This is a genomic window from Variovorax sp. 10L426 (assembly GCF_056395305.1).
Genome location: NZ_JBFTJF010000002.1, coordinates 287,352 through 342,077, shown reverse-complemented (window position 1 = coordinate 342,077; position 54,726 = coordinate 287,352). Strand labels below are relative to the sequence as shown.

Here is a 54,726-nt window from a genome sequence, read left to right as displayed (position 1 = left end):
CTCGCCCGTCGTGTCGTCCGGGCGACCGACCACGGCCGCCTCGGCCACCAGGTCGGTGCAGGAGACCAGTGCCGACTCGATCTCCATCGTCCCCATGCGGTGGCCGGACACGTTCAGCACGTCATCGATGCGGCCGGTGATGGTGAAGTAGCCCGTTTTCTCGTCGCGGATCGCGCCGTCGCCCGCGAGGTAGCAGCCTTTGAGTTCCGGCGGGAAGTAGCTGCTCTTGAAGCGCTCAGGTTCGCCCCAGATGGTGCGGATCATGCTGGGCCATGGTTTCTTCAGCACCAGGATGCCGCCCTGTCCGTTGGGCACGTCGTTGCCGGTCTCGTCGACGATCGCCGCCGAGATGCCCGGGAAGGGCAGCGTGCACGAGCCGGGCACCAGCGGCGTGGCGCCGGGCAGGGGCGTGATCATGTGACCGCCCGTCTCGGTCTGCCAGAAGGTGTCGACAATCGGACAGCGCCCACCGCCCACATGCTGGTGGTACCACGCCCAGGCGGCAGGGTTGATCGGTTCGCCCACGGAGCCGAGGATGCGCAGGCTCGACAGGTCGAAGCGCTTCGGGTGCACGGCTGCATCGCCCTCGGCCAGCTTGATCAGGGAGCGAATGGCAGTCGGCGCCGTGTAGAACACGGTGACCCTGTGGTCCTGGATCATCTTCCAGAAGCGTCCCGCATCCGGATAGCTCGGCACGCCTTCGAACACCACTTCCGTCGCACCCAGCGCCAACGGGCCATAGGCGATGTAGGTGTGGCCGGTGACCCAGCCGATGTCGGCCGTGCACCAGAACACGTCATCGTCCTTCAGGTCGAAGGTCCACTTCGTCGTGAGCGCGGCATGAAGCAGATAGCCGCCGGTCGAGTGCTGCACGCCCTTGGGCTTGCCGGTCGACCCCGAGGTGTACAGCAGGAAGAGCGGGTGCTCGGCGCCGACCCATTCAGGCTCGCAAACGTCCGGCTGGCCTCGCGTCTCCTCGTGCATCCATCGGTCTCGCGATGGCTTCCAGGCGATGCCGCCGCCGGTGCGGCGATAGACGATCACATCCTTGACCGACTCGCAGCCGCCGAGCGCGATGGCGTCGTCGACGATGGCCTTGAGCGGCAGGTGCTTGCCGCCGCGGGCCTGCTCATCGGCCGTGATCACCATCACCGCGCCGGCGCCTTCGATGCGATCACGAAGGCTCTGCGCCGAAAAGCCGCCGAACACCACAGAGTGGGTGGCGCCGATGCGCGCGCAGGCTTGCATCGCGACCACGCCCTCGACGCTCATCGCCATGTAGATGACGACGCGGTCGCCTTTCTTCACGCCGCGCGTCTTCAGCGCATTGGCCAGGCGACAGGCTCGTGCGAGCAAGTCGCTGTAGGTGACGCGGGTGACTTCGCCGTCGTCGGCTTCGAAGACGATCGCGACCTTGTTGCCGAGGCCGCGATCGACGTGACGGTCGAGGCAGTTGTACGAGGCGTTCAGCGTCCCGTCCTCGAACCACTTGAAGAAGGGTGCATTACTGTCGTCGAGCGATCGCGAGAAGGGTGTCTTCCACGTGACGAACTCGTGCGCAAGGCGGGCCCAGTAGCCGGCGTAGTCGGCCTCGGCCTCGGCCACCAGCGCTTCGTAGGCGGCCATGCCGTTGACGTGCGCGCGCTGCAGTTCGACTTTGGGTGCGGCGCGGGTGATTGCTTCGACGCTCATGGTGTGGGTCCTTGGTTTCAGTTCAAAAAGAGGGTGATGGCGAAATTCAGTCATCCGAATGCGCGCGCAGCCAACTCGCGATGGCGGCAACGCTGCGGAAGTCGTCGCAGGCGCGCGCCGGGATGGCCGGGTAGCGCTGGTTCCACATGCGCGTGAGCGCCTGGCCCGGGCCGATCTCGAGCACGCAATGCACCTGGCGCGCAGCGATGTTCTCCATGCACTCGTCCCAGCGCACGGTCTGCGCGATCTGGGCCGCGAGCGCTGCTCTGGCGGCGCGGGCATCGCCAACGCGATCGCCTGCATTGCTGAACAGCACGATTTGCGGCGATTCGAAGGGCACGTCCGCGAGCGTTTGCGCAAAGCGCTCCGCCGCCTCGCGCATCCATGGCGTGTGGGATGCGACCTTGATCTTCAGCCGGGTGCATTGCCCGCCTTCGCTTGCGGCGATCCGTTGCGCCTGCTCCAGCGCTGCCGTCGGGCCGCCCAGCAGGACGCTCTCGATGCCATTGCGGATGGCAAGGGCTAGGCCGGTGTCGGCGCGCAGCCTTTGCAGCGCGGATTCAGCCAGACCGGTGACGGCGAGCAGGCCGCCCTGCACATGCCTTGCGCTCTTGTCCATGGCGGCGGCGCGCAAGGACGCCAAGGCCGTCGCGGTGGCGATGTCGAACACACCTGCCGTGCTGAAGGCCGCGAGTTCGCCGACGCTGTAGCCCGCCACGGCTGCAGGCGGCGGGACCATCGGCACAAGCTGAGCCCATGCCGCCAGTGCGAGGCCAGTCAGCAGTGTCTGTGCGTTGGCATTGTTTGCCGCCCACGCCGGATCTTCGAGGCTGCGTCGCCAATCGTCCACGCCGAGCCGAGCACGCATCTCGGCCACGCGTTCGTCTTCGGCGAGCCAGGGCATCATGGCCGCGTGCTGGGTGCCTTGGCCGGAGAAGAGCAGTGCGAAGCTCATGGTGCTGCACAAATGCGCATGACACAGCATGCCGCGGCGAGCGTGTCCGCCGCGCCGCCGGGCGAGAGGCGCCGGGCGACGAAGTCATCGGCGATCGATCGGGCTCGCGCCAGCGCGTCGGTGCTCGCAACGCCGCCGTCGTCGATGAACTTCCGCGCAGCGGTTTGCGCGTGGCGCAATCCGGCCAGTCCGCCGCGATGCGCGAGGTTGCTGTCGTCGAGGACGGCCATCACATGGAACAAGGTGTCGAGCCTCGCGAACTGTGGCGACAGGCCCCTTGCGAGCCCATTCGCCAACGTCGGTACGGCCACCTCGAACAACACCGGGAAACCCAACGCCGCTTCTTCCGACGCGCCGCGCAAGCCCATTCGGCGCGCAACGATGCCGCCGGGCAGCGTCGGCACGCGCTGGCTGCGTGCGGTCAACGCAGCACCCCAATGCCGACGCAATGCGTCGCGCAATTGAACGGCGCGCATCGCGCCATCACACTCGCGGGCCATCGCGCCGGCCGCCGCACACACCAGGCCGAGCATGAAGATCGCGCCACGATGCGTGTTGACACCCCGGGTCGCGGCCAGCATGCGCGCTTCGGCGGCGATGCCGCAGCGTTCGAGTTCGCCGAATTCCGCGCCTGCATGGCCGGCCTCGGCAATCCGCACGAAGTAGCTGCGCAAGGCGAACAGGCTTCGCATGAAGGTGTGTGCGTCCATGTCGTCGTGGCTGCCGTTGTCGACCAGAGTGACGAGGCCGGGCTTGGGTGACAAGGCCAGCTCGTCGTGCAGCGCGAGCGTCGCGGCGCGTCCGATCGCTGCCGGCGTGAGCGTTGATCCGAGCCTGACGGGGAGGGTGGCCGCGTTCATGCTTCAAGCGCCGCAAGGGAGGAGGTGTCGCGCAACAACATCGCGCCGGTCAGCCGCTTGACCAGCACGGCGCGCGTGCGAGCCGCACGCCACTGAGACCACTCGCGCCACGCGACTGCGCTGCCATCGGGAAACATGAGCTCCCCATCCAGTCGAGGTTGCGCTATCGCAGAGTTGCCCAGTCGATGCGCCACGTCATCCGCGTGTGCGGCATCTTCAACCTGCACCCATACATCCAGGTCAGAACCCGGCCGAACGTGATCGAGGCCGGTGAGTGCTTGCCATCCGTAGCTGCCGTAGACACGCGCACTTGCGCCGCAATCCCTCAGGCCGGCTTGCAGATCGCAAGCTGCGGCCCGCGCCGATTCCGGCAACAACGTCAGCACCGCGGCCAGTTCGGGGAACTCCTCGAAGCCGAAGAGCGAAGAGGGCGCAACGTGCAGCGCAATACGCCGGCGTTCCCAGCAAGCAGGAGCGGGCAAGCCGAGGGCGGTCACGTCGCTGCCGGCGACAGGCGATTGCCGCGTCACGACCAGCGGCAAACCGTTGGCCGCCCAATGCGCCAGGCAGTCGCGTGCCGGCGCGTCCCATGCCCGAGCCCGCACGGTGGCCCAGCCATCCGAGGTCAGGCGGACGAGCCGATGCCTGCGCAGCGCATCCATGGCGCCAGTCCCTTCCGTCATGCCTCGGCCAACACGCGCTGCACCACGGATGCCGCGAGCTTGCGTCCGCCGCGCTCGGCGCCGTCCTGCGCGCGCGTGTCCTCGACAGGCGTGTTCGCCAGGGCATCGCGCAGTGCGGCTGCAAGGTCGCCGTCCCACAACGCGCGAACGCCGCCCATCGCCACGTAGTTGCCAACGCCTGGCGCGAACACCGGGTTCGATTGCGACAACGCCGCGAGTATTTCTTCGGAAAGCTTGGTCACCCTCGCCATCGCCGGAATCCGCATCACCCGGATCTCGGCCTCGGGCAAGGCGTAGCAGCCATCCGCGATCAGCCCTGAGGTGATGAAGCCACCCGACAGCGCCTGGTCGTAGACCAGTCCGATGACGGGATGGCCGCGTCGACGCGCCATGTCGATGCACATCCCCAGGTGCGCCATCGCGCGATTGATGCCGAGGGTCTCATCGCGACGGCGCAGCTGCTGGCCCTGCGTGTCGATCAGCAGCAGGATCGGACGCCTCGGATGCTGCGCGATCGTGTCGAGGATCACGCGGGCCTGTGCCAGGGCCAGTGCGACGCCGATGGGTGCGTGGTTCGTGGTCCCGACGACCGTGAGGGGGCGGCCTTCGAAAATCAAGTCGCCTTTGAAAAAGTCGCCTGCAGCGCGCATGCCGTGATAAGACCCGAAGAGCCGGGTCACAACGTGGTTCCAGTTCATGTTCGTTCGCCTTGTCATGCCGTGCGCAGATCGCGCACCGCGCCTACATCCAGTTCGGGCACGCACTCGGCCTTGTCGATGCCGAGTTCACGCCACAGCCACGTCGCCGCATCGGCGCCATCGGTTTCCTGCGGAAGCAAGTGCAGGCGCGTTTCGAGCAGTGCGTGCTCGGCCTCGAGCGTTTCGAGGGTGACTGGCCGCGACTTCTTGATCGCGGCCATCGCCGCTGCACGGAAAGCCTGCACGTCGTCCTCGACGAGCGCGTCGCAATCCCCGGTCAGCCAGCGATGCTTGCCACCGCTGGTGCGCCACACCAACGCCCGATCACGCGAGTCGTATTCCTCCACGCCATGCGATGCCTCGATGACTTCGGGCCCCGACATCGCGAGCCGCCCGACATCGCTCATCACGATGAAGTCGGCGCAGCGCGCGACGATGCCCATGCCGCCGAAGCAGCCGTTCGCGCCGCCGATCAGCACGACCACCGGGATGCCGGCTGCACGCACGTCGAGCACGGCGCGCATCACTTCCGACACTGCGATCAATCCGGCATTGGCTTCGTGCAGGCGCACGCCGCCGGATTCCGCCAACAGCACCACGGCGGCAGGCCGGTCGCGCAAGGCGCGCCGGAGCAAGCCGACCAGCTTGGCGCCGTGCACCTCGCCGACGCCGCCACCCATGAAGGCGCCTTCCTGTGCAGCGACGAATACGTCATGTCCATCGAGCTTCGCGCGCCCGATGGCGACACCGTCATCGAACGCCGAAGGCACGCCCAGCTGTGCCAGATGCGGACTGGTCAGCCGCTCGGATGGCGGAATCCATTCGTGAAAGCTGCCCGCGTCGAGCAACAGGGCGAGGCGCTCGCGTGCTGAGCATTCGGCAAAGCTGATCATGCGGATGCTCCTTCAGGCAGTTCGGCCACGGCCTGGTCCAGCCGCAGGCTCACGACGGCGGGCGTCGCGCCCATGTCGTTGATCGAGACGCGCACGCCGCCGATCGGGTGGCGCGCAAAGAAGTCTTCGGCGACGGCCTGCCAGATCGGACCGAAGCCGCGCGCGGAAGTCTCGACGCGCACTGCGCAGCCGTCGCCGGCGGCGGCTTCGAGCATCACTTCGAGATTGCCCGAGCCCACCACGCCGACGAGCACCGGCGCAAAGGCGCCGACAGCTCGGCCGCCCGCGAAAGAAAAGTCCAGGGTTTCGAGCCCCACGGGAATGTCGCTCATGTTGAATCCTTCACCAGTTGCGGAAGCGCTTGGGCGGCTGGTACAGGCCGCCGGATGCGCGCACGAGGTCGCGCATGCTGCGCGCGGCCAGCAGGTTGCGCGTGGCATCGCGCGGGTCGATGCCGAGGTCTTGCGGCCGGCGGATCACGCCGCGGTCGCGCAGGTTCTCCACCGCGCGCTTGTCGCGTCCCAGCCCCACGGCGGTGTAGCCGGCCACGCCGCGGATCGCCTGTTCGCGCTCGGCATCGCTGCGGCACATCAGCAGGTTGGCGATGCCTTCCTCGGTGAGGATGTGCGTCACGTCATCGCCGTAGATCATGATCGGCGGCAGTTCCATGCCGGCCTGCTCCTGCAGCGTCCAGGCATCGAGCCGGTCGACGAAGGCCGGCTGCATGTGCTCGCGGAAGGTCTCGACCATCTGCACTACCAGCTTCTGTCCTCGCGGCGTGCCGGCAGCGCCGCTGCGTCCGGCGCGTGCCTCGCGGCCGGCCTTCAGCCAGGCGGGGCTGGAGTGCCGCCGGCCGCGCGCATCGGCCCCCATGTTGGGCGCGCCGCCGAAGCCTGCGATGCGGCCCAGCGTCGCGGTTGAACTGTTGCCGTCGAGGTCGATCTGCAAGGTCGACCCGATGAACAGGTCGCAGGCGTAGTGGCCTGCCGCCTGGCAGAAGGCGCGGTTGCTGCGCAGGCTGCCATCGGGCCCGGTGAAGAACACGTCGGAGCGCGCGCGGATGTAGTCCTCCATGCCCAGCTCGGAACCGAACGAGTGCACCGACTCGACCCATCCCGCCTCGATCGCCGGGATCAGCGCCGGGTGCGGATTCAATGCCCAGTGCTTCGCGATCTTTCCCTTGAGGCCCAGCGATTCGCCGTAGGTCGGCAGCAGCAGCTCGATGGCCGCGGTGTCGAAGCCGATGCCGTGGTTCAGGCGCTGCACGCCGTACTCGCCGTAGATGCCCTTGATCGCCATCATGGCCATCAAGACCTGGATCTCGCTGATCTGCGCAGGGTCGCGCGTGAACAGCGGCTCGATGAAGTTCGGGCGCGGCGCCTTCACCACGTAGCTGACCCAGTCGGCCGGGATGTCGATGCGCGGCAACGTGGTCGTCGTGCCGTCGACCAGTTCGTTGACCTGCGCGATGACGATGCCGCCCGAAAACGCAGTTGCCTCGACGATGGCGGGCGTGTCCTCGGTGTTGGGGCCGGTGTAGAGATTTCCCTCGGCATCGGCCGCCTGAGCCGCCACCAGCGCCACCTTGGGCGTGAGGTCGACAAAATACCGTGCGAACAGTTCGAGGTAGGTGTGGATCGCGCCGATCTCGATGCGCCCCGCCGACACCAGCTTGGCCAGCCGCGCGCCCTGCGGCCCCGAAAAGCTGAAGTCGAGGCGCGAGGCAATGCCGTTCTCGAAGAGGTCCAGATGCTCCGGCAGCGCCAGCACCGACTGCACCATGTGCAAGCGATTCACGCGCTGAGGATCGAGGCCCACCAGTGCCTTCGCCAGGAAGTCGGCCTGCTTCTGGTTGTTGCCTTCGAGGCAGACGCGGTCGCCGGGTTCGAGCACGGCCTCGAGCAGCGTGGCAATGGCTTCGGTGGCCACCGCCTTGCCCGCGCGCTTCGCGCCGAGGGCTTGCGAGACCCTTGCCAGCCGCGCCGTGCGGTTGGCGGTCCTGGAGTTCCAGTTCATGCGGTCCATGGGGGTGATGTCCTCAATGCACGAAGGCCTTGACGGCGAAGAACAGCAGCGACGGGCCGAGCAGGCAGCCGAGGCCGGTATGGAAGGTCGCGACCAGCGCGCCGTAGGGCACCAGCTTGCGATCGGTGGCGGCAAGGCCTGCGGACACACCGCTGACCGTGCCCGCCAGCCCGCCGAACACCATCGCGGAGCGCGGCGTCTTCAAGGCGAGGAACTTCGCCGCGATCGGCGTGCCGACCATGACGATGATGGCTTTCACCAGGCCGGTGGCGATGCTCAGTGCCATCACGTCGGGAGTGGCCCCAATGGCTGCGCCGGTGACCGGGCCGACGATGTAGGTCACCGCACCGGCGCCGATGGTCGTCATGCTCACGGCGTCCGAGTAGCCGAAGCTCCAGGCGACGGCAGCGCCGACGATGAAGGGCAGCACCGTGCCCAGCAACAACGCGACCACGCCGATCAAACCCGCCTTGCGCGCTTCGGTCGCTTGCACCTCGAAGGCGGTTGCGACGATGGCGAAGTCGCGCAGCATCGCACCACCCATCAGGCCGATGCCTCCGAACAGCGACATGTCGGCCAGGCCCTTGTGGCCGCCGGTTTGTGTGCCGCCCCAATAGGCAAGCCCCAGGCCGATCACGATGGCGATGGCCGAGCCATGGACGCGGCCGAAAGTCAGCCGGCGCGAGATCTGCCCCGAGATGAGAACGATGAATCCGACGATGGCGAATGCGGTCACGAGCCCGTTCAGGGCGGCGGCTTTTTCGAGGATTTCGAGCATGGTGGTCACTCCACTTCGGCGAGCAGGGGGTTGTCGTGCAGCATGGGGGAGGGCGCAGGTTCGTGCGCCGGACGCTCGGTGCGATTGATCGCCGCGATGACCACGGCGCAGGCAGCGACCGCCCCGATCGCCGACAACAGCGCCACGGGGCCGCCGCGCAGGGCCGACACCATGTCTTGCTGTGCTGCCATGGCGACGACGACCGGGATGTACATCGCGCCCCAGTACTCCACGCCGACCTCGGTGAGCTTCGGCAGCATGTTCTTCTTCTGCATGTAGATGCGGGCGAAGATCAGCAACAGCATGGCGATGCCGACACCGCCTACGTTGGTCTTGACGCCCAGTGCCTGCCCGAGCAGGTCGCCGATGAAGATGCCGAGCAGATGGCAGACTGCCAGCAGCGCGGTGCCGTAGATGATCATGAGTGGTCTCCTTGGTTCGCGCCGCGCGACTGCGCGACCCGGAGGAACTTGGTGCCTTGCCTGCTTGGCAGAAAAAGCGCTGTTCCCTGGAGACGAAAGGTATCGGGCGCCCCGGATGCGATCAATTAACCACCCGCGCGCAAAAACGCTCGGAGTGAAACGATCGAGGGTTAACCCTGAACCGGCGAGATGGGCTCGCGCCCGCTCAGGCCAACTCTGCGCGCGCCATCCGGCACACCGCCAGCAGCGCCAGCAGATTGGGGTCGCGCTCCCGCGTGCGCAGAAAGCTGACGCCGATCTTCTGGCGCATGAGATAGCGCTTCTGCAGGGGAATCAACTGCACGCGCTGCGGCATCACGCCGCGCACGCGGCCCGGCAGCAGCGTGTAGCCGATGCCGCCGCTCACGAGGTTCATCAACGAAAAGATGTCGCCGGTTTCCATGACCACGTTGGGGGTGAAGCCGGCAACGCGAAACGAGTCCCGGAAGCCGGTGTACGTCACGAAGCCTTCGCCCAGGCTCACGAAACGCTCGTTGGCGCAGGCGCCCAGGTCGACCTCCTGCATCTCGCAATAGGGCGAACCCGTGGGTGCGGCAAAGAAGATGTCATCCTCGAACAGAAGCTCCGATTCCACGTCGGCCGCGCCTTCGGGCAGGCCGAGCAGCGCGGCGTCGATCACGCCGTCGCGCAGCCGTTGCAGCAGGTCGGCATTGGAGCCGAGCACCAGTTCCAGGTGCAGTTCGGGCTTGCGCACCTTCATCCCCATCACGATGCTCGGCACCGTCCGGCTGGTCAGCGAATAGAGCGATCCGATGCGGATCCGGTCAGCCGAATAGCCGGCCACGTCGCGCGTCGCGCGGATGCCTTCGGACATTGTGCGGAGCACGTCGCGCGCCGCTTCGGCCAGCGTGTTCGCCGCGTCGGTGGGATGCAGGTTGCGGCCTTCGTGGCGGAAGAGCGCGCATCGCATGCCCGTCTCGAGCGAATGAAGCGCGCGGTGCACGCTCACGGTGCTGATGTCGAGCCGCTCGGCAGCCCGCGCAAGATTGCCTGTTTCCATGAAGGCCAGGAGGATCTCGAGCTTGCGAAATGTGATGTCCTCGTCGATGCGTATGAGCATTGGGCGGATCGTCCTTGAAGGACTCATCGTAGTGCCAATGCGTAGGTCTTCGAGCTCTTCGAGTTGTCGCTGAAGGAAAATGTCGGCTTTCTCATTCGACCCGCAAGACCATGCCGAAGCTCGACGACCCCCTCCACGATGCCGAGATCGGCTCGCGCGACAGCACCATCGACACCACCCGCATCGATGACGTGCGCATCGGCGCGGTTCGCCCGCTGATGACGCCGGCGCTCCTGCAGGAGCGAGTGCCGGTCCAGGACGACACGCTGGCCCTGGTGGAAGCCAGCCGCGCCGCGATCGCCAATATCCTGCACGGTCGCGACGACCGATTGATCGTTGTGGTCGGGCCTTGTTCGATCCACGACCATGACCAGGCCATCGAATACGCCCACCAACTGAAGAAGGCGGCTGACGATCTTGAAGACGACCTCCTGATCGTCATGCGCACCTATTTCGAGAAGCCGCGCACGACCGTGGGCTGGAAGGGCTACATCAATGACCCGCATCTGGATGGCAGCTTCGCCATCAACGAGGGCCTGGAGCGCGCGCGGCGCCTGCTTCTCGAGCTGACGCTGCTGGGGCTCCCGACGGGTACCGAGTTTCTCGACCTGTTGAGTCCCCAGTTCATCGCCGACCTCATCGCATGGGGCGCCATCGGAGCGCGCACTACAGAAAGCCAGAGCCATCGCCAACTCGCCTCAGGGCTCAGCTGCCCGGTCGGCTTCAAGAACGGGACTGACGGCAGCATCAAGGTGGCCGCCGACGCCATCCTTGCCGCGAGGGCTCCGCACGCTTTCATGGGCATGACCAAGATGGGAATGGCGGCGATCTTCGAGACCCGCGGCAACGACGACTGTCACGTGATCCTGCGTGGTGGAAAAACGCCGAACTATTCGGCCGCAGACGTGGCTGCGAGTTGCGAGGCCCTGCGTGCCGGTGGCCTGAGGGAGCAGGTCATGATCGACGTATCGCACGGCAACAGCAGCAAGCAGCATCAGCGCCAGATCGTCGTGGCACGCGATGTGGCGGAGCAGATCTCCGCAGGCGAACGACGCATCACCGGCGTCATGATCGAAAGCAATCTCGAGGAAGGCCGACAGGATCTGGTTCCCGGCGTGCCGCTCAAGCACGGCGTCTCGATCACGGACGCCTGCATCAGTTTTGCGCAGACGCTTCCGGTCCTGAATGAGCTGGCAAGCTCGGTGCGCAGCCGACGACGTTAGCGTTAACATTTGGAGTCCTTTCTTCGGAGTCCTTTTCTTGAGCCAGCACACCACCTCCGGCAGAGCATCGCGGCGCGGCACGGGTGGCATTACGCTGAACGACGTCTCCAGGCTGGCGGGGGTCTCGGCCATCACCGTCTCGCGTGCGCTCAACACACCCGACCTGGTGTCGCCGGAGACACGCGAGAAGGTGCGGCTGGCCGTGGAGCGCACCGGATACGTGCCCAACCTGCTGGCAGGCGGGCTGGCATCGAACCGTAGCCGTCTGGTCGCGGCGCTGGTGCCGACGATCGCCGGGCCGGTGTTCCTGGAGACGATCCAGGCCTTGACGGAGGCGCTTGCCGAGAAGGGTTACCAACTCATGCTCGGGCAGAGCGGCTACAACAATTCGCGCGAGGACGCACTGATCGACGCCATCATCGGCCGGCGCCCGGACGGCATCGTGCTGACCGGCATCATGCGTTCGGCCGAGGGACGGCGCCGCCTGCTGGCCTCTGGCATTCCTGTCGTCGAGACCTGGGACCTGACCCCGACACCCGTCGACATGCTGGTCGGCTTCTCGCACGAGAAAGCGGGTTCCGCCACAGCGCAATACCTGCACCGCAAGGGCTACAGAAGGCCCGCGATCGTCACCGGCGACGATCGGCGCGCGAACTTGCGCCGCGCCGGCTTCGAAGAGGCCTGGAAGGCGCTCGGCGGCTCGATCGTGCCGGTACACAACGTGCCGGCGCCGACGACCCTGGGCAGCGGCCGCACCGCGCTCGCCGACGTGCTGAACGCCCATCCGGCCACGGATGTCGTGGCCTGCAGCTCCGACGCGCTGGCCCATGGCGTGATCACGGAGGCGCAGGCGCGTGGATTGCGCGTGCCGCAGGACCTCGCCGTCATCGGCTTCGGCGATCTGGCCTTTGCACAACACGCGCACCCGGCCATCACCACCGTTCGCATCGACGGCACGGGCATCGGCCGGCAGGCGGCGCGCTTCATCGTCGACCGGGCCGAGGGGCGCGAGGTCGAACAGAAGGTCATCGACCTCGGCTTCTCGCTGATCGAGCGTCAGAGCACCTGAGATCTCCTTGTTGGTAACCGACTGAAATTGGCGGTTGACCGCTGCTGCAGTTGTTGTCTATGATGCAATGACAGCGCTAACATTTGACGCGCAAAAAGAGACAAGCCATGAGTTCACGCAAGAAACCGGAAGACCTTCGTTCGCACCGCTGGTACGGCGTGAAAGATCTGCGCAGCTTCGGCCACCGGTCGCGCACGGCGCAGATGGGCCTGAGCCGCGACGACTACCTGGGCAAGCCGGTGATCGCGATCCTCAACACCTGGAGCGACATGAACTCCTGCCACACCCACTTCAAGCAGCGGGTGGAGGAGGTCAAGCGCGGCGTCTGGCAGGCCGGAGGCTTTCCGGTCGAGATCCCGACGATGAGCCTTGGAGAGGCCTTTCAGAAGCCGACCACCATGCTGTATCGCAACCTGCTGGCCATGGAGGCGGAAGAACTGCTGCGCTCCTATCCCGCCGACGGCTGCGTGCTCATGGGCGGCTGCGACAAGACCACGCCGGGTCTGGTGATGGGCGCCCTGGCGATGAACCTCCCGACCATCTTCGTTCCCGCCGGCCCGATGCTGCGCGGCGACTACAAGGGCAGTTTTCTCGGCTCGGGTTCGGACACCTGGAAGTACTGGGCCGAACTGCGGGCGGGAAACATTTCCGAGCGGGACTGGCAGGACGTGGAAGACGGCATCGCGCGCTCGCCCGGCACTTGCATGACCATGGGCACGGCCAGCACGATGACCAGCGCGACCGAGGTGCTCGGCCTGACGCTTCCGGGTGCCTCATCGATTCCCGCGGCCGATTCGCGTCACGCGATGATGGCCACGCACACCGGCAGGCGCATCGTCGACATGGTGTGGGAAGACCTGAAGCCGCTCGACATCCTCACGCCGGCTTCGTTCGACAACGCCGTGACTGCTGTTCTCGGGCTTGGCGGCTCGACCAACGCGATCGTGCACCTGATCGCGATGGCACGCCGCGCCAGCGTGCCGCTGGACCTCACGCGCTTCGATGAGCTGGCGCGCTCGACGCCCGTCATTGCCAACCTCCGGCCGGGCGGAAAGTACCTGATGGAAGACTTCTTCTATGCAGGCGGCCTGCGCGCCTTCCTGGTCCAGATGGGCAAGCTCATCGATGGCAGCCAGATGACAGTCAACGGCAAGACGCTGGCCGAAAACATGGCCGGCGCCGAGGTCTACAACACCGATGTCATCCATTCGCGCGAGCAACCCTTGCTCGAGAGCGGAGGCCTCGCGGTGCTACGCGGCAACCTGGCGCCCGATGGCGCCGTCATCAAGCCGGCCGCGATGGAGCAGCATCTGCGCCGCCACACCGGTCCGGCCGTCGTTTTTCGCAACTACGACGACCTCGCCGCGCGCATCGACGCCCCTGACCTGCCAGTCACGAAAGACAGCGTGATCGTCCTGCAAAGCGCCGGCCCGCAGGGCGCGCCCGGCATGCCCGAGTGGGGTCAACTGCCCATCCCGCAGAAGCTGCTCAAGGAAGGGGTGCGCGACATGGTGCGCATCAGCGATGCGCGCATGAGTGGCACCAGCTACGGCGCCTGCGTGCTGCACGTCACGCCCGAATCGCATGTGGGCGGCCCGCTGGCGCTGGTGCGGGACGGCGATCTGGTCACGCTCGACGTCGACGCGCGCCGCATCGACATGGCGGTGAGCGAGGAGGAACTCGCGAGGCGCCGCGCCGAATGGCGCAAGCCGATCCCGAAATTCAGCCGCGGCTACGGCGTGATGTTCCTCAAGCATGTGCAGCAGGCCGACACCGGCTGCGACTTCGACTTCCTTGCGCCGGACTATGCCGAGGCGGCCGGCCCATCCGAGCCAGAGATCCACTGAACCCCCATCGAAAGAAGAGCATGGAGACACAAGCTTTCCCGCGCCGCCGTTTCGGCCGCCTCGCCACACGACTCGCGCTCGTCGCCTTGCCGCTCGTGCCCCTGGCGGCCGGTGCGCAAGTGCCGGCGGGCTGGCCGACGCGTCCCGTCACCTTCGTCGTGCCGTTCTCGCCGGGCGGCGGCACCGACATCGCCGCGCGGCTGCTGGCTGTGCGCCTTGGCAAGAAGTGGGGCCAGACGGTCGTCGTGGACAACCGCACTGGCGCGGGCGGCATCGTCGGCATGGACGTGGTGGCCAAGGCCAAGCCCGACGGCTACACCTTCCTCATCGGTAACGTGGGCACGCAATCGATCAATCCTTCGCTCTACAAGATGGCCTACGAACCTGACAAGGCCTTCATGCCCGTGTCGTTGTTCGCGGACTTGCCTTTTGCTTTCGTCGTGCGGCCGGACCTGCCGGCGAAGACGCCAAAGGAGTTGATCGCGCTGGCCAAGGCTTCGCCTGACAAGTACACCTTTGCCAGTTCCGGCAGCGGTGGATCCCCGCACCTGACGGCCGAGATCTTCCAGCAGGCTGGGGACATCAAGCTCGTGCACGTGCCCTACAAAGGCGGCGGGCCGGCCATGACCGACCTCATGGCGGGGCACGTCGACATGCTTTTCGCCTCGATCCTCGAAACCTCCGGCTACGTGAAGACGGGGAAGCTGCGTGCATTGGCCGTGACCAGCGCGCAGCGCTCGCCCGCGATGCCCGACGTGCCGACGCTGGCGGAACAGGGGGTGCCCAACGCCGAGTCAGGCTCATGGGTCGCATTGCTCGCGCCCGCCGGAACGCCGCAGGCGCTTGTCGACAAGATCGCCGCCGATGTGAAGGAAGTGGTAGCCGCCGAGGACATGCGACAGGCGCTGATCGCGCAAGGCGCCACGCCGCGCGGCAGCACGCCGGCCGAACTGCAGAAGATCATCGAGACCGACAAGGCGCGCTACGGCCAGGTCATCAAGACGCGCGGCGTCAGGGTGGAGTAGGGACATGCACACCACCCGTCTTCACGCACTTCGTGCGGTGTTCCAACTGAGCGCGGCGCTCTTGCTCGCGAGCCCCGCGATCGCGCCGGCGCAGACCACCGACAAATGGCCCACGCGCCCGATCACCTACGTCGTGCCCTTCACGCCCGGCGGGTCGACCGACGTGATCGGCCGCCTCATTGCGCAGAAGCTCGGCGAAGCGCTGGGCCAGCCAGTGATCGTCGACAACAAGCCTGGCGCCGCAGGCGCCGTCGGCGCAGGCTTCGTCGCCAAGGCCAAGCCCGACGGCTACACGCTGTTCGGCGGCACGATCAGCACGCACGCGATCAACGCAAGCCTCTACAAGAACCTCCCCTATGACCCGGTGAAGGATTTCGACCCGATCTCGCTCGTGGCTTTCTTGCCGAACGTGCTCATCGTCGACCCGAATCTGGGCGTGAACTCGGTGGCGGACCTGGTCTCGCTGCTGAGGAAGGATCCGACGAAACGCACCTTCGCGTCATCGGGTGCCGGCACCTCGACACATCTTGCGGGCGAGCTGTTCGGTGACTCGATCGGCGTGAAGCTCACGCACATCCCGTACAAGGGAACGCCTCCTGCGATGCTCGACGTGTCGTCGGGACAGGTGACCTTCATGTTCGACCAGATCACGGCCGCGCTGCCGCTGGTGCAAAGCGGAAAGCTCAAGCTGCTGGCCGTGACCACCGCCAGGCGCATGGCGCTCGCGCCGCAGTTGCCGACCATGCAGGAAGCGGGCGTGAAAGGCTTCGAGATGGCATCGTGGCAGGCCGTGTATGCGCCCAAGGGCCTGCCGGCGCCGATTGCACAGCGCCTTTCGTCCGAGATCGCGAAGATCCTTCAGATGCCTGAGGTGAAGGACAAGCTCACCAACCAGCTCGGCATGGAAGTGGTGGCCGGCTCGCCCGAGCAACTGGCGGCACTGATGAAGAAAGAGATCCCGCGCTGGGATGAGCTGATCCGCAAATCCGGCGCCTCCGTCAACTGATCCCATGACAGAACACGCCATGTCTTCACCTTCACCATCGCTTTCCAACGAAGCACGCGAGCAGCTGCGCCACGTCAGCGTCGCCACGCTTTGCACGCAACTCTTCAAGCGCGGCTTTCGCAATGTGTATTTGCAAGGCGTTGGACGCCTGACCCGACCGAGCGGCGGCAATCTCGTCGGCCCGGCCTTCACGATGCGCAACATCCCGTCGCGCGAGGACCTCGATCAGATCAGCGCCTTCGACGATCCGAACCATCCACAGCGCAAGGGTATCGAGAGCGTGCCCGAGGGCCATGTGCTGGTGATCGATTGCCGCGGCGAAAAGCGCGTGGCCTCGGGCGGCCAGATTCTCACGACACGGCTCAAGGTCCGCGGCGCCGCTGGCCTCGTCTCCGACGGGCCCGTACGCGACAGCGGGCCCATTTCGCAGATGGACTTTCCCGTCTATTGCGCCGGCGGCAGTGCGCCGCTGAACCTGATCCACCACCACGCGATCGACCTCAACGTGCCGATCGGCTGCGGTGGTGTCGCGGTGTATCCGGGCGACGTGATCGTGGGCGATGACGAAGGGGTGGTCGTGATCCCGCAGCATCTGGCCGAAGAGGTCGCGCGTGATGCGACCGAGCAGGAGAAGATGGAAGCCTTCGTGCTCGAGCGCATCGAGGGTGGCGCCAAGCTGGCCGGCACCTATCCGCCGAATGCGGACACCAGGGCGGCATTCGAAGTGTGGCGAAAGGCCAAGGGCATCTGAGCTTGGCCAGCGATCATTCGGTGTCCGTGTCCTCCAGCGTCGAGAAAAGCACCTGGAAGATTTCCCTCGTGGTGACTGAGCCCTGCGCGTCCTTCTTGAGCTGGATGAGCTGCTGTGTGTCGGGCAACCCGGCCGGTATCACCATCGTGCCGCCGGGCTTCAGCTGATAGATGAGCGCCGGCGGGATCAGCTCGGGCGCGGCCGTCACCATGATCTTGTCGAATGGCGCGTGTTCAGGCCAGCCATGGCAACCGTTTCCGATCCTGATCTCGACATTGGTGCGCCCCTGGTCGGCCAGCCGTCGCACGGCCTGCTCGGCCAGTTCCTCGATGATCTCGACACTGAAAACGCGGTGCGCGAGTTCCGCCAGGATGGCCGACTGATAGCCCAGCCCGGTGCCGACCTCGAGCACCGTGTCGGTCGGTTGCACGCCGAGCAGGTCGGTCATCACCGCGACGATGAAGGGTTGAGAGATCGTCTTTCGGAAGCCGATCGGCAAGGGCGAATCGACGTAGGCATAGGGACGCAGTTCGAACGGCACGAACGCGTGGCGCGGCACCGTCGCCATGGCGTTCATGACCCTCGAATCCAGTGTCGCCTTGCCCAGGTACGTGGTCGAGAAAATCGTCTTGGCGGCGATCTCGGCCAGCATGCGCTGCCGCAGCATCGTGAAATCCGGTTCGCTCATGGCGCCTGCCGGGTGTCGGGCGAGCCTATTCGCTCGGGGTGCGGATGTTGGGGAAGGCGTGCGCGAGTTCCTTGCGCTGCACATCGGCGTCGTACCAGCAGAGCGTTCCCTCCTGCTCATCGCGTGTCAGCTTGTGCGTACCGTCGCAGAAGGGCTGGGTCGCCGACAGGCCGCAACCGCAGATGAATTGCGTCTCGCCGCCGATGTCCACCGGATAGGGCTTGCTGCGCGTGCGCATGACCAGTCTTGCCATGATTGCCTCCACAGGGTTGGGGCCTGTTAACAGGCCCTAGAAGCACACGCGCAAAAAGGCGCTTGTTTCCGCATTTGAGCAAAGCGCTCCGGCAACTTCAACCGGGAGACCCTTGGACGAGGAGGCACTCCGCCCAGGGCACCTGCAAGTTCCCCAAAATGGGTGGGTAGCGATGTTTCGCTGGAAGGAGACTGCCGTGGAACTCACAACCGTCCCGATCGACAAGCCGGCCGACATGAACTTCATCCTCGGTCAGTCGCACTTCATCAAGACGATCGAAGATCTGCACGAGGCGATCGTTCAGACGGCGCCCCAAATGAAGTTCGGCATCGCGTTCTGCGAGTCGAGTGGCCCCGCACTGGTTCGTCGAACCGGGAACGACGCGCAACTCATCGAACTGGCGCAGAGGAACGCCCTGGCGCTTGGCTGCGGGCATTCCTTCATCATCTTCATGACCGGCGGATTTCCGATCAACATCCTGAACACCATCAAGGCGGTGCCGGAGGTTTGCGGCATCTACTGCGCGACGGCCAATCCGACGGAAGTCGTCGTGGCCGAGACCGGGAGCGGGCGCGGGATTCTCGGCGTCGTGGATGGCGCGACCAGCAAGGGCATCGAAACCGAATCCGACGTCGAGGCGCGAAAGGGCTTGCTGCGCCAGTTCGGCTACAAGCTCTGAGCCGACCATGCTGCGCACTCTGTCCGCCTGGATGACTTGCTGGACCTTGCTCGCCGCAGTGCCCCATGCCGCCACCGCGGCCGACACCGGCCGCGCGGCGCAGGCGATGACGGCCGCGGCGCGGGCGTTGCTGGAGGCGACGCCGGCGGCGCAGCGGCCAGAACTGGTGCGGCCGTTCACCCTGGAGGCGCGTGGCGATTGGAACTACACGCCGCGCAGGCGGCCCGGCATTGCATTCAAGACCATGGAGGATGCCCAGCGCAAGGCAGCGCAGCAGTTGCTGGCCGCGGCCTTGTCGGAGCCGGGGCTGGTCAAGGTGCAGGCCATCATCGCCTTGGAGATCGCGCTGCGCGAGATCGAGTCCTTCGGCCCCTCGCGCGATCCGGAGAACTACGCATTCGTGTTGTTCGGCACGCCGGACGCCACTGCGCCCTGGGGCTGGCGGATCGAAGGGCACCATCTCTCGCTGCATTTCACGTTGGCCGACGGCCAGGTGGTGGCCACGCTGCCGCAGTTCCTGGGTGCCAATCCGGCGCAGGTTCCGCGCGACATCGGCAACGGGGGCCCGCGCAAGGGTCAGCGCGCGCTGGGCGAGGAAGAAGACCGCGCTTTTGCACTGCTGGCCGCCTTCTCGGCGGCGCAGCGCCAGCAGGCCATCTTCAGTGCCCAGCCATTCGGTGACATCGTCACGCGCAATGCGGCGCAGCTGGATCCAATGGCACCTGTGGGTGTGGCCTTCAGCGCCATGGACGCAGCGCAGCAGGCCATGCTGCTGCGCATCATCGAGTCGCTGGCTTCGGTCGCCGAACCGTCGTTGGCGCAGCAGCGGCTGGAACGCGTGCGTGCGGGCGGCCTGGACGGCATCCGCTTCGGTTGGGCCGGCGCCACCGAGCGCGGCCAGCCGCACTACTGGCGCGTCCAGGGCGCGCGCTTCCTGATCGAATGGGACAACTCGGGCGGCAACCACATCCACAGCGTGTGGCGCGACTTCGAGGGCGACTGGGGGCGCGACGTGCTCGCCGAGCACTACCGCCTCGCACGCGCAAGCAGCCACCGGCACTGAGTGTTGCCCTCCCCGATCTGAAAGAATGGATGCGTGCCCCAGCCAGTACAAATTCAATCATCAACCGGCAGATGACCGTCACCGCGTCGCCATTGGTCGAGACACTCACCGAGATCAACATCGTCGACCTGATGGATTCGGTGGGCCTGCTGGGCCTCCGTCGCACGCCTGTGGGCCGCTTGTTTCAGCCTGCAGCCCGCCGCTTCGCATGGACTGCGCACGAGTTCGACAACCGCGTCGGCCAGCATGGCCTTGCGCAAGGCAGCGCGTGGCTGATGAGCCGGATGACCGCCGGCATCGTCACCTCCGGCCTGGAATACGTTCCGCCGCAAGGTCCCGTGATCATTCTGGCAAACCACCCCGGAATGACCGACACGGTCGCACTCTTCACCAGTCTCGCGTCTCGTCCCGACCTTCGGGTGATTGCCTCGGATCGCCCGTTTCTTCGCGCCTTGCCCAATGTCGCGCGGCAACTGATCTTTCTTCCTGATGAAGAAAGCGGGCGGATGGCCGTCATTCGAACTGCCGGCAGGCACTTGCAAGAGGGCGGCGCTCTGCTGACATTCCCGGCGGGAGAGATCGAGCCCGATCCCGCCACCTTTGGTCCGCACCGGGCAGCGGCGTCATTGCGGAACTGGTCCAGCAGCTATACCTTGTTCGCCCGGATGGCCCCTCGAACGCGGTTCGTGCCCGCGCTGGTGAGCCATGTCATTTCGCCGGATGCACAGAGGCATCCGCTCACTCTGTTGCGCCGCACGGAGCGCAACAAGGAAAAGCTCGCTGCAGCGCTGCAGGTGGCGCTGCCACGCTACCGCGATCTGGTCGCCAGGGTCACATTCGGCAATTCGCCGAGCGCGGGGCCGGACGGTGCGCAGCCGCTCGACGCATCCATCGCAGCGCAGATGCGCGACCTCATCTTCGCGACCGGGTCGGCTCAGCGCACGGCCGGGTTGCAGGACCCGCTCTGAGTCGAACAGGACAACGCGCAGGGTGCTTCTCCGGGCAAATGGGAGGCGAGTCAGACGCGACCGCGCATGCGGTTGGAAGGCGTCTTACACAGATTTCATTTCAGCTCGCCATACTGAGCGCGGAAGCGCGCTGAGGTGGCCAATGAGAACCGATCTTTTTCGGGCACGCGGCACGGACGGACGAATCCATATCGTCTTTCGCCGCACTCCAACATACGCCGTCAAGAGTGTGTACGGAACGATCACTCGACAGCGGGAGCCCAAGTTCTATCTCGGCAACGGCGACCCGCTGGAGTGTGCCGAGACCTATGACACTTTCAGGACGCCGGCAGGCGACCTGGTCGTCCGGCTGATACTTCCCAAGTCCGCCCTGCGCAGGTGGAGGGGCTGACGGTGCTAGTCGGTTCCCAGTTGCGCTTTCAGGAATGCAACCGTGCGCGACCAGGCGAGCTGGGCGGCTGCCGCGTCGTATCGCGGCGTGGTGTCGTTGTTGAAGCCGTGCTGTGTGCCGGGATACTGATAGGCCGTGAAGCGCACGCCCGCAGCACGCAGGGCCGCTTCGTAGGCGGGCCATGCCGCATTGATTCGCTCGTCGATTTCGGCGCGCTGGATGAGCAGGGGCGCCTTGACCTTCGCCGCTTCCGCGGGTGCAGGCGTGTTGCCGTAAAAAGGGACGCCCGCATCGAGGTCAGGCAGCCTGACCGCCAACTGGTGGACGATGCCGCCACCGTAGCAAAAGCCGACGACGCCAAGCTTGCCGGTGGCATCGGGTCGCGATCTCAGCCAGGTTGCGGCTGCCAGGAAGTCATTGAGTGCATGGGCCTGGTCCAATTTCGCGAAAGCTTCGCGCGCCTTGTCCTCGTCGCCCGGATAGCCTCCAAGGGGTGTCAGGGCGTCCGGTGCGAAAGCCATGAAGCCGTCAACCGCCAGGCGCCGCGCGATGTCCTCGATGTGCGGATTGAGGCCGCGGTTCTCGTGAATGACGAGCACTGCGGGCAGCCGCTTCTCGCCGGCGCTCGCCAGGCGCACCAGGTAGCCGCGTACCGTGCCACTGCCGGAAGGCGAGGGATAGCTCACGCGCTCGATCTTGAGCCTCGGATCGCCGGGCGGTACTTGCTGCCCGGCCGCGAAATTGGGGCTCAGCGCCGCCAGCAATGTCGTGGCCGCGACGCCCGCCTTGGCAAATTTCTGTGCCTGGCCCAGGAACGAGCGCCGGTCCAGATCGCCATGGACGTAGGCGTCGAAAAGAATGAGCAGGTCCTGGTCGAAATCGTTGGCGGTAAGACGTGGCGGCATGGCGGGGCGTGGGAAGTCAAGACGCACAGAATAGCCCGGACGGCGGTAGCCAATCAAGGTGGGGGTGTATGCGTCTCTGCAGCCTCAACCTCTCATTCGACCGTTGCTCCCGAGCGCTTCACGACCTCAGCCCATTTGACGCGCTCGGATTGGATGTATTTCGTGAGTTCCTCCGGCGTCGAGCCGATGGGCTTGACACCGTCCGACGCGAAGCGCTCGCGCAATTCCTTCGATTGAAGCGCAGCCACCGATCCATCATGCAGGCGCTTGACGATTTCCGGCGGCGTGCCGTGCGGCGCGAGCAGCGCATACCAGACGCCGGATTCATAGCCCGGAACACCTGCCTCGGCGATGGTCGGCACATCCGGCAGTGCTGGCGAGCGTTGGCTGGACGTCACCGCGAGAACCCGGATCTTGCCCGCCTTGATCTGCGCGTTGCCGGTCCCATAGCTCACGAACATCGCCTGCACATTGCCCGAGAGAAGGTCGGTCAGTGCCGCGCCACCGCCCTTGTAAGGCACGTGCACGAGATCGATGCCGGCCATCGACTTGAGCAGTTCCATCGACAGATGCAGGCCGCTCCCATTGCCCGTCGATGCATAGGACATGCCGCCGGGCTTCGATTTGGCGAGCTTGATGAACTCGGCGAAGTTCTTCACAGGCAGCGACGCGTTGACCGCGAGGAAGTACGGCGCCGAGCCCAGCAGCGTGATCGGCACGAAATCATTGAGGGCGTCGTAGCGCAGCTTGGGATACAGAGCCTGGTTGATGGCCAGTTGCGAGGTCAGCGCAAGTACCACCGAATATCCATCGGCAGGCGACTGGGCCACGTTCTCCATACCGATGTTGCCGCCCGCGCCGCCGCGGTTGTCGATGATGAACGAGCCACCCAACTGCTTGCCCAATTCCTGCGAGAGCGGACGGCCGACCACGTCCCCGCCACCGCCCGGCGAGTAGGGGACGACGATGCGCACCGGCCTGTCAGGATAGGGCGCGGCCATGGCCGACAGCGAAACGGTCAGGACCGCAAGCAGCGAGAGAAGTCTTTTCATGATGTTGTCTCCGAGTTCGAAGGAATGAGTGTGGAAGAGGCCGTCGCGCCATGCGCGATCGCCGCAACAGCGGCGTCCAGTTGCGCCGCAGTCGCCGACAGGTGAGCGCGGCAGGATTGCGTCCAGGCAAGATCAGCGGCGACTTCCTCCTTTTGTTGGGCAAGCATCCGGTTCACCTCGGCGATCTGTGGGCCGCCAATCCCCTTGCGACCGAAGACCATGTATTCGGGGCTCGATACCTCTGCGAATGCTTTCGCGTCCAAGGGGAAGGCATGGGACGCCATGGACTCGTAGATGCGTGCGGCCTCGCGGTAGGGAATCTCGCGCAGGCTGAGCTGGCGCGCGCGGCCGAAGTCCGTCAGTGCCGATGCGAAGTGATGGCCGATGCGGAAGGGGACGTCCGCGCGCTGCAGCAGGGCATCGGCGATCTCGGTCGCCGTGGAATAGTCGCCATGGACCTCGGCCAGTGCGCGCTCCCTGTCGACGACAAGCCCGCCGAGGACCTTGCGCAGGAGTTCGAACAGGGCGAGGGCGCGGGAACTGGGCACCGGGTCGTAGGACCGGTAGTCGAACATCCCCGTGCGCACGTTGTGTGCCATGAGGGACACGGCCTGCATGTCGCCGAGCAGCATGCTGCTCTGCACGCGCAGTTGCTCCAGGGCAGCCGGATTGCGCTTCTGCGGCATGATGCTGCTGACCCCCACGAGTTCGCCCCGCTGCAGGGTCATCCACGGCGTCGGCGCCGCATATTGCGCATGAAGATCCTGGGCGAACTGCCCGACCTGGACGGCCGCGATGCCGAGTGCCGCCGCCACCTCCAGGCTGGTGTCGACCGGCGCGAGATGGTTGGCGTCGTAGGCGTTCTGGACCAGACCCTCGAATCCCAAAAGGGAAGCCAGGCGGTGGCGGTCGAGCGCGAAACTCGACGTCGTCAGGGCCGCTGAACCCAGTGGCCCCTCGTTGACATGCCTGTACGCGGCCCGCAGTCGTGAGGCACTGCGAGCCAGTGCGCCGCCCACGCCGAGCAGGTAGTGGGCCAAGGTCGTCGGCTGGGCCTGCACGCCATGCGTATAGGCCGGGATGATGGTTTCCTTGTGCGCCTCAGCAAGGCCAAGCAACGCTTGGCGGGCCAGGATCAGCGCATCGCATTCGTCCAGCACACCTGCGCGGAGATTCATGCGCGCGATGGTCGCCGAGATGTCCTGCCGGCTGCGTCCGCAATGCAGTCGCGATGCATCGGCGCCTACGACGGCAAGCAGCTTCGGCTCGTAGTCGAGGTAGTCGGCGGACCACTGTCGGGGCCCGTCCCGCTCGGATTCGATCACCGCGAGGATGCCGGTCGCGATGCGTCTGGCCACGTCCGCCGACACGATTCGCGCATCGGCCAGCGCAACGATGGAGGCCTTGTTGATCTGGTCGAGGTACGCCAGAGAGAGTCCGCCACCGCGGAAGCTCGCGTTGACGTCGTGGGAATCGGCTGCCTCTTGCATGTTTCTGGTTTCCTGATGGCTTGGCTGCATCGATTCTTGATCTCGCGGATCATTGTGTGAAATGAATATTCAGGTCGCTATCATTGCCACAAAGGAATACTGGAAAGAACAATGCCCATTACCTTCCAGCAACTCCAGTGCATGCGCCAGGTGGTCGACAGCGGCTTCAGCGTGTCGCGCGCCGCCGAATCGCTGCATACGACGCAGCCCGGCGTGAGCAAGATGATTCGCGCCCTGGAAAAAGAGATCGGCGTCGAGCTGTTCGTGCGATCAGGAAACCGTCTGACGGCGCTGACCGAGCCTGGCAAGGAAGCGCTCTCGCTTTGCGCGCGGGTTCTGCAGGACGCCCAGACTCTCAAACGCCTGAAGCAGGACCTGCCCGCCGATAGCGAAGGCACGCTGCGCGTGGGCACGACGCACATCCACGCGCGCTATTCGCTGATCGAAGTGACCAAACAATTCCTTTCCATCTATCCGCAGGTGAAGCTCGAGTTCACCCTGGGCCCGCCGTCCCAGATCCTGGCGGGAGTGACGGCGGGCACCATCGACATCGGCCTTTGCACCCTCCCGGACCCGATGCCCAAGGGCGTTGTTTCGGTGAAGGCCTATGACATCGACCGGTGCCTGATCGTGCCCCCGCGGCATCCGCTGTTGAAGATGGGGAAGCTGACGATGGAACAGATCGCGCGATGGCCGCTCATCACCTACGACAGCAGCTACACATCCGGGTCCGTCGTCCAAGGTGAGTTTCGAAGGCATGGCATCACGCCTTGGGTGGTGATGCGAGCCATGGACGCCAGCATCATCAAGGCCTATGTTGCTGCCGGCGTGGGCGTCGCCGTGCTTCAGAAGATGGCGTTCAACGCGGCGCTGGACAGGGACCTGCGCTCCATTCCGATCGACCATCTGTTTCCATCGTCAAGCGCAATGATCAGCTTGCGAAAGGACCATCTGTTGAAGAAGTTCGCCTTCGACTTCATCCGCATGGTCGCGCCTGAATGGTCGCGTGAAGCTATTGAGGCCCAGCTTCATCCATAGGCGTCGGCTCATACGGCGACCCCGAACACCCTGGCGAACGCAGCCGCGCCCTTTGGTGAAACGCTCACCACGCGCGAGCGCGGTGCCCGCAGAAGCCAACCCTCCCGTGTATAGAGATCAAGCAACGCTGCGCCCAGCGCGCCTGCGAGGTGCGGGCGCCGCTGGGTCAGGTCGACGCAGCTGCGTGCGAATACGCGCCGGTTGCGGCCGTCGGTGCTTGCGTCGACACCGAGGTCAGCGAGCTTGCTCTTGCCGAGGCGGGTCAGTTCGTACTTCTGGGCGTCGTCGTGCGCCAGCCAGCGGGCCTTGAGCATCGCTTCGAGGATCTCCACCGCAACCTCGCCTGCAAGATGGTCATAGCAGGTCCGTGCGTGCAGGAAGTGGCTGGGCATGGAACGAACGAGCGGCGGCTGCGGGGGTACGCGCGGCGGGGACTTCGCGCCGAAGGAGGCCAGGCTCTCGATCAAATGCGCTGCATCGGCTCCCGCAATGCGGAAGTAGCGGTGGCGCCCCTGCGATTCGGCGACCAACAGGCCGCCCTCCACCAGCTTTGCCAGATGGGCGCTCGCAGACGGGGCAGAGACGTTGGCCGCGAATGCAAGCTCGCCGGCAGGGCGCGTGGTGCCGTCGATCAGCGTCCAGACCATGCTGGCACGAGCCGGGTCGGCGAGCAGCGCGGCAATGCGGGGGATGTTGAGCGCGTCTTTCATATTTCACTTGACGATGAAGTGTTCGTGGCCCGATGGTGATCACAATAGGTGTCAATGTCCAGAAAGGACTCACATGACTGTCAACACGGCATTGCCAAACCGGGAGCGCAGGCGGCCGGCCATCTTCTATGGTTGGGTCGTTGTCGCGGCGGCGTTTGCCACCACCTTCGTCGGCTTCGGCAGTGCTTACACCTTCAGCGCCTTCGTCGGTTCTTTGCAGGCCGAATTCGCCGCATCACGCGGCTCGGTGTCGCTGGTTTTCTCGCTGGCGGGCTTCCTGTACTTCGGCCTTGGCGTGCTGAGCGGCCCGCTGGCCGACCGATGGGGTGCGCGCCGCCTGGTGATCGCAGGCATGGTGCTGACGGGCGCTGGACTGGCGCTCGCCGGCATGGCGCGCACGCTCGGACAAGTCTATGCGGCGTACGCGCTGGGGGTAGGGCTGGGGGTGGGCTTGGCGTACGTGCCTGCGCTGGGCACCATCCAGCGCTGGTTCGCGCGCCGGCGCGGCTTCGCATCGGGGCTCGCGGTGAGCGGCATCGGCGTCGGCACGCTCGTGATGCCACCCCTCGCCTCGTTCCTGATCGGGCACTGGGACTGGCGCATGGCCTACCTGATCCTCGGTGCACTGGCCGCGGTTGTCGGCGTGGGGATGGCGCTGCTGATCGCGGACGACCCGCGAGAGCGCGGCTTGCTGCCGGATGGCGAGCTGGCGCCCCCCGTGTTGCCAAGCGGTGTACCGACGCCTGTGCCCGAGGGCTATTCGTTGAGGGAAGCGCTGAAGACGCCGCGATTCATCGGCCTGTATGCCGCGTGTCTGGTCTCGTCGTTCGGTCTGTTCGTCCCGTTCGTGCACCTCGTACCCTTTGCGCTCGACCATGGCGTTCCGCAGGCCTCGGCGGTGCTGCTGCTCGGGGCGATCGGGGTCGGCAGCACCGCCGGACGCTTCGTGCTGGGCAATCTCGCCGACCGCATGGGACGCCAGCCGGCGCTGCTGCTCATGTACGCCGGCATGGCTGCCTCGATGCTCGTCTGGATGATGTCGACCGGCGCGACCGGGCTCGCCGTGTTCGCGCTGGCCTTCGGCGTTTTCTATGGCGGCTATGTGGCCTTGCTGCCGGCGCTCGTGGCGGACTACTTCGGCGGCAGGAATATCGGCGCCATCATCGGCGTGCTCTACACCGGCGTGGCGCTTGGCACGCTGGTGGGTCCGAGCGCGGCGGGCTTTGTGTTCGACGTCACGCACAGCTATACGCTGGTGATTGCCGCGAGCATCTTCGGCAATCTTGCCGCGGGCGGAATCGTGCTCGCCATTGCGCGACAGAAGGCTCGCTGAAGGGCCTTGCAGGCGCAAGCATTCGAATCGCCATGCACTGAGCGCTTCGGAAGGTGCCAAGTGTCCGACCGAGGCACGCCTTCAGGACTGGCGCCTTTTCCCCGATCTACTGACGACTCGAGCCGCCTGGGCCGAGGATTGTCGGGGCACCAATTGAGCCATCGGCCCGGAAGCCGAGCGACGTGTCGTGTCACCGCGCAGGTGATCGAACAGCAAATCGATCGCCTGGTGCGCGACCTGGTCGAGGTGCAAGTCCACTGCGGTGAGCGGTGGGTCGCAGGTGCGGGCGCGCACGCCGTCGTAGCGGGTCACGACCATCACATCCTCCGGAATGCGCCGGCCCGCAGCGCGGATTGCGTTGACTGCGCCCACGGCGAAGGCATCCACCGGCACGCAGAATGCGTCGATTTCGGGGTGCGCCGCCAGCAGGGCGCCAGCCATTTCCTGGCCCCCGTTCTCGCCATGCGCCTCGTCGGCTGTCGCGAACAACCATGGCTGCACGCGCTCGGCGATGAACTCTTCATAGGCCACCCGGGCCTGGACATAGGAATTGCGCTGCGCCGAACCCAGGATCATCGCGATCATGCGCGCGCCCTGCGCATGCAAGTGCTCGAGCAGGAGCCGGGTGGTCTCTTTGGAATGAATGTCCACATGGGGGACAGTTTCGACAGTCTCGCTCAGGCCGAAAGGCGCTCCGATCGTCACGACCGGCAGGCCCTGGCGCCTCAGATAGTCCAGGTTCGCGTCGCCGGCCGAGGGCTCGATGACCAGCGCGCCATCGACGTCCAGGAGTTCGAGCGGCACCTTGCCGCTTTCCATCGGCGGCGCGAGCACAAGGGCGAGGTTGCGATCAAGCGCCGCAGCGGCCGCGACCGCGGCGATTTCCATCATGAATCCCAGACGCGAGGGACCACCCGCCACCGCAAAAGGCATCGAGGACAGCAGGACGATCATGTGCGCCTCGCCTGTGCGCAGACGCTGCGCGTGCCTGTTGGGCCGGTAGCCGAGCTTCAAGGCTGCCTTTTCGACCCGCGCCCGGGTCTCGGCGTCAACTTGTCCGCGGGCGTTGAGGGCGTGCGAAACCGTGGTGGGCGAAACACCCGCCTCCCGGGCCACGTCCTTGATGTTGACCTTCCGCACAGCACTTGGAAGCATTCTGTTGACCTTTTCCAAAGACAGTGATTCAATCGCCCAAATCGTTTTGGGAATGACCTGAAATGTACTTCAGCCCGCCTTCGGCGGATTTTTTTGCACTGGCGCCCAAATCGATTTGGGCGCCGCCCGGACCAAAGGAATCGATCATGTTCCGTGCTTCCGACACCCCCGCAGTGGACGCCATGTTGCCCTGGCCGCAAATGCTTCTGTTCGGCTTGCAGCACGTACTCGTGATGGCTGCCGTGCCCATCACGTCGGCTTTTCTGGTCGCCAAGGCACTGGGCCTGTCGTCGGAACTGACTGTCAACCTGATCAGCGCCACATTCCTGCTGTGCGGCATCGGTACGCTGCTGCAATCGTTCGGCCCCTGGAAGTTCGGCGCGCGTCTGCCCTTCGTGATGGTGCCTGGCGGCGCGCCGATCGTGATGTTCCTGACGATCGCGCAACAGCGCGATCTGCAGACGGCGTCGGGTGCGGTCATCCTTACCGCACTTTTCTACTTCCTGGTGCTGCCGGTCTTTTCGCGCTGCATCAGGTTCTTTCCGAAGATTGTGATCGGCACCTTGCTGATGCTGGTGTCGATCAACCTGGTCAAGGTGTACGGCGGCATCATCGCTGGCAAGCCCGGAACGCCAACCTTCGCAGATCCGGCGCACATCGGCCTCGCGCTCGCGACCGTCGGTTTCACCGTGCTGTTCGCGCGCGTATGCAAGGGCATGTTCGGACAGTTGGCCGTGCTGCTGGGCTTGGTCGCGGGCACGGTCCTCGCGTCCCTGTGCGGAATGATGGATTTCGGCGGCGTGGCGGTCGGGCCCATGTGGAGCGCGCCGACCCTGCTGCCCTTTGGCATGCCGCACTTCGACCCGGTCGCAGCCTTGCCACTCCTGATCTTCAGTGTCATTTCAATGGTCGAGGCCACCGGCCAGACCATTGCCGTTGCCGAAGTCGTAGGAAAGAAGATCGATCCGCGCGACGTAGTGCCGCGAACGATCCGCGGCGACGCGCTGATCTCCCTGGCGGGAGGATTCTTCGGCACCTCGATGATCATCACCAGCGGCGAGAACATCGGTATCGTGCGCGCCACCAACGTGCGCTCCCGCTACGTGACGGCTACAGCTGGCGCCATCCTCGTTCTCATCGCGCTCACAGCGCCGCTGGGCCGCCTGGCCAGCGCCATTCCCGAGGCAGTGGTGGGCGGTACGGCCATGGTGGTGTTCGCCATCATCGGCACCATCGGCATCGACATCCTGCGCAAGGTCGACCTCCATGAACGCAGCAACATGTTCGTGCTGGCCGGCGCGCTGACGATGGGCCTGCTGCCAATCCTCGTGCCTGGCCTCTATAGCAAGTTCCCGCCAACGCTCCAACTCGTGCTGGGCAATGGTCTGGCCATGGGCGCTCTCACCGCCATCGTGCTCAACATCCTCTTCCACCACCTTGCCGCGGCGCGCCGCGACGACAACAACGAAACGTCGACTCCCGAGCGGGCGCCGGCGGCCCAATGATGAACCCAACCAATACCCTGACCGAGGCCGCCCACTTCGCGCACGACTCGCTGCTACTCGTTCCCGATCACCTGATGCTGCGCGAAGGGCCGGTGCAGGACCACGCCGTGATGGTCGAGGGCGGCAAGTTCCGCGACATCGGCCCGGTGGCCGACCTGGCCGCCCGCCATCCACATCTGACGCCAATGCGCCTGCCCGGCAAGCTGCTCATGCCTGGGATGATCGACGCGCATCATCATCTGACTCAATCCTTCGGCAAGTCGCTGGCCTACGGTGAGCCCTCCGAAATCTTCCGTCGCGTATGGGTGCCGCTGGAGGCGAGTCTGGACGACGAATTCGTCTACGGCGTCTCCAAGCTCGCCGCGCTGGAATCGCTGCGCGGTGGCTTCACGACCGTTTGCGATGCCGGGACGCGCGCCAAGGGGGACATCGCCGCACTTGCAACGGCCACCCAGGAGGCAGGGCTGCGCTGCGTGTTGGGGCTGATCTGCAACGACGGTGGCAATGACAGTGCGCGAGTCGAGCGCGACGAACTGAAGGCACGTGCCGAACGATTCCTGCAGAAGTGGTCGGGCGCGCCGCTGATTCACCCCTCGCTGGCGATCTCGGTGCCTGAGGCGGCTTCCGACGAGATGCTCGTCGCCGTGTCGGCCCTGTGCGCCGAGGCACGCACGATCTTCCAGACGCATGTCAACGAACATCTCGCCTCGGTCGAGCGTTCGGTCGTGCAACGCGGCATGCGCCCGCTGGAGCTTCTTGCGCACCTGGGCGCCCTCGGTCCGCAAGTGCTCATCGCACACGGAACACTGGTGACGCCCAGCGAGCTCAATCTTCTTCGGCAGACCGACACTGCCGTCAGCTACAACCCGGTCGCCAGCCAGTGGAAGGGCAATGCGGTGGCGCCGGCGAACCTGATGGCAGCGCTGGGGATCCGCTTCGGACTTGGCACCGATGCCACCCGAAGCGATGCCTTCCGCCTCATGGACGCCGCCGAAGCAGCGCAGAAGCTGGCCTTCGGGCTTGCCATTGGCGACGCGTCATGCGGCGGCGGGTGGACCTGGCTCGACCATGCCACTCACGATGGCGCGCGCGCCATCGGCCTGGACCATCTCGTCGGAGAGATCGCAGTCGGCAAGGAGGCGGACTTCCTGCTCGTCGATGTCGACACACCGGAGCTCTGCACCTCGGTCGACTTGACATGGGACCTCGTGCGATTGGGCAATCGGGACCAGATCGAAGCGGTATTCGTGGCGGGAAAGCTGCGACTCTGGAAGGGCTGGCCGACCGATTGGGACGCGCGCTCGCTGATGCGACAGGTTGCGCGCGTGGCCGGCGAGGCGATCGCGAAGGCGCCGATCCAGCGCCTGCATCCGACGGCGGCACAGCATCGCCAGCTGGGCACCGCGGCGACGATCGGGGCCGCGCTGTGAGCGTCGAGCAGCTTATCGTCATCTCGCTGGTGGTCGTCTTTGCCGCTTTCGTCCAAGGCGCGAGTGGTGTCGGCTTCGCGCTCATCGTCGCACCAGTGATCGGCCTCTTGCGGCCCGAGTTGCTGCCAGTGTGCGTGCTGGTGCTGATGTTGCCCTTGAACCTCTACGTGGCGTGGCGCGAACGTGCGGCGATCGACCGCGCTGGCGCGAGTTGGATTACCGCGGGGCGCATCCTCGGGACAGCGGGCGGCCTGTGGGTGCTGGCAGTGTTGAGCGCGAATCACCTGGCCTTGTTCGTTGGCCTGTCGACCGTCGCCGCGGCGCTTGTCACTCTCGTGATGCCGGCCTTCTCGCCCGGCCGACCGGCCTTCGTCGCGGCTGGACTCGTCACCGGCGTCACTGAAACCGCCACAGGCATCGGTGGACCGCCACTGGCGCTGGTCTACCAGCACCATGCGCCGCCCATCGTGCGTTCGACGATCGCCCTGTGTTTTCTCGTTGGCGAAGTGGTGTCGCTGGCAACATTGCTGGCTGCTGGCCGCATCGATTCAGCGCAGCTTGTCGCCGCGTTGAGCCTGCTGCCGGCGTTGCTTGTCGGCGCCGGGCTCAGCCGGGTCGTGCACGAACGGATCAACGGACGGTTCCTGCGAGCCTTCGTTCAGGTGTTCGCCATCACATCGGGAGTCGTATTGCTGGCGCACGCGGTCTGAGGTCTGGTGCTCGTGCAATCGGTCAGCCGGAACATGCGAGACCGGCCCATCGACGAAATCGGTCCTGGAGGTCACACTCCGCCCATGAGCGCACGATCTGCACGCATCGAATACAACCGGGCCATGGCCGAATTCGAGCGCGGCTGTCGGGATTTTTCGATCGCAATGGGCAAGATCCTGGACCCTGGCACGGCGCCGGAAACGTCGAACGGGACCGTCGACCCCCTGATGGTTCCGACCAGAGACCTGGGCCCTCGCAAGCCCGCCAAGCGGGCGCGCGACGCGCGTGAACCCGCCGTAGTGCCTCGAAAACTCGGGTGAATTCCGAGAGGGCAGCGTCCTCAATCAAGCGCGATCTCGCACACTCTCTCTCGCAACGCGGGGACGAGCTCGTTGTCGAACCATGGATTCGCCTTGAACCAGGCCACGTTGCGCGGCGATGGATGGGGCAGGGGGATGACGCGGGGCGCATGTGCGCGCCAGTCTCGGGTCGTGGCGGTCACTGATGCATGGCCCTTGCCGCGAAGAAAGTGGGCCTGCGCGTACTGGCCAACGAGCAAGGTGAGCTCGATATGCGGCAATCTGGCGAGCAGGGCATCGATCCACAGGGGCGCGCATTCCGGGCGCGGCGGCAGGTCTCCGCTCGCCCCGCGCCCCGGGTAGCAAAAACCCATCGGAACGAGCGCCACGCGCTCCTTGTCGTAGAAGGCTTCTGTCGAGATGCCCATCCAGTTGCGCAGACGTTCGCCGCTTCGGTCGTCCCACGGCACGCCACTCGCGTGCACCTTGGCGCCCGGTGCCTGACCGACGATCAGGATCCGCGCCGCCGCCCCGGCCTGCAACACCGGTCGCGGGCCGAGCGGCAGGTGCGCTTCGCATGCCCGGCAAGCGCGCACCGCGACGAGGAGGGCGTCGAGCGACCGATACGCATGGGCGGGTTTCACGGATTCCCATCTTGCATCCACGTCGGGGTAGCGACAAGATCGTCACGGGTACGATCCCCGGCATGAACTCCGTCCCCACCGGCAACTCGCAGCGCGGGCGTCCGAAGGTCTACCTGGCCGGCCCCGATGTCTTTTTCCCCGATGCCGCCGAAATCTTTGGCGCCTTGAAGGCGCATTGCCTTGTGCTCGGCATGGAAGGACTGGCGCCGACCGACACGGTGCTTTCGCCAGCCGTGCGCAGAGATCCGGGCGACCTCGCCCAGGCGATCTTCGAGGGCAACGTCGCGCTCATCCGCCAGGCTGACGCTGTGATTGCGAATCTGGTGCCCTTTCGGGGACAGGAGCCGGATTCAGGGACGGTTTTCGAGGTCGGCTTCGCTGTCGCACTGGGCAAGCCGATCGTCGGTTACGGTGTTCCCGCGGGCACGTACGCCGAGCGCGTCGCACGATCCATTGCCTGCTCCGAAGATGCGGCAGGGAAGGTCAGGGAGGTGGCTACGGGCGTGACGGTCGAAGGTCTCGGACAGCCGCTCAACCTCATGCTTTCAAGATCGATCCGCATCGTGGACACGGCGCACGAGGCGCTCGAATCGTTGGCGCGCGAACTCCTGATGTAGGAACGCGGTGGCACTCGTCGAGCCGCGGTCACCACTTCATCTTCAGCCGGGCGGCATCCCAGGTGCGACCGACGAAACCAGCGCTGTCCACGGCGCCGAGGGCGACCAACGGGACTTCGGTCAACGCTTGGTCGGCAACGGTGACCTTCAGCGAGCCGATGGGCTGGCCGAGCGTGAACGGAGCGATCAGCGGGTCCGCTTCCACGACTTGCGTCTTGACCTTCGCCGACGAGCCCGCGGGCACGGCCACGACGATGGGCTCGGCGCGGCCGATCTTCACCGTATTCGACGCGCCCTTCCAGACGCGCGGCGTCGCCACGGCTTGGCTCGCTGCGAACAACTGGACGTCCTCGTAGGCGGTATAGCCCCAATTCAGGAGCTTCTGCGTCTCGTCGGTGCGCACGTGGTCACTGCTTGCGCCCAGAACAATCGAGAGCAACTGGCGGCCGCCTGGAAGATTCGGCGCGTCGCGCTTTGCAGTCACGACGACGCAGAAGCCGGCTGCGTCCGTGTGTCCGGTCTTCAGGCCGTCGACGGTCGGATCGCGGAAGAGCATCGTATTGCGGTTGGTGGCGTTGGCGGCCGGCGTACCCGAATAGCGATACTTCTTGATCGAGGAGTAGTTCACCTCCTCTGGAAAGTCACGTCTGAGCCGTACGGCAAGAATGCTGAGATCGCGCGCCGTCGTCACGTGGCCCGGTGCCGGGAGACCCTCGGGATTCTTGTAGGTCGTGTTCTTCATGCCGAGTTCTTTGGCTTTTTCGTTCATCATCTCGACGAACCGCTCGACAGAACCCCCTACACCCTCCGCCAAGGCAACAGTGGCGTCGTTGCCCGATTGAACGATCAGGCCCTTGATCAGATCGTCCACCGGGACCTGCATCTTGGGGTCGATGTACATGCGCGAGCCCGGCATTTTCCAGGCGCGAACGCTCACCGGCAAGGTTTGCTGCAGCGTGATCTTCTTGGCCTTGAGCGCATCAAAGACGAGATAGGCCGACATCAGCTTGGTGAGCGACGCAGGCTCGACCGGGGTGTCGATGTCCTTCGCCGCGAGGATCTGGTTGGATGTGACGTCGAGGAGCAGATAGCTGGGCGCAGCGATTTCGGGAGGAACGGGTACTTGCGCGTGTGCCAAGAGTCCGATGGAAGTGGCGCCAATCAGCGCCAGCGCGCGAAGCGCTCGAGTGAGACGAGTCATGAAGGTCGGGGGGGTGAAAGAGGCCCGTCGGACGGCGGACCATCGAAATTCCGGATCCCCGATTGTCCTCCACGGGCCATCGGCCTTCCAACAAAAATGTCTATCGCGTATGGCGATCACGAACAGGACGAATCGCTGTTTGGCACTGCGCGTCGCGCACGGGTCAGGCATCCAGGGCAGCGTCGTCGCCGCCTCCTTGACCGTCGTCGACCACTTGCATGTTGTCCAGGATCTTGAGCAGGTAGTGCAAGGTGTGGGTGATGTCATTCACGGAGAACCCGTCGAGCACCTGCGCGTAATAGCCGTGAATCTTCGGCAAGGCCTCGTCTTGCCATACGCGCATCCCTGTGGTCGTCATTGACACGAGACGCGATCGACGGTCGCGCTCGTCCGCCGCGGTCTGGATTCGCCCATCTCTTTCCATGCGGCTGAGCAGCCCGGAGAGGTTCTGCCTGCTGACCTTGAGGTAGCGCGCCAGATCGCCCACGCTCATGCCTCCGCTCACGGCCGGCCTGGACAGCGCGCCGAGCACCGCCCATTGCTGCGTCGTCAGGCCCTCGGACTCGACCGCCTTTGTGCCTGTTTTATGCAACATATTTGCACATTGGTACAACCGAAAGAACACCCGGTTGGCCAGTTCAATCCTTGTCGTTTCTTCACTATTCATAGGGTTAACCATAGAAATCTCTCTCTTCGCGATGCCTTGCGCTTGTGATTTTGAAGTCGCATAATAAGACAACACATTGACGTAATTATGGCAAATCTTCAAGCTTCAGTGCGTCGACGATAGCAAGCTTCAAACCTGATGGAGAACCTGATGCAGAGATTCGAAAGCAAGACAGTGGTGGTCACCGGTGGCGGCGGCGGTATCGGCGGGGCGACTTGCCGGCGCTTCGCTCGCGAAGGCGCCAAGGTCGCGGTCTACGACATGAACCTGGAGGCGGCTGAGAAGGTCGCCTCGGGCATCCGGGAAGAGGGCGGGCAGGCCCAGGCCTTCCGCTGCGACATCACCGACCGCGCCAGCGTCGACAAGGCAGTGGAGGCCACTCGACAAAGCCTCGGCCCGATCGACGTGCTCGTCAACAACGCCGGCTGGGACGTGTTCAAGCCCTTCACCAAGACCGAGCCGGCCCAGTGGGACAAGCTGATCGCCATCAACCTGACGGGTGCACTGCACATGCATCACGCGGTGCTGCCCGCCATGGCTGCGCGCAAGTCAGGGCGCATCGTCAACATCGCGTCCGACGCAGCGCGTGTCGGCTCCTCAGGCGAAGCGGTGTATGCGGCTTGCAAGGGCGGCCTGGTGGCGTTTTCCAAGACCATCGCCCGCGAACATGCGCGCCACGGCATCACGGTCAACGTGGTGTGCCCCGGCCCAACCGACACCGCCTTGTTCGCCGACTACAAGGAAGGCGCCGGCAATCCCGAAAAGCTGATGGAAGCATTCACGCGCTCGATTCCGCTGGGTCGCATCGGCCAGCCGGACGACCTGCCCGGCGCCATTCTCTTTTTCGCCAGCGACGACGCCGGCTTTGTCACCGGCCAGGTGTTGAGCGTCTCCGGTGGCCTGACGATGAACGGCTGATCGCTCGACCGCATCCCCCACACACCCAAGGAGAACACCATGGATTTCGAAGACATCCTTTACGAAGTGCGCAACGGCGTGGCCTGGATCACGATCAATCGGCCCGACAAGATGAACTCGTTTCGCGGCCAGACCTGCGACGAGATCATCAGGGCCATGAACCGCGCCGGCTACGACCGCGGCGTCGGCGCGATCGTGCTGGCCGGTGCCGGTGACCGCGCCTTCTGCACGGGCGGCGACCAGTCTGCGCACAACGGCAACTACGACGGCCGCGGCACCATCGGCCTGCCGATGGAGGAACTGCACGACACGATCCGCAACGTGCCCAAGCCGGTGATTGCGCGCGTGCAAGGCTACGCGATCGGCGGGGGCAATGTGCTGTGCACGATCTGCGACCTGACGATCGCGTCCGAGAAGGCCATCTTCGGCCAGGTCGGCCCGAAGATGGGGTCGGTCGATCCGGGCTATGGCACTGCCTTCCTGGCACGCGTCGTCGGCGAGAAGAAGGCACGCGAAATCTGGTACCTGAACCGCCGCTACAGCGGCGCCGAGGCCGTGGCCATGGGCCTGGCGAATGCGGTCGTCCCGCACGACCAGCTCGACGCCGAGGTGCAGAAGTGGGCCGAGGAAATCTGCGAGCGCAGCCCCACGGCGATCGCCATCGCCAAGCGCAGCTTCAACGCCGACACCGCACACCAGAGCGGCATCGCCGGCATGGGCATGTACGCACTCAAGCTCTACTACGACACCGAAGAATCGCGTGAAGGCGTGAACGCCCTCAAGGAAAAGCGCAAGCCCGAATTCCGCAAGTATGCGAAGTAGGGGCCCGCGATGAACCCCTATCTCGACGAAGACCTGACAGCGCTTGGCGACCATGCGCGCCGTTTCGCGACCGAGCGCATTGCCCCCGGCTTTCTGGAGCGCGACAAGACCCGTGTGCTCGAGCGCCAGCTGATGCGCGAAATGGGCGAGATGGGGTTCATCGCGCCCGAGCTGCCGCAGGAGCACGGCGGCCAAGGCATGGGCTGCCTGGCTGCAGGTGTCATCCACGAGGAGATTGCGCGCGCGGATCTCAGCATCTCCTACATCAATCTGCTGGCATCGCTCAACGGGCAGATCCTGTCGGCGCACGGCCGGCCGGAAGTGGTCCAGTCATGGCTCGGAAAGCTGACGCGTGGCGAGGCGTTGTTCGCCATCGCACTCACCGAACCGCGCGGCGGCTCGGATGCAGCCAACCTGCGCCTCCGGGTGGAGCGCGTGGGCGACGAGTACGTGATCAACGGCGAGAAGACCTCCATCTCCGCCGCCGACCAGGCCGACGCGGCCGTGGTGTTCGGCCGCACCGGATCGATCGAATCGGCAGCGCACGGCGTGACGGCGTTGCTTGTGCCGATGGACCTGCCGGGCGTCACGCGCAACCGCTTCGATTGCCACGGCCAGCGCGCCATCGGACGCGGCTCGCTGTTCTTCGAGAACGTGCGGGTGCCTGTGAGCCATCGTCTCGGCGAAGAGAACAGAGGCTTCGTGCAGGTGATGCAGGGCTTCGATTTCTCGCGCGCGCTCATCGGCCTGCAGGTACTGGCCGTGGCGCGTGTCGCGCTGGAAGAAACCTGGGACTACGTGGCGCAGCGCGAAGCCTTCGGCAAGCCGCTGTCGGCCTTCCAGGGCGTGTCGCATCCGCTGGCGGATTTCGATACGCAGGTGACCGCCGCGCGCCTGCTGTGTCTGCAGACCTTGTGGCTGAAAGACAAGGGTGCCCCCCACACCGCCGAAGCCGCGATGTGCAAATGGTGGGCGCCCAAGCTCGCCTACGACGCGATCCACCAGTGCCTGCTGATGTTCGGCCACGGTGGCTACGACCGCGGCGTGATGGAGCAGCGCCTTCGCGACGTGCTGGGCTTCCAGATCGGCGACGGGACGGCCCAGATCATGAAGACCATCGTGGCGCGCACCCGTGCCGGCCGCAACGCCGTACCCGCCTGACTTTCGCAACGCCAAAGAGAAGAGGAGACAAACCATGGAATTCGATGCCGTATTGCTGCCCCCGCGCCGTGCCCGGATGGTGGCGCAAGGTCTCTGGCATGACCGCACCATCAACGACGATCTCGACGCCTGCGTCGCGACGTATCCGGACAAGGTGGCCCTGACTGCACTGCGGGTGGAGGAGGGTGTCACGACCCGCTTCACCTACCGCGAAATGGCGCGCATGGCCGATCGCGTCGCGGTGGGACTGTCGCGCCTCGGCGTAGGCCGCAACGATGTGGTGGCCTGCCAGTTGCCCAACTGGTGGCAATTCACGCTGACCTATCTGGCCTGCTCGCGGATCGGTGCTGTGATGAACCCGCTGATGCACATCTTTCGCGAACGCGAGCTGTCCTTCATGCTGAAGCACGGCGAGGCCAAGGTCGCGATCGTGCCGAAGACCTTTCGCGGCTTCGACTTCGAAAGCATGGTGGCAGGCTTGCAAGCGGGCCTGCCCGATCTGAAGCACGTCGTGGTGGTCGGCGGCACCGGGCCCAACAGTTTCGAGGCATTGCTCAGCGGCGTGGCCTGGGAAGACGAGCCCGATGCGCAGGAGATCCTTGCGCGAAGCCGGCCCGGCCCGGATGACGTGATGCAGATGATCTACACCTCCGGCACTACCGGCGAGCCCAAGGGCGTGATGCATTCGGCCAACACCACCATGGCCAACATCATTCCCTACGCAGAGCGCCTGCGGCTCGGCGCCGACGACGTGGTGCTGATGGCCTCGCCCATGGCGCACCAGACAGGCTTCATGTATGGCCTGATGATGCCGATCATCCTCAAGGCCAGCGTCGTGCTGCACGATATCTGGGAGCCGAAGCAGGCCATCGAATCGATCCGTGCCGAGCGCGTCAGCTTCACGATGGCCTCCACGCCATTCCTGACCGACCTCGCCAGGACCGTGGCTGAAACCGCGGTCGAGGTGCCGAGCCTGCGCACCTTCCTGTGTGCGGGGGCACCGATTCCGGGACCGCTGGTGGAGCAGGCGCGGCAGGTGCTGGGTACCAAGATCGTGTCGGCCTGGGGCATGACCGAGAACGGCGCCGTCACGCTGATCCAGGTGGACGACGACGACCTGCGCGCGGTCACGACCGATGGGCTGCCGCTGCCCGGCGTCGAACTCAAGGTGGTCGGCGAGAACGACCAGGTACTGCCCGCCGATCAGCCCGGAAGGCTGCTCGTGCGCTCGTGCTCGAACTTCGGCGGCTATCTGCGGCGCTCGCATCTCAACGGCACCGACGCCGACGACTGGTTCGATACCGGCGATCTGGCGCGCATGGACGCCCAGGGCTACATCCGCATCACCGGCCGCAGCAAGGACGTGATCATTCGCGGCGGCGAGAACATCCCGGTGGTCGAGATCGAGTCGCTCTTGTACCGTCACCCAGGCATCGCCATGGCGGCCATCGTGGCCTACCCCGACGAGCGCCTTGGCGAGCGGGCCTGCGCGGTGGTGGTGCCCAGGCCGGGCCACAGCGTCGACATGCCCTCGATCGTGCAGTTCCTGAAGGCGCAGAAGGTGGCGGTCCAGTACATCCCTGAACGACTGGTCGTGCGCGATGCCATGCCGTCGACGCCTTCCGGGAAGATCCAGAAATTCAAGCTGCGCGAGATCGTGCGTGAACTGGTGCGCGAGAGTGCGGCATGAACTTACACTCCGCACTTTCTCGCGCCGCTACCAGTTCACTGCCGGCGAAGTCGTCACTGTCTCTAGCCGGAGGTCAACCATGTCATCTGCTCCCGAAGCCGGCGCCGCGACGCCGTACGGCACCTTGCCACCCGCATCACCCCCTTCGCAGCGCAAGCCGCTGAGCTTGCCTCGCCTGGCGGACATGCATGCGCGCGGCGAGAAGATCACCATGCTCACCGCCTACGACGCGACCTTCGCTGCCATGGCGGACAAGGCCGGCGTCGAATGCCTGTTGGTGGGGGATTCGCTCGGCATGGTCTGCCAAGGACTGTCGAGCACGGTCGGCGTGACGCTGGAAACCATGCGCTATCACACCGAGAGCGTCTACCGGGGCCTCCGGCGCGTCCAGGGCACGGCTTGGCTGATTGCCGACCTGCCGTTCGGCACCTACCAGGAGTCGCGGGAGCAGGCGTTGCGCAGCGCCACTGTGCTGATGCAGGCCGGCGCCCACATGGTGAAGCTGGAGGGCGGCGGATGGACCACGGATACGGTGCGCTTCCTGGTCGAGCGCGGCATTCCGGTCTGCGCGCACCTCGGCCTGACGCCGCAGACAGTGCACGCGCTCGGAGGCTATCGGGTTCAGGGCAGGGACGATGGGGCCGCCGCCTTACTCAAGCAGCATGCACATGCACTGCAGGATGCGGGCGCGGCGATGCTGGTGCTGGAGATGGTCCCGGCCCCGCTGGCGGCGGAACTCACGACCGAGCTGGAGCGGTGCGCCACCATCGGTATCGGCGCCGGCCGGGGCACGGCGGGGCAGGTGCTCGTGCTTCACGACATGCTGGGCATGAATCTTGGCCGCATGGCGAAGTTCGTGCGCAACTTCATGGCCGGTGCACCGGGCATCGCGGAGGCGCTCCAGGCCTATGTCCGGGCGGTGAAGGACGGGAGCTTTCCGGACGACCAGCTGCACGCCTGGTAGACCTTGCAGATCTTGCAATCGGCTTCAAAGACCCCAGGTCAACGGGAACCGACGCCGCGTCGAAGGAGAGTTCATGAACGAATCGCTGCACATCGTCTGCCCGCACTGCCACACCACGAACCGCGTGAAACGCGATCAGCTCGGCAGCGCGCCCGATTGCGGCAACTGCCACCGGCCGCTGTTCGAAGGCCGCTCGACGGCGCTCGATGAGGCCGCGTTCGATCGGCACATCGCGCGCAACGAGATTCCGGTGCTCGTCGATTTCTGGGCACCGTGGTGCGGTCCGTGCCGCCAGATGGCGCCGGGTTTCGAGCAGGCGGCCGCTCGGCTGGAGCCGAACATCCGGCTGGCGAAGGTCGACACGGAGACCGTGCCGGCCCTGGGCGCGCGCTTCGGCATCCGCAGCATTCCGACGCTGGCGCTCTTCAAGGGCGGGCGCGAGGTGGCCCGGCAGGCCGGCGCGATGGGCGCGGCCGACATCGTCCGATGGGCAGAGTCCCACTCGCGCTGAGGGGAGGGCGCGGGCGTTTCAGCACCGCTTAAGTTCCGCGGTCGAGACTGAAGGCGACACCCGAAAGGAAAGCAAATGTCGCCCGAATCGCAAACCCTGAGCGCCCAGCAGATCAGCCATGTGCTCGAACTGGTCGAACAGAACCTCCTGGCGCCCAACGAGGCGACCCGGAAGCTCGAGGCGCTGACGGCGCAAGGTGAGTTCTCGCAGTCGCAGTGCTACGCGATCCGGATGCTGCTGGTGCTGGACTATGCCGACATGGTCCAGGCGCTGCGCGGCGCGAGCGAAGATGACGAAGGCCTGGCGCTGGTGCGTGACCATCTGGTGCACGAAGCGCGCCTTGTCTGCGAAGGGGACTGAACGGGGATCAGGCGAGTCGACTCGCCACGTGCACCAGTTGGCGAACGACCTGGACCATCGCGTCGTGCGATGCCGCGTCTCGCAGCGAGCCGTCTTCGGCAAAGGCGTCGGCGGCGCGCGGCAGGGAGAATTGCCGCGCCAGGGTCAGCACGCCCAGCGACTGGAGGATGGCGCGCAGCGCCACCAGGCCCCGAAGCCCACCGTATGCGCCGGGCGTTGCGGCCATGATGGCCGCCACCTTGCCGTCGAGTTTCGTCATGCCGATCGGGCCTCCCGAGGGTCGCGACACCCAGTCGATCGTGTTCTTCAGCAGCGCCGACACCGATGCGTTGTTCTCGGGCGAGGCGATCAGCAGGCCGTCATGCGCGAAGAACAGCGCCTTGAGCCTGCCGACGTCGTCTGGCAATCCATCGCGGTGCTCGATGTCGGCGTTGTAGATCGGCAGTGGATAGTCCGCCAGGTCGATCAGCGTGACTTCGGCACCAGTCTCCTGCGCGGCCGCCGCGCCGAGGCGGATCAGCCGGCGATTGAAGGAGGCTTCACGTGCGCTGCCTGCGAACGCGAGGATCTTTGGTGGGCGACTCATTCAGCCTCTTGCATGTTGACGGATGTCGGTGATGTCGATGCCGCGCGACGCTGCTCGCTGCAACTCGGCAATGTGCGCGGTTGTTGACTGGCCCTGCGACGATCTTATCGGACGCTATCGCGGGCGTCAGGTGCTCCGAAGTAACATCGCGCCACAATGGATCTGAAGCAACTCCGCTATTTCGTCATGGTGGCCGAGGAGCTGAGCTTCAGTCGAGCGGCCACCCGACTGCATATCTCGCAACCCCCCCTGTCCCAGCAGATCAAGTCTCTCGAAGAGGAGATGGGCGTCGCGCTTTTCGTACGCAATCGCCGGGCGGTTCGGCTGACCGACGCCGGCGCCGTCTTCCTGCGAGAAAGCCGGCTTCTGCTGGATCAGTTTCGATCTGCCGTCAATTCGGCGGTGAGAGCGAGCCAGACCAATGCGGGCAGCATCCGCTTGGGCGTGGCGACTTCAGGGCTCTTCAGCGTCATGCCCAAGTTCCTGGAACTGATGCGCTCGGATTTTCCCAATGTCGAGGTGCTGGTCAGCGACATGCAGTCGGACGACCAAGTCCGCGCGATATCGCAAGGCGCACTCGACATCGGCATCGCTCACGTCAAGCCTGAGCGGATGAACGTGAGCCGCAAGCAGATCTTCGGCGAGGCGTTGTCGGTGGTGCTGCCCGACGATCACAAGCATGCCGGGAATCCGGATCTGACCTTGGCGGATCTCGCGGACGAACCGATGGTGGCCCTGTCGAGGGCTCACGCGCCCACGGTCTTCGACGCGGTCATCGCCTCGTGTGCGGCAGCCGGGTTCAGCCCGACCATCAAGCACACCGCCCGCAGCCCATTGACGATTTTCCAGATGGTGCGAGTGGGCTTCGGCATCGCGCTGGTGCCGCGCTCGTACCAGTTCAGCGCTTACCCCGGCGTCCAGTTCCGCGACATTGCGCCCGCCGAAGGCCGGGTTCGACTCGAAGCCATTTGGAGCGAGCGCCACGCGTCCGACCTGACGCTCGCCGTGATCGGCCAGCTGGTGCCGCGGCTGATCAAGTCACTAGGGACCGAGATCGAGCCCTGTCCTGAGTGAGATCAACCAAGCGCCTCAGCTGACCCGACCATCCACCAGGTTGATCACCGCCGGGTGGTAGTTGCGCGCAAAGCCGGCGTCGCGCGTCTTGCAAAGCATCTGGTGCGTGTACGTGGCGATGTGCGGATCGAAGCCGCCTTCACGCGCGAGTGAAAGCGCGAGCGCCGCATCCTTGATCGCATAGTCGACTGGAAACACCTTCTCGGGAAAGGTATCAGGCACCAGCGACTTGAGACCGTGGTTGCGCAGGACGAAGCTGTCCGCCGAACCCTGCGAAAGCGCGTTGAATAGTTCGCGCCCATCGACGCCCGCCCGGCGGCCGATCGTCAGCACCTCGGACAACGCATTGACCGTCATCAGGACCGTGATGTTGTTGAGGATCTTCACGATCTGCCCGCAGCCGGCAACGCCGCAGTGCAGCACATCGCTCCCCATGCACGCCAGCAGCGGTCGAATGGCTTCCACGTCGGCCTGGCTTCCGCCGACGGTGATGAACAGGGTGCCTTGCACAGCGGCTTCGCGTGTGCGCGCGACCGGCGCGTCGACAAAGGCGATGCCGGCGGCGGCGAGCCTCTCTGCCAGTGTGCGGGTTCGCGCCACTTCGCTCGTGCTCATGTCGACGATCATCTTCGGCGCGGGCGATGCGCGCATCAGGCTTTCGCAGACCGGTTCGACCTGCTCGATCGACGGCAGCGAGAGAAACACGACATCGGCTGCAGCGCCCACCGCTTCGAGCGATTTCTCGGCGATGCCGCCTCTTTCCGCCACCCGCGCGATGGCATCGGGAGACTGATCGAAGATGTGCACGGGCAAACCCGACTTGCGCACGAGGTTCGCGCACATGTGCTCGCCCATGACGCCGAGGCCCACGAAGCCGACGGATTTGATTGTGGTCATTTGGGTTCTTTCCTTCTCGTCCATTTATTCGTCCAACTTGATCTTTGCCGTTGCGACCAGGTCCTTGTCCATGGCCGACTCCTGCGCGACGAAGGTCGCGAATTCCGACGGCGACGACAACACGGTCTGGAAATACATCGCCGAAAGCTTCGACGTGACCGCGGGCGTCTGCATGGCGATCCTGATTTCGGCGTTGAGCTTGTCGACGATGTCCTGCGGTGTCCCGGCAGGTGCCCAAACGCCGTACCAGCTCGGCATATCGAAGCCGGGGAAGCCGCTTTCCGCAACAGTCGGCAGATCGGGCAGGCCCGGCAGGCGCTTCGATGTGGTCACGGCCAGCGCGCGCAGACGACCGCCCTTGACCAGGGGATAGGCCGAGGCCATGGGTTCGATCATGGCGGCGACCTGCATGCCCATCAGGTCATTGAGTGCTGGTGCGCCTCCCTTGTAGGGAATCATCGGCATGTCGACCTTGGCCTTGACCTTCAGCAACTCGGCCGCCAGGTGGCCGCCTGCACCGTAGGCCGCGGTGGCCCATTGCACTTCGCCCGGCCGCTTCTTGGCGTCGGCCAGCAGCGCTTGCAGGTTCGTGTAGGGGCTGTTGGCCGAGACAACGACCAGTTGCGGCAATGCGCCCAGGTAGGTGATCGGCTTGAAATCCTTCTCGGGATCGTAGGTGGTGGTCGAAGTCATGATCAACGGATTCACCACTTGCAGCGATGCGTTGAGCAGGATCGTGTAGCCGTCTGCCGGCGCGCGCTTCACGGTCTGTGCGCCGAGAACGCTGTTCGCGCCCGGACGGTTCTCGATGACCACCGCCTGTCCCAACTGGCGTTGGAGCTGCGGGGCAAGAGTGCGCGCGACGGCATCGACCGAGCCGCCGGGCGGAAAGGGCACGACGAGCTTGATGGGGCGCGACGGGTAGTCCTGCTGCGCCCAAGCGCCGCTCATGGCTGTGCTCGCGCACGCCAGCAGCAGGGCGCGGCGAACCAGCGAGATGGATGAGTTCTTTGACATGTTTGTCTCCTGGGGGCCCTTGTTGTCAGCTCTTGATGGCGAAGGGGTCGCGCTCGGCATCCGAGAAATCGATCATCACGTTCTTGGTGGTCATGTATTCGCGAAGTCCCGCTTCGCCGCGCTCGCGACCGATGCCTGATTCCTTGAACCCGCCGAACGGCGCTTGCGCGGCGAGCGCGCGATAGGTGTTCACCCACACCGAGCCGGCCTGGATCTCGCGGCTCACGCGCATCACGCGCGAAATGTTGTTGGACCAGATGCCCGCGGCCAGGCCGAAGCGGCTGTCGTTGGCCATGGCGATGGCTTCGGCTTCGGTGTCGAAGGGGATGATCGCCAGGACCGGGCCGAAGATTTCCTCCTGCGCCAGCTCGCTGCGGTTGCTCACGTCGGCGAACACGGTCGGCTGGATGAAGAAGCCGCCATCGAGCGTCGGGCCAGTAGCGCGGCCGCCGCCGACGACCAGCTTCGCACCCGAAGCCTTGGCGCCCTCGATCGCATTCAGGATGCGGCGGAACTGCGGCTCGTTGGCCACCGTGCCCATCTCGGTGGCGGGATCGATCGGGTCGCCCATGCGGATCAACGCCGCGCGCTCGGCCACCCTGCGCACGACCTCGTCGTACACGCCGCGCTGCACGAGCAGCCGCGAACCCGCCACGCAAGTCTGTCCGGTGGCGCCAAAGATGCCCGCCAATGCGCCGATCACGGCCTTGCCGACATCGGCATCGTCGAAGATGATGTTCGGCGACTTGCCGCCGAGTTCGAGCGTGACAGGCACGAGCCGGCGTCCGGCTGCCGCGGCGATTTCGCGGCCCACGCCAGGACTTCCCGTGAAGCTCACGCGAGCAACGCCGCGCGCGTCGACGAGTGCGCGACCGGTTTCGGCGCCACCGGTAACCACGTTGAAGACGCCGGGTGGAAAGCCCGCTTCCTCGACCAGCGCCGCGAACTCCAGCGTCGACACGGACGCATGCTCGGAAGGCTTTACCACCACACAGTTGCCTGCGGCGAGCGCCGGCGCCAGCTTGTTGGCCAGCAGCGCGAGCGGCGAGTTCCACGCCGTGATGAGCGCCACCACGCCATAGGGCTCGTGCACGAGATAGTCCAGGGTGTCCTTCTGGTCGAGCGGAATGTGCTGGCCGAAGAGCTTGTCCGCGTAGCCAGCGAAGAAGCGCAATTGGCGGCCCACCCACTTCATCTGCGGCAACGTCTCGCGCACGATCTTGCCGTTGTCGGTGCTTTCGATGACGGACATCCGCTGCGCGTGCGATTCGATCAGGCCGGCGAGCTTCAGCATCATCGCGGCGCGCGCCACGCCGGAGGTATGCCGCCAGGTCTCGCGATAGGCGCGCTCGGCGGCGGCCACGGCGGCTTCGACATCGGCGACGCCGGCATCGGGGATCTCCGCCCAGACTTGGCTCGTATAAGGGTTAACGCTGGGAAGCGTGCGGCCGCTGATCGGTTCTACGTATCGTCCGTCGATGTAGAGCCTGTGTTTCTTCATTGATAAGTCTCCTTCGGGTTATCTCGTTGTCGGGCGGAACTCTATGGGCGCTGCGTCATTGCAGTCCAATACGAAAATCGTCTTTCAATTAGTCGCCGGCCAAGCCTTGTGGCCAAGGCGCGCTGAAAGCTTTCGAGCGGCGAGCAAGAGGGCGGTGGGTACGGGGCCGTCCCAATCCGGCGCGAGATGGTCGGCGCGGCAGGTCGTGGACAAAGCCAGCACCATCTGCCCGCTGGCGTCAAACACCGGTGCGCTGAAGGCGTTCACGATCACCTGGTGACGGCGCGAAGGCGCTTCCCCGACGGCGCGGGCCATGCCGTGCTCCCTGGCTTCGGCGATGCTGCAAGCCAGACGCCCGTTGTCCGGGTCTCCGGAAACCGCCCTGTTCTCCAACTCGCGCGCCATGGCCGCCGCCGTCGCATCCGAATCCATGAATGCGGCAAAGGCGCGCCCTGTGGCGGACTGCGTCAGGCTGACGACGACGCCCGTCTGCAGATAGGGGCTGACCGGTTCTCGCGCCGGCTCCCATCGCACGATGGTGGGGCCGTGACTTCCCCACACGGCCAGCCCCAGGGTGCGTTGCCCGATCTCTTCGCAGATATGCGGCAGGGCGGCGCTTGAGAGTCGAACCGCTTCGAGCGCGGGCAGGCAGGCGACACCGTCGACACTGCCGACACGGCCGCCGAGATCATGCGCGAAGGTGACCTTGTACTTGCCGTCACCGAAAGCGAGCGAGTCGCGCGGTGCGCGATCGATGTGCTCCACCTGCCCGATGAACACGGTGTGGTCGCCGCCCGGGTAGGCCGCGATCTTCACGCACTCCAGGTAGGCGGCGCTGCCGTCGATGATCGGAACGCCGCCGAGTCCCGGCCGCACCGCGATGCCGCAGAACTTGTCGTCGCCGGATTTGGCGAACTGGTTGGCCACGTGGACCTGGTCGTCCGCCATGATGTTCACCACGAAGCGCTCCGCGTCGCGGAATGCGTGGTGACTCGTGGACTTCATTGATTGGCTCCACAGGATCAGCGGCGGATCCAGCGATACGGAGCTGAACGAATTGGCTGTGACGCCGTAGGGCTTGCCCGCGTCGTCGATCGTGGTCACCACTGTCACGCCGGTCGGAAATGCGCCCAGCACCTGTCGCAGTTGTCGGCTGTCGAAGTTCATCGATGTCTCCCATTCACCAGAATGCAGGGCAGTGTAGGAATGGGGTGTGGCGGCAACAAATCGCCAGCATCAATGGACATATACGTTCCGGCAATGAGTGCCCGGCGCGCGTCCAGCGTCGGAATTATTCGCGCCGACTATAGATTCATCGGAGTGCAGAAATTGACCATCGGACATGCCGCGCGAATACTCGATTCGTGCCCAAGAAGGGACGATCCATCGCTCAAAGGAAAGCAGCTCGATGAACAATTCCGCACGTCAGATGACGCTCATTGCATTCATGCAGGCTCAGAACTGCTCCAACTACGCCGGCTCGTGGCGAAACCCGTCCAGCATGACGGACTACCTCTCTCCCGAGTACTACCAGCGCATCGCGAGGACGCTGGAAGAGGGCAAGTTCGACATGGCCTTCTTCGACGACCGGCTGGCCATGCCCGACATCTACGGCAACAGCCACCGCGACACGGTCGAGCACGGCGTGCGGGCGATCAAGCTCGAACCGACCTCGGTGCTGATGGCGATGGCCATGGCGACTTCCCGGCTGGGGCTCGGCGCCACGTACTCCACGACTTACTACGAGCCATTCCACGTCGCCAGATTGTTCGCCACGCTGGACCTCATGACGAAGGGGCGTGTCGCGTGGAACGTCGTCACTTCGATGAACGATTCGGAAGCCGCCAACTTCGGCCACTCCGAGCACCTTGAACATGACCTGCGCTACGACCGCGCCGACGAGTTCATGGAGGTCGTCCTGGGCCATTGGGACACGTGGCAAGACGGCGCGATCATCTCGGACAAGGCGACGGGCCGCTTCGCGGACCCCGACAAGGTTCGGCGACTCGACCATGAAGGCCGCTTCTTCAAGTCGCGCGGCCCGCTGTCGGTGCCGCGTTCGCAGCAGGGTCATCCCGTCATCCTGCAGGCGGGACAGAGTGGCCGCGGCCTGGCGTTCGCGTCGCGTTGGGCGGAGCTGGTGTTCGCCAAGTACCCGACGTTGGAGAACGGCAAAAAGCAATACAAGGCGCTCAAGGACGGCATCGCGAATGCCGGGCGCGATCCGGCCTCGGTGCGCATCGCGCCCGAACTCAAGATCATCGTCGCGGAGACCGAAAGCCTGGCCCGCGAGAAGCGCGACCTCATCGCGAGCATGTCACGTCCCATCGACGGGCTGACGATGATGGGCGAGACGCTCAACATCGACTTCTCGGGCCGGCCCTACGACGAGCCGTTCACCGATGCGGAACTGGCCGCCGTGTCGTGGCAGAGCCTGCGCGACAAGGTCGTGCAGGTCAGCGGCAAGAAGAATCCCTCGGTGCGCGACTTCGTCGAATCATCGGGACGCGGAACGCTCAACGACGGCCCCTGCTTCGTCGGCACGGGTGCCCAGGTGGCCGATCAGATGCAGGAGTGGTTCGAGAACGCGTGCGACGGCTTCGTTCTGTCGGCCACTGAGGTGCCGGGCACCTATGAGGACATCGTTCGCCTCGTCGTTCCGGAATTGCAGAAGCGCGGTCTGTTCCGCAAGGAATATGCCGGCACGACGCTGCGCGAGACCCTCGGCGTCAGCCGCCCTCGCGCCGGTGACTGGCGGCGGGTGGGCCAATGACGGCGAAGAACCCGATGACGGAAAAGACAGTCAGGATGATGTCGGCGAGCGGCATCCTGGGATACGGCTTTCCCGAAAGCTCGCTCGAGGCCGCGCTCGCGCGCAAGCCGCACATGATCGGCGTCGACGGCGGAAGCTCGGACCCCGGCCCGCACTACCTCGGGTCGGGCAAGACGCTCAATTCGCGCCTTGCCATGAAGCGCGATCTGTCGCTGCTGCTGCGGGGCGCCATCCGCAACGGCATCCCGATGATGGTCGGCACCTGCGGCGGCGCTGGCGGAGAGCCGCACCTGCAGGCCTGCGCCGACATCATTCGCGAGGTGGCGCGCGAGCATGGGCTGAACTTCAAGATGGCGCTCATTCATGCGGAGCAGGACAAGGGCTTCCTGCTGGAGCAACTCGAGGCCGGCAAGGTGCGGGCACTTGGCAACGCGCCGCAGCTGCGGACGGAAGACATCCGGGGCGCAGAGCGCATCGTCGGCATGATGGGCCCCGAGCCGTATCGCGAGGCGCTGGCGGCAGGGGCGCAGGTGATCCTGGGCGGACGCGGAACCGACCCGGCGCCGTGGGTGGCACTGGCGATGCACCACGGCTTGCCGCCGGCACCGGCCTGGTACGCCGGAAAGATGCTCGAATGCGCCTGCAATGCGGCCATCCCGAAGAAGCACGATTGCCTCCTGGTCACGGTCGGCGAGGACTTCATCGAGGCTGAGCCGCTCAACCCGGAGTTGCGATGCACGCCAATGTCCGTTGCGGTGCAGGCACTGCACGAGAACGCCAGCCCCGTGATTCGCTACGAACCGGGTGGCATCGTCGACTCGACGAACTGCAGCATCGAGGCCGTCAGCGACCGCGTGGTGCGCGTCAGCGGCATGGAATGGAAGCCCGCTCCCTATTCCATCAAGCTCGAAGGCGCACGGCGCGTCGGTTTCGGCGCAATGGCCATTGCCGCGACCCGGGACCCGGGGCTGATCGGGCAGATCGACACCTTCCTGGAGTTCGTGCGCGCATCCACCGCCATCAAGGTGAGCGCACTGGACATCAAGCCGGAGGACTACCAACTGGTGCTTCGTGTGTACGGGCGTGACGGTGTGATGGGCTCGTGGGAGCCGACGCGCGACGTGCACCCCGTGGAGCTGGCGATCATCGCGGAGGTCGTCGCCACCACGCAAGACATTGCCAACGCGGCGCTGTCGCTCGCGCGCGTGACCTTGCTTCACTCGGACTTTCCGGGCCGCATGTGCAGGGAAGGCAACATGGCCTTTCCGTTTTCTCCGTCCGACATCGAGCGCGGTGCCATTTATGAATTCATGCTGCAGCACGTCGTCGAGATCGATGACCCGCTGCACATGTTCCCGATCGAATACGAGCAAGTCCGAGGAGCTGCATGACTCGCCTCAAAGACATCGCCAAAGCCTGCAAAAGCAAGAACGCAGGTCCGTTCCACATCACGCTGGACATCATGTTCGACGACGCCGCGCTCTTTGATCTCGTGCGCGCCTCGGGCGTGATCACGCCGACGCTCATCGCCGGTCTTTACCGCGTGCCCGTGGAGTCGGTTCTGTTCACGGAGTACGCTCCCGCCCTGGCATGGAAGGCCACCATTCCTCGCCGAATCCCCTCCGGGGCGGTCGGCGATACCGACGTCTATGGTGCGCAGCAGCACGCGCCCCTGCTCGATATTGAAGTTCCGCTGTGACGCCACATTCCCAGAACCCATGACAACATCTTCTTCACTCCAACCCGTCTCGGGCAACATCGCTTCCGCGCTGGCCGCCTTTGCAGCCGACCTGAACGAAACCAATGTCCCTGAGGCCGTGTGGACCAAGTCGGTCCATCACATCGTCGACGGGATCGGCCTTGCTTTCGCCTCGCATACGTTTCCATTCGCGGCACCCGGATTGGCGGGTATCGCGGCCGCGGGTGCGGCGGGCGTTGCGACCGTCATCGGCAGCACGCGCCGGCTGGCGCCGCGCGATGCCGCGATGGCCAATGGCTTCCTGATGCACGGGCTGGACTTCGACGACACGCATCCGGCCAGCATCGTGCACCCCACGGTGGCCTGCCTGCCCACTGCGCTGGCTGTCGCCGAGGCGACCGGTGCCAGCTGGGGCGAGTTGATCGCGGCGTACGTCGCCGGGATGGAGACCTGCATTCGCCTGGGCCAATCGGTCAATGGCGGCTTCCATCATTCAGGCTTTCACGCCACCGGGTTGCTGTCTCACTTCAGCGCAGCGGTTGTTGCGGGCAAGCTGCTCGGCTTGCGGGCGGAGCAGTTGGTCGATGCGCAAGGCATTGCCGCGAGTACGGCTTCCGGCGTGCAGGTATTCCTGGAAAACGGTGCATGGACGAAGCGCATGCATCCTGGCTGGGGCGCGCTGGCCGGGATCACCGCCGCCCACCTGGTCCAGCATGGGTTCGCATCACCGAAGCGGCCTTACGAGGGCCGTTTCGGGTTCTTCGAGACGCACATGCAGGCCCATGCCGGCGACGTCGACCTGGAATCGATCGTGGAGGGGCTCGGAAGCCGTTGGACCATCCTCGATACCGCCATCAAGCCGTATCCGGTGTGCCACTTCATTCACGGCTGTGCCGAAGCGGCGCTGCAACTGCACAAGGTGCTTGGCGACCCGGCGCAGATCGTGAAGATCACCTGCGAGCTGCCGGGGGCGACCATTCCGATCGTGGCCGAACCGGCAGAGGCGAAGGCCTTGCCGCGCTCGGACTACGAAGCCAAGTTCAGCGCGCCGTTCGTGGTGGCGGCCTGCCTGTTGCGCGGGCGCTTCGGCCTGGCCGAACTGAGCGATGAAAGTCTGCGTGACGCGAGCATTCTCGCCATGGCAAAGCGCGTCGAGTGTGTCGAGGAGCAGGGCTCGGAGTTCCCGAAATACTTCTCCGGTGCCGTGACGTTGCATCTCGCATCGGGCGAAGTCCTCACGCGCCGCGTGCCTGTCAACCTGGGCAGCGGCGAGCGTGCCTTGACGCGCGAGGACATCGTCGCCAAGTTCCGCGGCACCGCCGGAATCGGGCTCGAACCTGTGCGCACGGCGAGCGTCCTGGAAGTGCTGCTTTCCGCGACGCCGAGCACCCCGGTGCGCACGATCGCCGGGGCGTTGCGCGCTTGATGGCCTGGTATAAGCTCGCGCCATTCATTCCCGACCCGGTCGTTTCGCGTGCGGACGCGACGATCGGCGGCGCTGCGAGAACAGATTGAGAAGACATCCGCAACTGCGTTTCCATTTGCCCGAACTGGAGACCTTCCTCGTGGTCCTGGAGGAAGGCAGTTTCAGCCGCGCGGCGGAGCGGCTGTGCATTTCCCAGCCGTCGGTGTCGAGTCGTGTGAAGAGGCTAGAGAACGTCCTGCGTGTGAAGCTGATCGAGCGGACCACGCGAAGCGTCGAAGCTACGGCCGATGGCAACCTGCTTCGGGCGGCGGCCGAAGAGGCTCTGTCGGGGTTGTACGCCGTGCTGCACCAGTTCCGCGACCGATCGGAGGCGGCGAGAAATCGGGTGGTGATTGCGGCCACGCCGATGATCTCGGCGACCTTCATGCCGCGCATCATGCATTCCTACAGCGAACGGTTTCCCGACGTGCAGCTGGTGCTGCGCGACATGCCTTTCGAATTGCTGCTGAAGAGCATCGGCGACGGCTCCGCGGACATTGGCGTGACGGCGGTCGACGGCGACTACGAGCACCTGCTGTTCCAACCGTTGGCGGAAGAAGATGTGGTGCTCGTCGTGCCCGCGAAGCATCCCCTGGCGAAGGAGCGGAACGTCGTCGTTGAAATGATCCTTCCCTACCGGATGATCTTTCTCGATCGCTACACGAGCCTGCGCGAGCGCCTGTCGGCCGAGTTCCTTCGCTTCGGCGCCGAGCTGGAGGCCACGACCGCCGCTACCTTGCCGACTCTCATGGGGATGATCGACACCGGAAGCTGCGTGACCTTCCTTCCGCGTTCCATGGCGCAGATCAACGCGCGCGAATCGAGAGCGATCATCGAGATCGCCGATTTCCGTGCGGTGAGAAGCTATGGCAGCATCACTGCGCGACGAACGGTGCTCACCACCGCCGTGCAGAGTTTTCGCGACCACCTCCATCGCGAATTCGAACCGCTTCTTTGAGCCAGATCACCGGTGTCATTGGCCGATGGTCTCCAGGGCGACCCGAATCGGCGCATTGGAGATATGCATCAGCCCGCTGAAGGGTTGATTCATGTCCAGCACAAGGAAGATCGCGCCCGCCACTGAAAGCGAGCCGACGAAGAGCGCCACCACGACAGTCCCGTTGGTGCGGCTGAGAAACCCGAACCCCACGAAGAGGACGACCAGCCAGAACACCAGCACCACGAGGAAAGGCCAGGGAATGGAACTGCTGGCCTGCTCGTGCAGCAGCTGGCGCTCGTCGCCTATTTCGGTGAGGAGCTGCAGGGCACGGCTCTTCGCGAAGTACTGACTGTCTGTCGATGGCTGCAGATTGATCACATGCTCGATGAGTGCCTCGTTCTGCTCGCGCGTCGCGCGGGCGGCTTCGGAGCTCGGCCTGGCGCCACGACGGTTCGGCCACGCCTGTTCGAGCCTGGCCGCAACGAGTTGGCGGAACTTTGTG

Annotated in this window: 56 protein-coding genes (2 of these 56 running past the window's edge); 29 read left to right on the top strand and 27 right to left on the bottom strand. The window is 65.4% G+C overall.

Annotated features, from left to right (window positions below; translation table 11 throughout):
- The 11 genes from acs to AC1DHL_RS04190 form a co-directional block, all read right to left on the bottom strand.
- Positions 1 to 1,692: the 5' portion of an acetate--CoA ligase gene (gene acs / locus AC1DHL_RS04240; protein WP_478160827.1), read on the bottom strand. The gene continues 273 nt to the left of window position 1, outside the view; the window shows 1,692 of its 1,965 coding nt (coding positions 1-1,692); it begins with the start codon at positions 1,690 to 1,692; the stop codon falls past the left edge of the window.
- 46 nt (positions 1,693 to 1,738) lie between these two features.
- Entirely contained in the window at positions 1,739 to 2,647 is a 909-nt protein-coding gene (locus tag AC1DHL_RS04235) for an acyltransferase domain-containing protein (protein ID WP_478160825.1), read from the bottom strand.
- Positions 2,644 to 3,507 carry a triphosphoribosyl-dephospho-CoA synthase gene (locus AC1DHL_RS04230; protein WP_478160823.1) on the bottom strand — a complete coding sequence of 288 codons (864 nt, stop codon included), beginning with the start codon at positions 3,505 to 3,507 and terminating at the stop codon, positions 2,644 to 2,646. The genes AC1DHL_RS04235 and AC1DHL_RS04230 overlap by 4 nt, the downstream gene beginning before the upstream one ends.
- Positions 3,504 to 4,190, bottom strand: coding sequence for a malonate decarboxylase holo-[acyl-carrier-protein] synthase (gene mdcG / locus AC1DHL_RS04225; RefSeq protein WP_478160821.1), 687 nt, complete (start codon positions 4,188 to 4,190; stop codon positions 3,504 to 3,506). The genes AC1DHL_RS04230 and mdcG overlap by 4 nt, the downstream gene beginning before the upstream one ends.
- Positions 4,187 to 4,888 (bottom strand): biotin-independent malonate decarboxylase subunit gamma, encoded by a 702-nt coding sequence (locus tag AC1DHL_RS04220; protein ID WP_478160819.1) that lies wholly within the window; start codon positions 4,886 to 4,888, stop codon positions 4,187 to 4,189. The genes mdcG and AC1DHL_RS04220 overlap by 4 nt, the downstream gene beginning before the upstream one ends.
- A gap of 14 nt (positions 4,889 to 4,902) precedes the next feature.
- Positions 4,903 to 5,781 (bottom strand): biotin-independent malonate decarboxylase subunit beta, encoded by an 879-nt coding sequence (locus AC1DHL_RS04215; protein WP_478104873.1) that lies wholly within the window; start codon positions 5,779 to 5,781, stop codon positions 4,903 to 4,905.
- A complete protein-coding gene (mdcC, locus tag AC1DHL_RS04210; RefSeq protein WP_478160817.1) occupies positions 5,778 to 6,113 on the bottom strand; it encodes a malonate decarboxylase acyl carrier protein in 336 nt (111 codons plus the stop codon). The genes AC1DHL_RS04215 and mdcC overlap by 4 nt, the downstream gene beginning before the upstream one ends.
- Before the next feature lie 10 nt (positions 6,114 to 6,123).
- Positions 6,124 to 7,806: a malonate decarboxylase subunit alpha gene (gene mdcA, locus AC1DHL_RS04205; RefSeq protein ID WP_478160815.1), complete on the bottom strand. Its 1,683-nt coding sequence runs from the start codon at positions 7,804 to 7,806 to the stop codon at positions 6,124 to 6,126.
- A gap of 13 nt (positions 7,807 to 7,819) precedes the next feature.
- Positions 7,820 to 8,584: a malonate transporter subunit MadM gene (gene madM / locus AC1DHL_RS04200; RefSeq protein ID WP_478104866.1), complete on the bottom strand. Its 765-nt coding sequence runs from the start codon at positions 8,582 to 8,584 to the stop codon at positions 7,820 to 7,822.
- 5 nt (positions 8,585 to 8,589) lie between these two features.
- Positions 8,590 to 9,006 carry a malonate transporter subunit MadL gene (madL, locus tag AC1DHL_RS04195; protein WP_478104863.1) on the bottom strand — a complete coding sequence of 139 codons (417 nt, stop codon included), beginning with the start codon at positions 9,004 to 9,006 and terminating at the stop codon, positions 8,590 to 8,592.
- 205 nt (positions 9,007 to 9,211) lie between these two features.
- Positions 9,212 to 10,126: a LysR family transcriptional regulator gene (locus AC1DHL_RS04190; RefSeq protein ID WP_478160813.1), complete on the bottom strand. Its 915-nt coding sequence runs from the start codon at positions 10,124 to 10,126 to the stop codon at positions 9,212 to 9,214.
- 110 nt (positions 10,127 to 10,236) lie between these two features.
- Here AC1DHL_RS04190 and AC1DHL_RS04185 point away from each other — a divergent pair, with 110 nt between their 5' ends.
- From AC1DHL_RS04185 to AC1DHL_RS04160, 6 genes are all read left to right on the top strand, one after another.
- Positions 10,237 to 11,349, top strand: a complete 1,113-nt coding sequence (locus AC1DHL_RS04185) for a 3-deoxy-7-phosphoheptulonate synthase (protein WP_478160811.1) — start codon at positions 10,237 to 10,239, stop codon at positions 11,347 to 11,349.
- 37 nt (positions 11,350 to 11,386) lie between these two features.
- Positions 11,387 to 12,418, top strand: coding sequence for a LacI family DNA-binding transcriptional regulator (locus AC1DHL_RS04180; protein WP_478160809.1), 1,032 nt, complete (start codon positions 11,387 to 11,389; stop codon positions 12,416 to 12,418).
- 107 nt (positions 12,419 to 12,525) lie between these two features.
- Positions 12,526 to 14,265: an L-arabinonate dehydratase gene (gene araD / locus AC1DHL_RS04175; RefSeq protein ID WP_478160807.1), complete on the top strand. Its 1,740-nt coding sequence runs from the start codon at positions 12,526 to 12,528 to the stop codon at positions 14,263 to 14,265.
- A 20-nt stretch (positions 14,266 to 14,285) separates the two neighbouring features.
- Positions 14,286 to 15,290, top strand: a complete 1,005-nt coding sequence (locus tag AC1DHL_RS04170; protein WP_478104855.1) for a Bug family tripartite tricarboxylate transporter substrate binding protein — start codon at positions 14,286 to 14,288, stop codon at positions 15,288 to 15,290.
- Between the two features lie 4 nt (positions 15,291 to 15,294).
- Entirely contained in the window at positions 15,295 to 16,296 is a 1,002-nt protein-coding gene (locus tag AC1DHL_RS04165) for a Bug family tripartite tricarboxylate transporter substrate binding protein (RefSeq protein WP_478160805.1), read from the top strand.
- Between the two features lie 19 nt (positions 16,297 to 16,315).
- Positions 16,316 to 17,047 carry a ribonuclease activity regulator RraA gene (locus AC1DHL_RS04160; RefSeq protein WP_478160803.1) on the top strand — a complete coding sequence of 244 codons (732 nt, stop codon included), beginning with the start codon at positions 16,316 to 16,318 and terminating at the stop codon, positions 17,045 to 17,047.
- Positions 17,048 to 17,060: 13 nt separating this feature from the next.
- Here the strand turns inward: AC1DHL_RS04160 and AC1DHL_RS04155 are convergent, their stop codons facing one another.
- On the bottom strand, positions 17,061 to 17,735 hold the full coding sequence (locus tag AC1DHL_RS04155) for a protein-L-isoaspartate(D-aspartate) O-methyltransferase (protein WP_478160801.1): 675 nt from the start codon (positions 17,733 to 17,735) through the stop codon (positions 17,061 to 17,063).
- 25 nt (positions 17,736 to 17,760) lie between these two features.
- Positions 17,761 to 17,988 (bottom strand): CDGSH iron-sulfur domain-containing protein, encoded by a 228-nt coding sequence (locus tag AC1DHL_RS04150; protein ID WP_478104850.1) that lies wholly within the window; start codon positions 17,986 to 17,988, stop codon positions 17,761 to 17,763.
- Positions 17,989 to 18,184: 196 nt separating this feature from the next.
- On the opposite strand from AC1DHL_RS04150, the gene AC1DHL_RS04145 reads away from it, so the two are divergent.
- The 3 genes from AC1DHL_RS04145 (at position 18,185) to AC1DHL_RS04135 (ending at position 20,698) form a co-directional block, all read left to right on the top strand.
- Positions 18,185 to 18,667: an adenosine-specific kinase gene (locus AC1DHL_RS04145; protein WP_478104849.1), complete on the top strand. Its 483-nt coding sequence runs from the start codon at positions 18,185 to 18,187 to the stop codon at positions 18,665 to 18,667.
- Positions 18,668 to 18,674: 7 nt separating this feature from the next.
- Positions 18,675 to 19,730 (top strand): DUF3500 domain-containing protein, encoded by a 1,056-nt coding sequence (locus AC1DHL_RS04140; RefSeq protein WP_478104848.1) that lies wholly within the window; start codon positions 18,675 to 18,677, stop codon positions 19,728 to 19,730.
- 71 nt (positions 19,731 to 19,801) lie between these two features.
- Positions 19,802 to 20,698, top strand: a complete 897-nt coding sequence (locus AC1DHL_RS04135) for a 1-acyl-sn-glycerol-3-phosphate acyltransferase (protein ID WP_478160799.1) — start codon at positions 19,802 to 19,804, stop codon at positions 20,696 to 20,698.
- A gap of 396 nt (positions 20,699 to 21,094) precedes the next feature.
- Here the strand turns inward: AC1DHL_RS04135 and AC1DHL_RS04130 are convergent, their stop codons facing one another.
- The 3 genes from AC1DHL_RS04130 to AC1DHL_RS04120 all read right to left on the bottom strand — a co-directional run bounded on the left by AC1DHL_RS04130 (position 21,095) and on the right by AC1DHL_RS04120 (position 24,536).
- A complete protein-coding gene (locus AC1DHL_RS04130; protein WP_478160797.1) occupies positions 21,095 to 21,994 on the bottom strand; it encodes a dienelactone hydrolase family protein in 900 nt (299 codons plus the stop codon).
- 92 nt (positions 21,995 to 22,086) lie between these two features.
- Positions 22,087 to 23,046, bottom strand: a complete 960-nt coding sequence (locus tag AC1DHL_RS04125; RefSeq protein WP_478160795.1) for a Bug family tripartite tricarboxylate transporter substrate binding protein — start codon at positions 23,044 to 23,046, stop codon at positions 22,087 to 22,089.
- Positions 23,043 to 24,536, bottom strand: a complete 1,494-nt coding sequence (locus tag AC1DHL_RS04120) for a lyase family protein (protein ID WP_478160793.1) — start codon at positions 24,534 to 24,536, stop codon at positions 23,043 to 23,045. The genes AC1DHL_RS04125 and AC1DHL_RS04120 overlap by 4 nt, the downstream gene beginning before the upstream one ends.
- 111 nt (positions 24,537 to 24,647) lie before the next feature.
- On the opposite strand from AC1DHL_RS04120, the gene AC1DHL_RS04115 reads away from it, so the two are divergent.
- Positions 24,648 to 25,574, top strand: coding sequence for a LysR substrate-binding domain-containing protein (locus tag AC1DHL_RS04115; RefSeq protein WP_478160791.1), 927 nt, complete (start codon positions 24,648 to 24,650; stop codon positions 25,572 to 25,574).
- An 8-nt stretch (positions 25,575 to 25,582) separates the two neighbouring features.
- On the opposite strand, the gene AC1DHL_RS04110 is transcribed toward AC1DHL_RS04115, so the two are convergent.
- Positions 25,583 to 26,284 carry an ArsR/SmtB family transcription factor gene (locus AC1DHL_RS04110; RefSeq protein ID WP_478160789.1) on the bottom strand — a complete coding sequence of 234 codons (702 nt, stop codon included), beginning with the start codon at positions 26,282 to 26,284 and terminating at the stop codon, positions 25,583 to 25,585.
- 73 nt (positions 26,285 to 26,357) lie between these two features.
- Here AC1DHL_RS04110 and AC1DHL_RS04105 point away from each other — a divergent pair, with 73 nt between their 5' ends.
- Positions 26,358 to 27,617: an MFS transporter gene (locus AC1DHL_RS04105; RefSeq protein WP_478160787.1), complete on the top strand. Its 1,260-nt coding sequence runs from the start codon at positions 26,358 to 26,360 to the stop codon at positions 27,615 to 27,617.
- Positions 27,618 to 27,698: 81 nt separating this feature from the next.
- Here the strand turns inward: AC1DHL_RS04105 and AC1DHL_RS04100 are convergent, their stop codons facing one another.
- Positions 27,699 to 28,772: a LacI family DNA-binding transcriptional regulator gene (locus tag AC1DHL_RS04100; RefSeq protein ID WP_478160785.1), complete on the bottom strand. Its 1,074-nt coding sequence runs from the start codon at positions 28,770 to 28,772 to the stop codon at positions 27,699 to 27,701.
- 146 nt (positions 28,773 to 28,918) lie between these two features.
- Between AC1DHL_RS04100 and AC1DHL_RS04095 the strand changes: the two genes are divergently transcribed.
- The 4 genes from AC1DHL_RS04095 (at position 28,919) to AC1DHL_RS04080 (ending at position 32,738) form a co-directional block, all read left to right on the top strand.
- A complete protein-coding gene (locus AC1DHL_RS04095; protein ID WP_478160783.1) occupies positions 28,919 to 30,277 on the top strand; it encodes a uracil-xanthine permease family protein in 1,359 nt (452 codons plus the stop codon).
- The gene (locus tag AC1DHL_RS04090) at positions 30,277 to 31,707 is read left to right on the top strand and encodes an amidohydrolase family protein (RefSeq protein ID WP_478100359.1); all 1,431 of its coding nucleotides are present in this window, start codon (positions 30,277 to 30,279) and stop codon (positions 31,705 to 31,707) included. Before AC1DHL_RS04095 ends, AC1DHL_RS04090 begins: the two co-directional genes overlap by 1 nt.
- Positions 31,704 to 32,417 (top strand): TSUP family transporter, encoded by a 714-nt coding sequence (locus tag AC1DHL_RS04085; protein ID WP_478100357.1) that lies wholly within the window; start codon positions 31,704 to 31,706, stop codon positions 32,415 to 32,417. The genes AC1DHL_RS04090 and AC1DHL_RS04085 overlap by 4 nt, the downstream gene beginning before the upstream one ends.
- An 84-nt stretch (positions 32,418 to 32,501) precedes the next feature.
- Positions 32,502 to 32,738: a hypothetical protein gene (locus AC1DHL_RS04080; protein WP_478160781.1), complete on the top strand. Its 237-nt coding sequence runs from the start codon at positions 32,502 to 32,504 to the stop codon at positions 32,736 to 32,738.
- Positions 32,739 to 32,758: 20 nt separating this feature from the next.
- Here AC1DHL_RS04080 and AC1DHL_RS04075 read toward each other — a convergent pair whose 3' ends face one another.
- On the bottom strand, positions 32,759 to 33,361 hold the full coding sequence (locus tag AC1DHL_RS04075; RefSeq protein WP_478160779.1) for a uracil-DNA glycosylase family protein: 603 nt from the start codon (positions 33,359 to 33,361) through the stop codon (positions 32,759 to 32,761).
- Positions 33,362 to 33,423: 62 nt separating this feature from the next.
- Between AC1DHL_RS04075 and AC1DHL_RS04070 the strand changes: the two genes are divergently transcribed.
- On the top strand, positions 33,424 to 33,978 hold the full coding sequence (locus tag AC1DHL_RS04070) for a nucleoside 2-deoxyribosyltransferase (RefSeq protein ID WP_478160777.1): 555 nt from the start codon (positions 33,424 to 33,426) through the stop codon (positions 33,976 to 33,978).
- Between the two features lie 28 nt (positions 33,979 to 34,006).
- Here the strand turns inward: AC1DHL_RS04070 and AC1DHL_RS04065 are convergent, their stop codons facing one another.
- Both AC1DHL_RS04065 and AC1DHL_RS04060 read right to left on the bottom strand, forming a co-directional pair.
- Positions 34,007 to 35,179 (bottom strand): D-alanyl-D-alanine carboxypeptidase family protein, encoded by a 1,173-nt coding sequence (locus AC1DHL_RS04065; RefSeq protein ID WP_478160775.1) that lies wholly within the window; start codon positions 35,177 to 35,179, stop codon positions 34,007 to 34,009.
- Positions 35,180 to 35,342: 163 nt separating this feature from the next.
- A complete protein-coding gene (locus AC1DHL_RS04060; protein WP_478160955.1) occupies positions 35,343 to 35,858 on the bottom strand; it encodes a MarR family winged helix-turn-helix transcriptional regulator in 516 nt (171 codons plus the stop codon).
- Between the two features lie 138 nt (positions 35,859 to 35,996).
- Between AC1DHL_RS04060 and badH the strand changes: the two genes are divergently transcribed.
- The 7 genes from badH to AC1DHL_RS04025 all read left to right on the top strand — a co-directional run bounded on the left by badH (position 35,997) and on the right by AC1DHL_RS04025 (position 42,272).
- Complete coding sequence (badH, locus tag AC1DHL_RS04055; protein ID WP_478100349.1) at positions 35,997 to 36,764, top strand: 2-hydroxycyclohexanecarboxyl-CoA dehydrogenase; 768 nt, start codon at positions 35,997 to 35,999, stop codon at positions 36,762 to 36,764.
- Between the two features lie 39 nt (positions 36,765 to 36,803).
- Complete coding sequence (badI, locus tag AC1DHL_RS04050) at positions 36,804 to 37,586, top strand: 2-ketocyclohexanecarboxyl-CoA hydrolase (protein ID WP_478160773.1); 783 nt, start codon at positions 36,804 to 36,806, stop codon at positions 37,584 to 37,586.
- 9 nt (positions 37,587 to 37,595) lie between these two features.
- Positions 37,596 to 38,747 carry a cyclohexanecarboxyl-CoA dehydrogenase gene (aliB, locus tag AC1DHL_RS04045; protein WP_478160771.1) on the top strand — a complete coding sequence of 384 codons (1,152 nt, stop codon included), beginning with the start codon at positions 37,596 to 37,598 and terminating at the stop codon, positions 38,745 to 38,747.
- Between the two features lie 34 nt (positions 38,748 to 38,781).
- Positions 38,782 to 40,437 (top strand): cyclohexanecarboxylate-CoA ligase, encoded by a 1,656-nt coding sequence (gene aliA / locus AC1DHL_RS04040; protein ID WP_478160769.1) that lies wholly within the window; start codon positions 38,782 to 38,784, stop codon positions 40,435 to 40,437.
- Between the two features lie 79 nt (positions 40,438 to 40,516).
- The gene (gene panB, locus AC1DHL_RS04035; RefSeq protein WP_478160767.1) at positions 40,517 to 41,401 is read left to right on the top strand and encodes a 3-methyl-2-oxobutanoate hydroxymethyltransferase; all 885 of its coding nucleotides are present in this window, start codon (positions 40,517 to 40,519) and stop codon (positions 41,399 to 41,401) included.
- Between the two features lie 73 nt (positions 41,402 to 41,474).
- Positions 41,475 to 41,912, top strand: a complete 438-nt coding sequence (gene trxC, locus AC1DHL_RS04030; protein WP_478160765.1) for a thioredoxin TrxC — start codon at positions 41,475 to 41,477, stop codon at positions 41,910 to 41,912.
- 75 nt (positions 41,913 to 41,987) lie between these two features.
- On the top strand, positions 41,988 to 42,272 hold the full coding sequence (locus AC1DHL_RS04025; protein ID WP_478160763.1) for a hypothetical protein: 285 nt from the start codon (positions 41,988 to 41,990) through the stop codon (positions 42,270 to 42,272).
- 7 nt (positions 42,273 to 42,279) lie between these two features.
- Here AC1DHL_RS04025 and AC1DHL_RS04020 read toward each other — a convergent pair whose 3' ends face one another.
- On the bottom strand, positions 42,280 to 42,858 hold the full coding sequence (locus AC1DHL_RS04020) for an NADPH-dependent FMN reductase (RefSeq protein WP_478160761.1): 579 nt from the start codon (positions 42,856 to 42,858) through the stop codon (positions 42,280 to 42,282).
- 156 nt (positions 42,859 to 43,014) lie between these two features.
- Between AC1DHL_RS04020 and AC1DHL_RS04015 the strand changes: the two genes are divergently transcribed.
- The gene (locus AC1DHL_RS04015; RefSeq protein ID WP_478160759.1) at positions 43,015 to 43,932 is read left to right on the top strand and encodes a LysR substrate-binding domain-containing protein; all 918 of its coding nucleotides are present in this window, start codon (positions 43,015 to 43,017) and stop codon (positions 43,930 to 43,932) included.
- Between the two features lie 15 nt (positions 43,933 to 43,947).
- Here AC1DHL_RS04015 and AC1DHL_RS04010 read toward each other — a convergent pair whose 3' ends face one another.
- The 4 genes from AC1DHL_RS04010 to AC1DHL_RS03995 all read right to left on the bottom strand — a co-directional run bounded on the left by AC1DHL_RS04010 (position 43,948) and on the right by AC1DHL_RS03995 (position 48,514).
- Entirely contained in the window at positions 43,948 to 44,829 is an 882-nt protein-coding gene (locus AC1DHL_RS04010; RefSeq protein ID WP_478160757.1) for an NAD(P)-dependent oxidoreductase, read from the bottom strand.
- A gap of 24 nt (positions 44,830 to 44,853) precedes the next feature.
- Entirely contained in the window at positions 44,854 to 45,846 is a 993-nt protein-coding gene (locus tag AC1DHL_RS04005) for a Bug family tripartite tricarboxylate transporter substrate binding protein (protein ID WP_478160755.1), read from the bottom strand.
- A gap of 25 nt (positions 45,847 to 45,871) precedes the next feature.
- Positions 45,872 to 47,347: an aldehyde dehydrogenase gene (locus tag AC1DHL_RS04000; RefSeq protein ID WP_478100328.1), complete on the bottom strand. Its 1,476-nt coding sequence runs from the start codon at positions 47,345 to 47,347 to the stop codon at positions 45,872 to 45,874.
- Between the two features lie 84 nt (positions 47,348 to 47,431).
- Positions 47,432 to 48,514 (bottom strand): flavin reductase, encoded by a 1,083-nt coding sequence (locus AC1DHL_RS03995; RefSeq protein ID WP_478160753.1) that lies wholly within the window; start codon positions 48,512 to 48,514, stop codon positions 47,432 to 47,434.
- 241 nt (positions 48,515 to 48,755) lie between these two features.
- Between AC1DHL_RS03995 and AC1DHL_RS03990 the strand changes: the two genes are divergently transcribed.
- From AC1DHL_RS03990 to AC1DHL_RS03970, 5 genes are all read left to right on the top strand, one after another.
- On the top strand, positions 48,756 to 50,120 hold the full coding sequence (locus tag AC1DHL_RS03990) for an LLM class flavin-dependent oxidoreductase (RefSeq protein WP_478160751.1): 1,365 nt from the start codon (positions 48,756 to 48,758) through the stop codon (positions 50,118 to 50,120).
- A gap of 14 nt (positions 50,121 to 50,134) precedes the next feature.
- Positions 50,135 to 51,511, top strand: a complete 1,377-nt coding sequence (locus tag AC1DHL_RS03985; RefSeq protein WP_478160749.1) for an acyclic terpene utilization AtuA family protein — start codon at positions 50,135 to 50,137, stop codon at positions 51,509 to 51,511.
- Positions 51,508 to 51,819: a DUF4387 domain-containing protein gene (locus tag AC1DHL_RS03980; RefSeq protein WP_478100320.1), complete on the top strand. Its 312-nt coding sequence runs from the start codon at positions 51,508 to 51,510 to the stop codon at positions 51,817 to 51,819. Before AC1DHL_RS03985 ends, AC1DHL_RS03980 begins: the two co-directional genes overlap by 4 nt.
- A gap of 19 nt (positions 51,820 to 51,838) precedes the next feature.
- Positions 51,839 to 53,245 carry an MmgE/PrpD family protein gene (locus AC1DHL_RS03975; protein WP_478160747.1) on the top strand — a complete coding sequence of 469 codons (1,407 nt, stop codon included), beginning with the start codon at positions 51,839 to 51,841 and terminating at the stop codon, positions 53,243 to 53,245.
- Between the two features lie 85 nt (positions 53,246 to 53,330).
- Positions 53,331 to 54,242, top strand: a complete 912-nt coding sequence (locus tag AC1DHL_RS03970) for a LysR family transcriptional regulator (RefSeq protein WP_478100316.1) — start codon at positions 53,331 to 53,333, stop codon at positions 54,240 to 54,242.
- Positions 54,243 to 54,257: 15 nt separating this feature from the next.
- Here AC1DHL_RS03970 and AC1DHL_RS03965 read toward each other — a convergent pair whose 3' ends face one another.
- A protein-coding gene (locus AC1DHL_RS03965) for a bestrophin-like domain (protein WP_478100314.1) crosses the window boundary here: on the bottom strand, positions 54,258 to 54,726 show its 3' portion. 296 nt of this gene lie beyond the right edge of the window; only the last 469 of its 765 coding nucleotides appear in the window; the start codon falls outside the window, past its right edge; its stop codon occupies positions 54,258 to 54,260.

Excerpts from the sequence above, each read along its gene's own strand:
- AC1DHL_RS04235 (WP_478160825.1), bottom strand. The coding sequence starts at position 2,647 with ATGAGCTTCGCACTGCTCTTCTCCGGCCAAGGCACCCAGCACGCGGCC.
- AC1DHL_RS04230 (WP_478160823.1), bottom strand. The coding sequence starts at position 3,507 with ATGAACGCGGCCACCCTCCCCGTCAGGCTCGGATCAACGCTCACGCCG.
- mdcG (WP_478160821.1), bottom strand. The coding sequence starts at position 4,190 with ATGACGGAAGGGACTGGCGCCATGGATGCGCTGCGCAGGCATCGGCTC.
- AC1DHL_RS04220 (WP_478160819.1), bottom strand. The coding sequence starts at position 4,888 with ATGAACTGGAACCACGTTGTGACCCGGCTCTTCGGGTCTTATCACGGC.
- AC1DHL_RS04215 (WP_478104873.1), bottom strand. The coding sequence starts at position 5,781 with ATGATCAGCTTTGCCGAATGCTCAGCACGCGAGCGCCTCGCCCTGTTG.
- mdcC (WP_478160817.1), bottom strand. The coding sequence starts at position 6,113 with ATGAGCGACATTCCCGTGGGGCTCGAAACCCTGGACTTTTCTTTCGCG.
- mdcA (WP_478160815.1), bottom strand. The coding sequence starts at position 7,806 with ATGGACCGCATGAACTGGAACTCCAGGACCGCCAACCGCACGGCGCGG.
- madM (WP_478104866.1), bottom strand. The coding sequence starts at position 8,584 with ATGCTCGAAATCCTCGAAAAAGCCGCCGCCCTGAACGGGCTCGTGACC.
- madL (WP_478104863.1), bottom strand. The coding sequence starts at position 9,006 with ATGATCATCTACGGCACCGCGCTGCTGGCAGTCTGCCATCTGCTCGGC.
- AC1DHL_RS04190 (WP_478160813.1), bottom strand. The coding sequence starts at position 10,126 with ATGCTCATACGCATCGACGAGGACATCACATTTCGCAAGCTCGAGATC.
- AC1DHL_RS04185 (WP_478160811.1), top strand. The coding sequence starts at position 10,237 with ATGCCGAAGCTCGACGACCCCCTCCACGATGCCGAGATCGGCTCGCGC.
- araD (WP_478160807.1), top strand. The coding sequence starts at position 12,526 with ATGAGTTCACGCAAGAAACCGGAAGACCTTCGTTCGCACCGCTGGTAC.
- AC1DHL_RS04170 (WP_478104855.1), top strand. The coding sequence starts at position 14,286 with ATGGAGACACAAGCTTTCCCGCGCCGCCGTTTCGGCCGCCTCGCCACA.
- AC1DHL_RS04165 (WP_478160805.1), top strand. The coding sequence starts at position 15,295 with ATGCACACCACCCGTCTTCACGCACTTCGTGCGGTGTTCCAACTGAGC.
- AC1DHL_RS04160 (WP_478160803.1), top strand. The coding sequence starts at position 16,316 with ATGTCTTCACCTTCACCATCGCTTTCCAACGAAGCACGCGAGCAGCTG.
- AC1DHL_RS04155 (WP_478160801.1), bottom strand. The coding sequence starts at position 17,735 with ATGAGCGAACCGGATTTCACGATGCTGCGGCAGCGCATGCTGGCCGAG.
- AC1DHL_RS04150 (WP_478104850.1), bottom strand. The coding sequence starts at position 17,988 with ATGGCAAGACTGGTCATGCGCACGCGCAGCAAGCCCTATCCGGTGGAC.
- AC1DHL_RS04140 (WP_478104848.1), top strand. The coding sequence starts at position 18,675 with ATGCTGCGCACTCTGTCCGCCTGGATGACTTGCTGGACCTTGCTCGCC.
- AC1DHL_RS04135 (WP_478160799.1), top strand. The coding sequence starts at position 19,802 with ATGACCGTCACCGCGTCGCCATTGGTCGAGACACTCACCGAGATCAAC.
- AC1DHL_RS04130 (WP_478160797.1), bottom strand. The coding sequence starts at position 21,994 with ATGCCGCCACGTCTTACCGCCAACGATTTCGACCAGGACCTGCTCATT.
- AC1DHL_RS04125 (WP_478160795.1), bottom strand. The coding sequence starts at position 23,046 with ATGAAAAGACTTCTCTCGCTGCTTGCGGTCCTGACCGTTTCGCTGTCG.
- AC1DHL_RS04120 (WP_478160793.1), bottom strand. The coding sequence starts at position 24,536 with ATGCAAGAGGCAGCCGATTCCCACGACGTCAACGCGAGCTTCCGCGGT.
- AC1DHL_RS04115 (WP_478160791.1), top strand. The coding sequence starts at position 24,648 with ATGCCCATTACCTTCCAGCAACTCCAGTGCATGCGCCAGGTGGTCGAC.
- AC1DHL_RS04110 (WP_478160789.1), bottom strand. The coding sequence starts at position 26,284 with ATGAAAGACGCGCTCAACATCCCCCGCATTGCCGCGCTGCTCGCCGAC.
- AC1DHL_RS04105 (WP_478160787.1), top strand. The coding sequence starts at position 26,358 with ATGACTGTCAACACGGCATTGCCAAACCGGGAGCGCAGGCGGCCGGCC.
- AC1DHL_RS04100 (WP_478160785.1), bottom strand. The coding sequence starts at position 28,772 with ATGCTTCCAAGTGCTGTGCGGAAGGTCAACATCAAGGACGTGGCCCGG.
- AC1DHL_RS04095 (WP_478160783.1), top strand. The coding sequence starts at position 28,919 with ATGTTCCGTGCTTCCGACACCCCCGCAGTGGACGCCATGTTGCCCTGG.
- AC1DHL_RS04090 (WP_478100359.1), top strand. The coding sequence starts at position 30,277 with ATGAACCCAACCAATACCCTGACCGAGGCCGCCCACTTCGCGCACGAC.
- AC1DHL_RS04080 (WP_478160781.1), top strand. The coding sequence starts at position 32,502 with ATGAGCGCACGATCTGCACGCATCGAATACAACCGGGCCATGGCCGAA.
- AC1DHL_RS04070 (WP_478160777.1), top strand. The coding sequence starts at position 33,424 with ATGAACTCCGTCCCCACCGGCAACTCGCAGCGCGGGCGTCCGAAGGTC.
- AC1DHL_RS04065 (WP_478160775.1), bottom strand. The coding sequence starts at position 35,179 with ATGACTCGTCTCACTCGAGCGCTTCGCGCGCTGGCGCTGATTGGCGCC.
- AC1DHL_RS04060 (WP_478160955.1), bottom strand. The coding sequence starts at position 35,858 with ATGGTTAACCCTATGAATAGTGAAGAAACGACAAGGATTGAACTGGCC.
- badH (WP_478100349.1), top strand. The coding sequence starts at position 35,997 with ATGCAGAGATTCGAAAGCAAGACAGTGGTGGTCACCGGTGGCGGCGGC.
- badI (WP_478160773.1), top strand. The coding sequence starts at position 36,804 with ATGGATTTCGAAGACATCCTTTACGAAGTGCGCAACGGCGTGGCCTGG.
- aliB (WP_478160771.1), top strand. The coding sequence starts at position 37,596 with ATGAACCCCTATCTCGACGAAGACCTGACAGCGCTTGGCGACCATGCG.
- aliA (WP_478160769.1), top strand. The coding sequence starts at position 38,782 with ATGGAATTCGATGCCGTATTGCTGCCCCCGCGCCGTGCCCGGATGGTG.
- panB (WP_478160767.1), top strand. The coding sequence starts at position 40,517 with ATGTCATCTGCTCCCGAAGCCGGCGCCGCGACGCCGTACGGCACCTTG.
- trxC (WP_478160765.1), top strand. The coding sequence starts at position 41,475 with ATGAACGAATCGCTGCACATCGTCTGCCCGCACTGCCACACCACGAAC.
- AC1DHL_RS04025 (WP_478160763.1), top strand. The coding sequence starts at position 41,988 with ATGTCGCCCGAATCGCAAACCCTGAGCGCCCAGCAGATCAGCCATGTG.
- AC1DHL_RS04020 (WP_478160761.1), bottom strand. The coding sequence starts at position 42,858 with ATGAGTCGCCCACCAAAGATCCTCGCGTTCGCAGGCAGCGCACGTGAA.
- AC1DHL_RS04015 (WP_478160759.1), top strand. The coding sequence starts at position 43,015 with ATGGATCTGAAGCAACTCCGCTATTTCGTCATGGTGGCCGAGGAGCTG.
- AC1DHL_RS04010 (WP_478160757.1), bottom strand. The coding sequence starts at position 44,829 with ATGACCACAATCAAATCCGTCGGCTTCGTGGGCCTCGGCGTCATGGGC.
- AC1DHL_RS04005 (WP_478160755.1), bottom strand. The coding sequence starts at position 45,846 with ATGTCAAAGAACTCATCCATCTCGCTGGTTCGCCGCGCCCTGCTGCTG.
- AC1DHL_RS04000 (WP_478100328.1), bottom strand. The coding sequence starts at position 47,347 with ATGAAGAAACACAGGCTCTACATCGACGGACGATACGTAGAACCGATC.
- AC1DHL_RS03995 (WP_478160753.1), bottom strand. The coding sequence starts at position 48,514 with ATGAACTTCGACAGCCGACAACTGCGACAGGTGCTGGGCGCATTTCCG.
- AC1DHL_RS03990 (WP_478160751.1), top strand. The coding sequence starts at position 48,756 with ATGAACAATTCCGCACGTCAGATGACGCTCATTGCATTCATGCAGGCT.
- AC1DHL_RS03985 (WP_478160749.1), top strand. The coding sequence starts at position 50,135 with ATGACGGAAAAGACAGTCAGGATGATGTCGGCGAGCGGCATCCTGGGA.
- AC1DHL_RS03980 (WP_478100320.1), top strand. The coding sequence starts at position 51,508 with ATGACTCGCCTCAAAGACATCGCCAAAGCCTGCAAAAGCAAGAACGCA.
- AC1DHL_RS03975 (WP_478160747.1), top strand. The coding sequence starts at position 51,839 with ATGACAACATCTTCTTCACTCCAACCCGTCTCGGGCAACATCGCTTCC.